General features: G+C 71.7%; 49 protein-coding genes and 2 pseudogenes (2 of these 51 running past the window's edge). 26 read left to right on the top strand and 25 right to left on the bottom strand.

The genetic code is table 11. The features are described from left to right. A protein-coding gene (locus EV371_RS22140; protein WP_349339052.1) for an NAD-dependent epimerase/dehydratase family protein crosses the window boundary here: on the bottom strand, positions 1 to 278 show its start. Its footprint begins 712 nt before the window's first position; the window shows 278 of its 990 coding nt (coding positions 1–278); it begins with the start codon at positions 276 to 278; its stop codon lies beyond the left edge, outside the window. A 269-nt stretch (positions 279 to 547) separates the two neighbouring features. Here EV371_RS22140 and EV371_RS22135 point away from each other — a divergent pair, with 269 nt between their 5' ends. From EV371_RS22135 to EV371_RS22115, 5 genes are all read left to right on the top strand, one after another. Next, complete coding sequence (locus tag EV371_RS22135) at positions 548 to 1588, top strand: polysaccharide biosynthesis protein (protein ID WP_349339051.1); 1041 nt, start codon at positions 548 to 550, stop codon at positions 1586 to 1588. Next, positions 1585 to 2715 carry a polysaccharide biosynthesis C-terminal domain-containing protein gene (locus EV371_RS22130; RefSeq protein WP_130463750.1) on the top strand — a complete coding sequence of 377 codons (1131 nt, stop codon included), beginning with the start codon at positions 1585 to 1587 and terminating at the stop codon, positions 2713 to 2715. Before EV371_RS22135 ends, EV371_RS22130 begins: the two co-directional genes overlap by 4 nt. After that, entirely contained in the window at positions 2712 to 3950 is a 1239-nt protein-coding gene (locus EV371_RS22125) for a glycosyltransferase family 4 protein (protein WP_130463749.1), read from the top strand. The genes EV371_RS22130 and EV371_RS22125 overlap by 4 nt, the downstream gene beginning before the upstream one ends. Next, entirely contained in the window at positions 3947 to 5071 is a 1125-nt protein-coding gene (gene wecB, locus EV371_RS22120; RefSeq protein ID WP_130463748.1) for a non-hydrolyzing UDP-N-acetylglucosamine 2-epimerase, read from the top strand. The genes EV371_RS22125 and wecB overlap by 4 nt, the downstream gene beginning before the upstream one ends. 106 nt (positions 5072 to 5177) lie before the next feature. Beyond that, positions 5178 to 5918, top strand: a complete 741-nt coding sequence (locus EV371_RS22115; protein ID WP_349339049.1) for a sugar transferase — start codon at positions 5178 to 5180, stop codon at positions 5916 to 5918. Between the two features lie 120 nt (positions 5919 to 6038). Here the strand turns inward: EV371_RS22115 and EV371_RS22110 are convergent, their stop codons facing one another. Next, positions 6039 to 8444 carry a Tex family protein gene (locus EV371_RS22110; protein WP_130463746.1) on the bottom strand — a complete coding sequence of 802 codons (2406 nt, stop codon included), beginning with the start codon at positions 8442 to 8444 and terminating at the stop codon, positions 6039 to 6041. 238 nt (positions 8445 to 8682) lie between these two features. Here EV371_RS22110 and EV371_RS22105 point away from each other — a divergent pair, with 238 nt between their 5' ends. Beyond that, positions 8683 to 10668, top strand: a complete 1986-nt coding sequence (locus EV371_RS22105; RefSeq protein WP_130463745.1) for a primary-amine oxidase — start codon at positions 8683 to 8685, stop codon at positions 10666 to 10668. 175 nt (positions 10669 to 10843) lie between these two features. Here the strand turns inward: EV371_RS22105 and EV371_RS22100 are convergent, their stop codons facing one another. Further along, positions 10844 to 11503, bottom strand: coding sequence for a GPP34 family phosphoprotein (locus tag EV371_RS22100; protein WP_165436807.1), 660 nt, complete (start codon positions 11501 to 11503; stop codon positions 10844 to 10846). 221 nt (positions 11504 to 11724) lie between these two features. On the opposite strand from EV371_RS22100, the gene EV371_RS22095 reads away from it, so the two are divergent. Continuing rightward, positions 11725 to 13209 (top strand): APC family permease, encoded by a 1485-nt coding sequence (locus EV371_RS22095; RefSeq protein ID WP_130463743.1) that lies wholly within the window; start codon positions 11725 to 11727, stop codon positions 13207 to 13209. A 52-nt stretch (positions 13210 to 13261) separates the two neighbouring features. Here EV371_RS22095 and EV371_RS22090 read toward each other — a convergent pair whose 3' ends face one another. The 5 genes from EV371_RS22090 to EV371_RS22070 form a co-directional block, all read right to left on the bottom strand. Then, entirely contained in the window at positions 13262 to 14410 is a 1149-nt protein-coding gene (locus EV371_RS22090; RefSeq protein ID WP_130463742.1) for an MBL fold metallo-hydrolase, read from the bottom strand. 128 nt (positions 14411 to 14538) lie between these two features. After that, positions 14539 to 15555 carry a serine hydrolase gene (locus EV371_RS22085; protein WP_349339045.1) on the bottom strand — a complete coding sequence of 339 codons (1017 nt, stop codon included), beginning with the start codon at positions 15553 to 15555 and terminating at the stop codon, positions 14539 to 14541. 329 nt (positions 15556 to 15884) lie between these two features. Continuing rightward, the gene (locus EV371_RS22080; protein WP_130463740.1) at positions 15885 to 16646 is read right to left on the bottom strand and encodes a succinate dehydrogenase/fumarate reductase iron-sulfur subunit; all 762 of its coding nucleotides are present in this window, start codon (positions 16644 to 16646) and stop codon (positions 15885 to 15887) included. Beyond that, the gene (locus EV371_RS22075; RefSeq protein WP_130466118.1) at positions 16643 to 18580 is read right to left on the bottom strand and encodes a fumarate reductase/succinate dehydrogenase flavoprotein subunit; all 1938 of its coding nucleotides are present in this window, start codon (positions 18578 to 18580) and stop codon (positions 16643 to 16645) included. The genes EV371_RS22080 and EV371_RS22075 overlap by 4 nt, the downstream gene beginning before the upstream one ends. Before the next feature lie 41 nt (positions 18581 to 18621). Next, entirely contained in the window at positions 18622 to 19353 is a 732-nt protein-coding gene (locus EV371_RS22070) for a succinate dehydrogenase cytochrome b subunit (protein ID WP_130463739.1), read from the bottom strand. A 29-nt stretch (positions 19354 to 19382) separates the two neighbouring features. Between EV371_RS22070 and EV371_RS22065 the strand changes: the two genes are divergently transcribed. Then, positions 19383 to 20318, top strand: a complete 936-nt coding sequence (locus EV371_RS22065) for a LysR substrate-binding domain-containing protein (RefSeq protein WP_130463738.1) — start codon at positions 19383 to 19385, stop codon at positions 20316 to 20318. Between the two features lie 31 nt (positions 20319 to 20349). Here EV371_RS22065 and EV371_RS33525 read toward each other — a convergent pair whose 3' ends face one another. The 4 genes from EV371_RS33525 to EV371_RS22050 form a co-directional block, all read right to left on the bottom strand. Beyond that, positions 20350 to 20523 carry a hypothetical protein gene (locus EV371_RS33525; protein WP_165436806.1) on the bottom strand — a complete coding sequence of 58 codons (174 nt, stop codon included), beginning with the start codon at positions 20521 to 20523 and terminating at the stop codon, positions 20350 to 20352. 109 nt (positions 20524 to 20632) lie between these two features. After that, positions 20633 to 21184 (bottom strand): DUF1707 domain-containing protein, encoded by a 552-nt coding sequence (locus tag EV371_RS22060; RefSeq protein ID WP_130463737.1) that lies wholly within the window; start codon positions 21182 to 21184, stop codon positions 20633 to 20635. A 145-nt stretch (positions 21185 to 21329) separates the two neighbouring features. Beyond that, positions 21330 to 24302 (bottom strand): discoidin domain-containing protein, encoded by a 2973-nt coding sequence (locus EV371_RS22055; protein WP_130463736.1) that lies wholly within the window; start codon positions 24300 to 24302, stop codon positions 21330 to 21332. A 36-nt stretch (positions 24303 to 24338) separates the two neighbouring features. Next, positions 24339 to 25085, bottom strand: coding sequence for an FCD domain-containing protein (locus EV371_RS22050; protein ID WP_130463735.1), 747 nt, complete (start codon positions 25083 to 25085; stop codon positions 24339 to 24341). 232 nt (positions 25086 to 25317) lie between these two features. On the opposite strand from EV371_RS22050, the gene EV371_RS22045 reads away from it, so the two are divergent. From EV371_RS22045 to EV371_RS22000, 10 genes are all read left to right on the top strand, one after another. Beyond that, positions 25318 to 26655, top strand: a complete 1338-nt coding sequence (locus tag EV371_RS22045; protein WP_130463734.1) for an extracellular solute-binding protein — start codon at positions 25318 to 25320, stop codon at positions 26653 to 26655. Between the two features lie 86 nt (positions 26656 to 26741). Further along, entirely contained in the window at positions 26742 to 27638 is an 897-nt protein-coding gene (locus EV371_RS22040) for an ABC transporter permease subunit (protein ID WP_130463733.1), read from the top strand. Continuing rightward, positions 27635 to 28555 carry an ABC transporter permease subunit gene (locus EV371_RS22035; protein WP_130463732.1) on the top strand — a complete coding sequence of 307 codons (921 nt, stop codon included), beginning with the start codon at positions 27635 to 27637 and terminating at the stop codon, positions 28553 to 28555. The genes EV371_RS22040 and EV371_RS22035 overlap by 4 nt, the downstream gene beginning before the upstream one ends. Further along, a complete protein-coding gene (locus EV371_RS22030) occupies positions 28552 to 30624 on the top strand; it encodes a glycoside hydrolase family 2 TIM barrel-domain containing protein (protein ID WP_207230573.1) in 2073 nt (690 codons plus the stop codon). The genes EV371_RS22035 and EV371_RS22030 overlap by 4 nt, the downstream gene beginning before the upstream one ends. Positions 30625 to 30678: 54 nt before the next feature. After that, positions 30679 to 32055: a cellulase-like family protein gene (locus EV371_RS22025; protein ID WP_349339039.1), complete on the top strand. Its 1377-nt coding sequence runs from the start codon at positions 30679 to 30681 to the stop codon at positions 32053 to 32055. Between the two features lie 106 nt (positions 32056 to 32161). Continuing rightward, positions 32162 to 33442: an SGNH/GDSL hydrolase family protein gene (locus tag EV371_RS22020; protein ID WP_486484745.1), complete on the top strand. Its 1281-nt coding sequence runs from the start codon at positions 32162 to 32164 to the stop codon at positions 33440 to 33442. A gap of 495 nt (positions 33443 to 33937) precedes the next feature. Next, on the top strand, positions 33938 to 34249 hold the full coding sequence (locus tag EV371_RS22015; protein WP_130463730.1) for a hypothetical protein: 312 nt from the start codon (positions 33938 to 33940) through the stop codon (positions 34247 to 34249). 100 nt (positions 34250 to 34349) lie between these two features. Then, entirely contained in the window at positions 34350 to 34580 is a 231-nt protein-coding gene (locus EV371_RS22010) for a hypothetical protein (protein ID WP_130463729.1), read from the top strand. 24 nt (positions 34581 to 34604) lie between these two features. Then, complete coding sequence (locus EV371_RS22005; RefSeq protein WP_130463728.1) at positions 34605 to 35417, top strand: hypothetical protein; 813 nt, start codon at positions 34605 to 34607, stop codon at positions 35415 to 35417. Then, positions 35414 to 36184 (top strand): hypothetical protein, encoded by a 771-nt coding sequence (locus EV371_RS22000; RefSeq protein WP_130463727.1) that lies wholly within the window; start codon positions 35414 to 35416, stop codon positions 36182 to 36184. The genes EV371_RS22005 and EV371_RS22000 overlap by 4 nt, the downstream gene beginning before the upstream one ends. 526 nt (positions 36185 to 36710) lie before the next feature. Here the strand turns inward: EV371_RS22000 and EV371_RS21995 are convergent. Continuing rightward, positions 36711 to 39536, bottom strand: a complete 2826-nt coding sequence (locus tag EV371_RS21995; RefSeq protein ID WP_130463726.1) for a BTAD domain-containing putative transcriptional regulator — start codon at positions 39534 to 39536, stop codon at positions 36711 to 36713. Positions 39537 to 39679: 143 nt separating this feature from the next. On the opposite strand from EV371_RS21995, the gene EV371_RS21990 reads away from it, so the two are divergent. The 8 genes and pseudogenes from EV371_RS21990 (at position 39680) to EV371_RS21960 (ending at position 46137) form a co-directional block, all read left to right on the top strand. Beyond that, a complete protein-coding gene (locus EV371_RS21990; RefSeq protein ID WP_130463725.1) occupies positions 39680 to 39871 on the top strand; it encodes a hypothetical protein in 192 nt (63 codons plus the stop codon). A 4-nt stretch (positions 39872 to 39875) separates the two neighbouring features. Then, positions 39876 to 40586, top strand: a complete 711-nt coding sequence (locus EV371_RS21985; RefSeq protein ID WP_130463724.1) for a MauE/DoxX family redox-associated membrane protein — start codon at positions 39876 to 39878, stop codon at positions 40584 to 40586. Further along, the gene (locus tag EV371_RS21980) at positions 40549 to 41028 is read left to right on the top strand and encodes a hypothetical protein (RefSeq protein WP_165436804.1); all 480 of its coding nucleotides are present in this window, start codon (positions 40549 to 40551) and stop codon (positions 41026 to 41028) included. The genes EV371_RS21985 and EV371_RS21980 overlap by 38 nt, the downstream gene beginning before the upstream one ends. A gap of 43 nt (positions 41029 to 41071) precedes the next feature. Beyond that, positions 41072 to 41283, top strand: a pseudogene (locus EV371_RS34560) (transposase); the annotation flags it as partial. Between the two features lie 97 nt (positions 41284 to 41380). After that, positions 41381 to 41536, top strand: a pseudogene (locus EV371_RS21975) (transposase); the annotation flags it as partial. Beyond that, positions 41505 to 41843: a transposase gene (locus EV371_RS34555; RefSeq protein WP_130463721.1), complete on the top strand. Its 339-nt coding sequence runs from the start codon at positions 41505 to 41507 to the stop codon at positions 41841 to 41843. The pseudogene EV371_RS21975 and the gene EV371_RS34555, both read left to right, overlap by 32 nt. Before the next feature lie 265 nt (positions 41844 to 42108). After that, on the top strand, positions 42109 to 44985 hold the full coding sequence (locus EV371_RS21965; RefSeq protein WP_130463720.1) for an AAA family ATPase: 2877 nt from the start codon (positions 42109 to 42111) through the stop codon (positions 44983 to 44985). 333 nt (positions 44986 to 45318) lie between these two features. Then, on the top strand, positions 45319 to 46137 hold the full coding sequence (locus tag EV371_RS21960) for a BTAD domain-containing putative transcriptional regulator (protein ID WP_130463719.1): 819 nt from the start codon (positions 45319 to 45321) through the stop codon (positions 46135 to 46137). A gap of 16 nt (positions 46138 to 46153) precedes the next feature. Here EV371_RS21960 and EV371_RS21955 read toward each other — a convergent pair whose 3' ends face one another. The 12 genes from EV371_RS21955 to EV371_RS21905 form a co-directional block, all read right to left on the bottom strand. Beyond that, on the bottom strand, positions 46154 to 46936 hold the full coding sequence (locus EV371_RS21955; RefSeq protein WP_130463718.1) for an NADase-type glycan-binding domain-containing protein: 783 nt from the start codon (positions 46934 to 46936) through the stop codon (positions 46154 to 46156). Between the two features lie 394 nt (positions 46937 to 47330). Beyond that, on the bottom strand, positions 47331 to 47909 hold the full coding sequence (locus EV371_RS21950; protein WP_130463717.1) for a phage tail protein: 579 nt from the start codon (positions 47907 to 47909) through the stop codon (positions 47331 to 47333). 53 nt (positions 47910 to 47962) lie between these two features. Further along, a complete protein-coding gene (locus EV371_RS21945; RefSeq protein ID WP_130463716.1) occupies positions 47963 to 49912 on the bottom strand; it encodes a putative baseplate assembly protein in 1950 nt (649 codons plus the stop codon). Then, positions 49912 to 50334, bottom strand: a complete 423-nt coding sequence (locus EV371_RS21940; protein WP_130463715.1) for a GPW/gp25 family protein — start codon at positions 50332 to 50334, stop codon at positions 49912 to 49914. Before EV371_RS21940 ends, EV371_RS21945 begins: the two co-directional genes overlap by 1 nt. A 5-nt stretch (positions 50335 to 50339) precedes the next feature. Next, complete coding sequence (locus EV371_RS21935; protein WP_130463714.1) at positions 50340 to 50684, bottom strand: PAAR domain-containing protein; 345 nt, start codon at positions 50682 to 50684, stop codon at positions 50340 to 50342. 82 nt (positions 50685 to 50766) lie between these two features. Beyond that, entirely contained in the window at positions 50767 to 52584 is a 1818-nt protein-coding gene (locus EV371_RS21930; protein ID WP_165436803.1) for a VgrG-related protein, read from the bottom strand. A gap of 5 nt (positions 52585 to 52589) precedes the next feature. Further along, positions 52590 to 53357, bottom strand: coding sequence for a CIS tube protein (locus tag EV371_RS21925; protein ID WP_165436802.1), 768 nt, complete (start codon positions 53355 to 53357; stop codon positions 52590 to 52592). A gap of 41 nt (positions 53358 to 53398) precedes the next feature. Continuing rightward, positions 53399 to 53827, bottom strand: coding sequence for a phage tail protein (locus tag EV371_RS21920; RefSeq protein ID WP_130463712.1), 429 nt, complete (start codon positions 53825 to 53827; stop codon positions 53399 to 53401). After that, a complete protein-coding gene (locus EV371_RS21915; RefSeq protein WP_130463711.1) occupies positions 53824 to 54897 on the bottom strand; it encodes a hypothetical protein in 1074 nt (357 codons plus the stop codon). Before EV371_RS21915 ends, EV371_RS21920 begins: the two co-directional genes overlap by 4 nt. A gap of 1731 nt (positions 54898 to 56628) precedes the next feature. Further along, the gene (locus EV371_RS33520; protein ID WP_165436801.1) at positions 56629 to 56787 is read right to left on the bottom strand and encodes a DUF6760 family protein; all 159 of its coding nucleotides are present in this window, start codon (positions 56785 to 56787) and stop codon (positions 56629 to 56631) included. Then, positions 56784 to 57254: a zinc-ribbon domain-containing protein gene (locus EV371_RS21910; protein ID WP_130463710.1), complete on the bottom strand. Its 471-nt coding sequence runs from the start codon at positions 57252 to 57254 to the stop codon at positions 56784 to 56786. Before EV371_RS21910 ends, EV371_RS33520 begins: the two co-directional genes overlap by 4 nt. A 109-nt stretch (positions 57255 to 57363) precedes the next feature. Then, positions 57364 to 57671, bottom strand: partial view of a phage tail protein gene (locus tag EV371_RS21905; RefSeq protein ID WP_130463709.1) — the 3' portion only. 136 nt of this gene lie beyond the right edge of the window; the window shows 308 of its 444 coding nt (coding positions 137–444); its start codon lies off the right edge, out of view — the gene reads right to left on this strand; its stop codon occupies positions 57364 to 57366.

Here is a 57671-nt window from a genome sequence, read left to right as displayed (position 1 = left end):
ACCCCGGCGTTCGCGGCGACCATCTCGTGGCCGGCGCCGGAGACCCGGCCGGCGCAGTTGACCACCGCGCGTGGCCGGGTTCTCCGCAGCACCGCCGTCAGCGCCGGGACGTCGACGTCGACCAGATCGCACTCGGCTCGACTCGGGCAGACCAGTTCGGCGTCCGCCGCGAGCAGCGCGGCAACGTGCCGGCCGATGAAGCCGGACGCGCCGAAGAGCAGGACCCGGCTCACCGTCCGGTCCTCGCGGCGCTCGTCGTCCGGTCCTGGCGAGGACACCAGCGCCGGCGCCATCCGGTGCGACGGCGGCCGCCGCACCTGGCGGGCGGGCAGGCGGTGGCCAGCATGTGCGGCTCCTGAACGGATGCGGGGGTCGACAGCGGAGATACCGTACCCACATCTATCCGATCGGACCCCGTTATGTCCGGCGTTTAAAATTTTTCCATGATTTACCGCCTATGCGTGACTCGACGTAGCTCGGCTCGTTGACCGGGATGTCCTTCCGTCGTCCGAGCCGTCCGGGCGAGTAACGAGCAACAGGAGAACCAGTGACTGCACCCATGTCCGGACGCCGGATACTGATCACCGGCGGCACCGGCTCCTTCGGTCAGGCAATGGTCCGCCGGTTGCTCGAGGGCGATGTGAGCGAGGTCCGGGTACTCAGCCGCGACGAGGCCAAACAGGACGCCATGCGGCGGCTCCTCTGCGACGGTCGGGTCCGTTACCACGTCGGTGACGTGCGCGACCTGGACACCCTGGCCCGGGCCACCCGGGACGTGGACCACGTCTTCCACGCGGCTGCGCTCAAGCAGGTCCCGTCCTGCGAGTTCTTCCCACTGGAGGCGGTCCGTACCAACGTGCTCGGCAGCGCCAACGTGATCGAGGCCGCCGAGCGCAACGGGGTGGGCTCGGTCGTCATGCTCGGCACGGACAAGGCCGTCTACCCGGTCAACGCGATGGGCATGACCAAGGCCCTGATGGAGAAGGTCGCCCAGGCACACGCCCGGAGCAGCCCGCGCAGCCGCACCACCGTCTCCAGCGTCCGGTACGGCAACGTGATGTTCTCCCGGGGCTCGGTCATCCCGCTCTTCATCGAACAGATCCGGGCCGGCCGGGCGCCCACGGTCACCAACCCGCTGATGACCCGGTTCCTGATGTCGCTGCCGGAGTCGGTGGAGCTGGTCGAGCACGCCTTCCTGCATGCCCGGCCGGGCGACGTGTTCATCCGCAAGGCCGCCGCCTGCACCGTCGGGGACCTCGCCATCGCGCTCTGCCAGCTCTTCGACGTCCCGGCCAAGCTCGACCTGATCGGGGTACGGCACGGCGAGAAGCTGGACGAGACGCTGGCCAGCCGCGAAGAGCTGAGCCGTGCCGAGGACTTCGGGGACTTTCTCCGGGTTCCGGTCGACGACCGTGACCTCAACTATGCGCGCTACGTCTCCGAGGGAGACCCGACCGCGCCCAGCGGCGTCGACTTCAACTCCGCCAACGCGACGCAGCTTTCCGTACCGCAGATCATGGAGCTGCTGCGCACCCTGCCGGAGGTGCGTGCGGAGCTCGCCGCGTGCGATCCCGCCCTCGCGTCATGAGGCTGGGCCTGACCGGGGCCGGCGGCTTCCTCGGCTGGCACGTGCGGGTGCTGGCCCAAGCCCTGGGCTGGCCGGACCCGGTGACGCTGAGCCGTGCCGATCTGGCCGACCCCGCGCTGGTCGCCGAGCGGCTCGCCGACGTCGACCGGGTACTGCACCTGGCCGGGGTGAACCGGGGCGACCCGGCGGACGTGGCCGCCGGCAACGTGGAGTTGGCCGCCGCGCTCCTGCGCGGCCTGCGGCGCTGTCCGTCGCCGCCGAAGACGGTGGTCTTCGCCAACTCGGTGCAGGCCGGTAACGGCACACCGTACGGCGACTCCAAGGCGGCGGCCGCGGCCACGCTGACCGGCGTGGCCGAGGCGGGCACCGCCCTGGTGGACGTACGGCTGCCGAACCTCTACGGCGAGCACGGTCGCCCGTTCTACAACTCGGTGCTGGCCACCTTCTGCCGGCTGCTCGCCGACGGCGGGGCGCCGGAGGTCCGCCAGGATCGCGACCTCGACCTGGTGCATGTGACGGATGCCGCCGCCCGGTTGGTCGACGCGCCGCCCGGCGGTTCCTGGGACGCCGCCATGCCGGCGCTGCGGATCGGGGTCCGGGAACTGGCCGACCTGCTCGCCGGCTACGCCGCCGGTTACCGGACCGGTGACATCCCGCCGCTACGCGACCGTCATGAGGTGCGGCTCTTCAACACCTACCGGTCACACTGCTTCCCGGCGCACTGTCCGATACCGCTGACCCGGCACGCCGACGCGCGCGGTGAGCTGGTCGAGGTGGTCCGGGCGTACGGCGGGGCGGGTCAGACGTTCTGCTCGACGAGCCGGCCGGGGGTGACCCGGGGCGAGCATTTCCACCTCGCCAAGGTGGAGCGCTTCGCGGTGCTGCGCGGCACGGCCGAGATCAACCTGCGGCGGGTGGGCCACGACGAGGTGCTCCGCTTTCCGGTCCGCGGCGACACCCCGGTCGTCGTCGACATGCCGACGATGTGGGTGCACAACATCGTCAACACCGGGTCCGACGAGCTGCTGACGCTCTTCTGGACCAACGAACCCTTCGACCCGTCCCGGCCGGACACCTATCCGGAACCCGTGGCGGCGCCGCGCGCACCGGCGGTGGTGGGTCGATGAGGATCGGGATCGTCTCGCAGTGGTACTCGCCAGAGCCGATCTTCATCGCCGACAACCTCGCCGCGGAACTGGTCGCGCGTGGCCACACCGTACGGGTGCTGACGGCCTTTCCCAACTATCCGCAGGGCCGGATCTATCCCGGTTTCCGGCAGCGCTGGGGGTACCGGAGCACGACCGGAGGGCTGACCCTGCACCGGGTGCCGATCTATCCGAGCCATGACAGCTCGGCGGCGCGTCGGGCGATGAACCTGCTCTCCTTCGCGGCGACGAGTTCGATCGCCGCGCTGCGCCACCTCGCCGACGTCGACGCGATCTACGCCTACAGCCCGCCGCCGACGACGTTCGCCGGGCCGGCGCTGCTGGGCAGGATCCGGCGGATTCCGACCGTCCTGCATGTCCAGGACATGTGGCCGGAGTCGGTGACCGCCTCGGCGCTGGCCCCCGGTGGCCGGGTCGGCCGCGCGATCGACAGTGGCCTCGCGGCGACGATGCGGCGCATCTACCGCGCCTCGGCCGGCATCGCCGTCATCGCGCCGTCCATGGCGGAGCTGGTGGTGGAGCGGGGCGCCGACCCGGGCCGGGTGCGGGTGGTTCTCAACTGGACCGACGAGCGGCTCTTCCGGCCGGAGACGCCGACGGACGCCGCCCGGGAGGCGCTCGGGCACCGCGGGCGGCGCACGATCATGTACGCCGGCAACCTGGGCCCGTTCCAGCGGGTCGGCACGGCGATCCGGGCCGCCGCGGCCGTCGCCGACCGGGTCGACCTGGTCTTCGTCGGCTCCGGCACCGAGGAGCCGCAGGCCCGCCGGCTCGCCGACGAGCTGGGTGCCGGAAACGTGCGTTTTCTCGGCCGGCAGCCACCGGATCGGATGGCCGAGCTGTACGCCGCGGCCGACTATCAGCTCATCACCCTGCGGGACCTGCCGGGGCTGCGTGGAACGGTCCCGTCGAAGTTGCAGGCCGCACTCGCCTGCGGGGTGCCGGTGATCGTCTCGGCCAACGGCGACGCCGCGCGGCTGGTCACCGCCGCCGGGGTGGGGCTGGCCTGCCCCGCCGAGGACTGGGCGGCGCTGGCCGACCGGTTCGCGATGGCGGCCGCCACCGGAGACGACGAGGTGGCGGCGATCGGGCGGCGGGCTCGCCAGGTCTACCTGGAGCGGATGTCGTTGCGGGTCGGGGTCGACCAGATCGAGGACATGTTGCTGAAGGCTGCCGCGACGGGAGGCCGTGGATGACCCGGGTGATGACGGTGGTCGGCACGCGTCCGGAGATCATCCGGCTGTCCCGGGTGATCGACCGGTTGGACCGGACCCTCGACCACGTGCTGGTGCACACCGGACAGAACTGGGATCCCGCGCTCTCCGAGGTCTTCTTCCGGGAGCTGCGGCTGCGTGAGCCGGATCGGTTCCTGCGGGTGGAAACGTCATCCCTGGGCCGGGTCCTCGGTGGGGTGCTGGTCGGTGTGGAGGCGGCGATCGCGCGGTCGCGGCCGGACGCACTGCTGGTGCTGGGCGACACGAACAGTTGCATCGCCGCCCTGATGGCGCGGCGGATGCGGGTGCCCGTCTACCACATGGAGGCCGGCAACCGGTGTTTCGACCTCAACGTGCCGGAGGAGACGAACCGCCGGCTGGTCGACCACGTCGCCGACTTCAACCTGGTCTACACCGAGCACGCCCGGCGCAACCTGCTCGCCGAAGGGCTGCATCCGCGCCGGATCCTGCACACCGGTTCACCGATGGGCGAGGTGCTGGAGCACTACCGACCGGATATCGAGCGCTCGACGATCCTGCACCAGCTGGAACTCGAGCCCGGCAACTACTTCGTGGTCAGCGCGCACCGGGAGGAGAACGTCGACGATCCGGACCGGCTCCGGCGGGTGCTGGACTGTCTCCGTGCGGTCCGGGACGCCTGGCGGCTGCCGGTGCTGGTCTCCACCCATCCGCGTACCCGTAAGCGGCTCGAGGCACTGGCGGAGGACGGCACCACGCTGGACGGGATCGCGTTCCACGAGCCTTTCGGGCTCTTCGACTACGTGCGGTTGCAGACCCGGGCCCGATGCACGCTCTCGGACAGCGGCACCGTCAGCGAGGAGGCGGCGATCCTCGGCTTCCCGGCGGTCACCCTGCGGGAGTCCATCGAGCGTCCTGAGGCGCTGGACTCCGGCGGGATCATCATGACCGGCCTCGACCCGGCGGGGGTCGTCGAGGCGGTCGCCGTCGCGGTCGACCAGGTCGCGGCCTCCGGTACCCCCTGCCCGGCCGACTACCAGGTCCGCGACACATCCCGCCGGGTTGTCGACTTCATCCTCTCCACCGTCCGGCGCCATCACGCCTGGGCCGGCATCCGGAACTGACGCGGCCCGGAGTGGCAGACCAATTCCTGTTCGTGGAGGAGGGTGCCCCTTTGACTGATAACGTCTTTTCCATCACCTAATACCCGATATGAGGTGGAGCTTTCCCGTGGTACGTTTTCGCGCCATCCCCCGAGCGACGACGACGTCCGGCAGGTCCGCGGACGCCCATGCCGGCTACGACCGGTTCAAGCGGGCCTTCGACCTGGTCGGTGCCGTCCTGGCGTTGATACTTGCGCTGCCGATCATGGCGGCGGTGGCCCTGGTCATCCTGCTGACCCTCGGCCGGCCGGTGCTGTTCCGGCATACCCGGCCGGGGCGCGACGGCGAGCTGTTCGACCTGATCAAGTTCCGGACCATGCACCATGTCGACCCGGCCCGGGGCCTGATCAGCGACGCCGACCGGCTCACCCGGGTCGGCCGCTGGCTGCGGGCCAGCAGCCTGGACGAGCTTCCGGGCTTCTGGAACGTCCTGCGCGGCGACCTGAGCCTGGTCGGGCCGCGCCCGCACCTCGTGCAGTACCTGGAGCGGTACACCCCGGAGCAGGCGCGACGACACGAGGTGCGCCCCGGGATCACCGGCCTGGCCCAGGTACGCGGGCGCAACCTGCTGAGCTGGGAGGAGAAGTTCCACTACGACGTCTGGTACGTCGATCACCGCTCCCTCGCGCTGGACCTGCGGATCCTCGCCGAAACGGTACGGGTGGTCCTGCGCCGGGAGGGCATCGCCGCCCCCGGCAGTGTCACCTGGCACGAGTTCCTCGGCACCACCACGGCGGTGCCGGTCAACGCCGGTGGGGCGCCGGCCGGCCCGGCTGCTGACCCGATCAGGTCGGGCCGAGGCTGCTGACCCGATCAGGTCGGGCCGAGGCTGCGGACCGGTCTGGTCGGGCCGAGGCTGCGGACCGGTCTGGTCGGGCCGAGGCTGCGGACCGGTCTGGTCGGGGCGGCGGAGGCGTGACGCCGCAGGTCACCGACCTGGAGTACCGAGTCCCTTGTCCAGCCCGGCCCGGCGCAGCGCGTCGGCCAGCGCACCACCGCCGAACCCGCCGCCCGGCCCGCCGCCGGACCGGTTCCCGCCGCCGGACCGGCCACCACCGCCACCCGAACCACCGGGCCCCTGGCGCTGCTGGCCGGCGCGGTCGCCACCCCGATCCCGGCCCGGGCGGGGCTCCGCCTCGTCCTCCAGCCGCAGGGTGAGCGAGATCCGCTTTCGGGGTACGTCCACGTCCAGCACCTTCACCCGGACCACGTCGCCGGACTTGACCACGTCGCGCGGGTCCTTGACGAAGGTCCGGGACATCGCCGAGACGTGCACCAGCCCGTCCTGGTGCACCCCGACGTCCACGAACGCGCCGAACGCGGCGACGTTGGTGACGACACCCTCCAGCAGCATGCCGGGCTTCAGGTCGCTGATCTTCTCCACCCCGTCGGCAAAGGTCGCGGTCCGGAACGCCGGCCGTGGGTCCCGGCCCGGCTTCTCCAGCTCCTTCAGGATGTCGGTCACGGTCGGCAGCCCGAAGGTGTCGTCGACGTACTCGTTCGGCCGGAGCTTGCGCAGCACGGCGGTCCTGCCGATCAGCGCGGAGAGGTCCCCGCCGGTGCTGGCCAGGATCCGCCGGACCACCGGGTACGCCTCCGGGTGCACGCTGGAGGCGTCCAGCGGGTCGTCGCCGCCGGGGATGCGCAGGAAGCCGGCGCACTGCTCGAACGCCTTCGGGCCGAGCCGGGGCACCTTCCTGAGCGCCTGCCGGGTCCGGAACGGGCCGTTCGCGTCGCGGTGCAGCACGATGTTCTCGGCCAGCCCGGCGCCGATCCCGGAGACCCGGGTCAACAGCGGCGCGGAGGCGGTGTTGACGTCCACTCCGACGCCGTTCACACAGTCCTCCACCACCGCGTCCAGCGAGCGGGAGAGCTTCACCTCGGAGAGGTCGTGCTGGTACTGCCCGACGCCGATCGACCGTGGGTCGATCTTGACCAGTTCGGCCAGCGGGTCCTGGAGCCGGCGGGCGATCGAGACCGCGCCGCGCAGCGAGACGTCGAGGCCGGGCAACTCCTGGGCGGCGTACTCCGAAGCGGAGTAGACCGAGGCGCCGGCCTCGGAGACCACGACCTTGGTGAGGTTCAGGTCGGCGTACCGCTTGATCAGGTCGGCGGCCAGCCTGTCGGTCTCCCGGGAGGCGGTGCCGTTGCCGATCGCCACCAGCTCCACCCGGTGCGCCCGGGCCAGTCGGGCCAGCGTCTCGATCGAGGCGTCCCACTGCCGGCGCGGCTCGTGCGGATAGATCGTGTCGGTCGCCACCACCTTGCCGGTCGCGTCGACCACCGCCACCTTCACCCCGGTACGCAGCCCCGGGTCCAGCCCCATCGTTGGGCGGGTACCGGCCGGCGCGGCGAGCAGCAGGTCGCGCAGGTTGGTGGCGAAGACCCGGACCGCCTCGTCCTCGGCCGCCTGCCAGAGCCGCATCCGCAGGTCGGCGCCGAGGTGGATCAGGATCCGGGTACGCCACGCCCAGCGCACCGTGTCGGCGAGCCAGCGGTCCGCCGGCCGCCCCCGGTCGACGACGCCGAACCGGGCGGCGATCTCCTGCTCGTAGCGGCTCGGCCCGACCGGGGCGTCGTCCGGCGCGGGCGCATCCTCCGGGTCCATGGTCAGGTCGAGCACGCCCTCCTTCTCGCCCCGGAACATCGCCAGGATCCGGTGCGAGGGCAGCCTGGTGTACGGCTCGGCGAAGTCGAAGTAGTCGGCGAACTTGGCACCGGCCTCCTGCTGGCCGTCGCGTACCCGGGAGACCAGCCGACCCCGCGACCACATCTTCTCCCGCAGCGAGCCGATCAGGTCGGCGTCCTCGGCGAACCGCTCCACCAGGATGGCTCGGGCACCGTCCAGCGCCCCGGTCGGGTCGGCCACCCCGGCGTCCGGGTTGACGAAACCGGTTGCCACCGTCCGCGGGTCCTGGCTCGGATCGGCCAGCAGCGTGTCGGCCAGCGGCTCCAGCCCGGCCTCCCGGGCAATCTGTGCCTTGGTCCGCCGCTTCGGCTTGTACGGCAGGTAGATGTCCTCCAGCCGGGCCTTCGAGTCGGCCGCCATGATCTGCGCTTCCAGCGCCTCGTCCAGCTTGCCCTGACCGCGGATCGACTCCAGCACCGCCGACCGGCGCTCCTCCAGCTCCCGCAGGTAGCGCAGCCGCTCCTCCAGGGTGCGCAGCTGGGTGTCGTCGAGCGACTCGGTGGCCTCCTTGCGGTAACGCGCGATGAACGGCACGGTCGACCCGCCGTCGAGCAGGTCCACCGCGGCCCGTACCTGCCGCTCGTGTACGCCGAGTTCCTCGGCGATCCGCTGGTGCACGGAGCGCGGCTGCGCAGAGGTTGTCACGTCCTGTTCCGCCTTCTCACTCGGTTCCGCCCGTACCCGGCACCGACAGCGGCGCAGGGTTCTGGGTGCCGGAAAGCATTGTGCCGCACCCGGCGGCGGTCGCCGTCGCAGGCGGCGGCGATGCGCGGGCCGCGGCGGTGTACGGGCGGCACAACTTTACGCGCCGTCGGCTATGGACAACTGAGAGTGATTCGGGTTAGGTCGGCTCGGAACGGTTCGCGAATCTACGAGGGACGATATGACTCTTCTCGCCGACGACCAGTCCGCCGGCTCCGGGATGGGCGTCACCGACGGGCATCCGCTGGCCCGGCTCACCGCCGAGGAGATCCGGGCCGCCCGGGCCCTGCTGGACCGGGCCGGACTGCTCGGCCCGACCACCCGGTTCGCCCTGCTGGCCCTGGAGGAGCCGGCCAAGGACGTGGTGCTGGCGTACCGGCCGGGCGACCCGGTGGACCGCCGGGTCCGGGCGGTACTGCTCGACGTCGCCACCGGCGCCGCCCGGACCGTGCTGGCATCGGTCACCACCGGCGTCGTCGACTCGGTACGCGAGCACGACGCGGCCCGGGACGGCCAACCGCCGATCATGTTGGAGGAGTTCGTCGCGGTCGACGAGATCGTCAAGGCCGACCCCGGCTGGCGGGCGGCGATGGAGCGTCGGGGCATCACCGAGCTGGACCTGGTCCGGCCCTGCCCGCTCTCGGCCGGCGACTTCGACCTGCCGGGGGAGCGGGGCCGGCGGCTGCTGCGGGTGCTCTCCTTCCTGGCCAACCGGCCGGAGGACCACTGCTGGGCGCACCCGATCGACGGGGTGGTGGCGTACGTCGACCTGATCGAGCGCCGGGTGGTCGAGCTGATCGACCACGAGCTGCTGCCGGTACCGGCCGAGGAGGGCAACTTCGACGACCCGGCGTACGTCGGGCCGGCCCGGACCAGCCTGAAGCCGATCGAGATCACCCAGCCGGAGGGGCCGAGCTTCTCGGTCGACGGTGACGTGGTGCGCTGGGAGAACTGGAGTTTCCGGGTCGGCTTCGACCCTCGGGAGGGGCTGGTGCTGCACCAGCTCGGCTTCACCGACGGTGGCCGGGAGCGTCCGGTGCTCTACCGGGCCTCGATCGCCGAGATGGTGGTCCCGTACGCCGACCCAGGCCCGGTACGGTTCTGGCAGAACTACTTCGACGCCGGGGAGTACCTGCTCGGCACGCAGGTGAACTCGCTCGTGCTGGGCTGCGACTGTCTCGGCGAGATCTACTACTTCGACGCCGTACTCGCCGACGGGGCCGGCGAGCCGCGCGAGGTGCGCAACGCGATCTGCCTGCACGAGGAGGACCACGGGGTGCTGTGGAAGCACTCCGACCTGTTCACCGAGTCCGCCGAGACGCGCCGGCAGCGCCGCCTGGTCATCTCCTCCTTCGTCACCGTCGGCAACTACGATTACGGCTTCTACTGGTACCTCTATCTCGACGGCACGATCGGGCTGGAGGTGAAGGCGACCGGTGTGCTCTTCACCTCCGCCTACCGGCAGGGCAGCCGGTACGCGACCGAGGTGGCGCCGGGGCTCGGTGCGCCGTACCACCAGCACCTGTTCAGCGCCCGGCTCGACGTGACGGTCGACGGGACCCGCAACGCAGTCGACGAACTCGACGTACGGGCGCTGCCGGTCGGCCCGGAGAACCCGTACGGCAACGCCTTCACCCGGGTGGCGACCCGGCTGTCGACGGAGTCCGCCGGCGTCCGGGACGCCGACGCCTCGGTCGGCCGGACCTGGCGGATCTCCAACCCGGAACGGCTGGGTCGGCTCGGCCGGCCGGTCGGCTACCAGCTCCGTCCCGAGGGCCAGTCGGTGCTGTTGGCCGCCCCCGAGTCCTCGGTGGCCCGTCGGGCCACCTTCGCCACCCGCTCGCTCTGGATCACCCGGTACGACCCGGCGCAGCGTTACCCGGCCGGTGATCTGGTCAACCAGCATCCGGGTCGGGCCGGGCTGCCGGAGTACGTCGCGGCCGACCGGCCGATCGACGGCGAGGACATCGTGTTGTGGCACACCTTCGGCACCACCCACTTTCCCCGCCCGGAGGAGTGGCCGGTGATGCCGGTGGACCGGTGCGGCTTCACGCTGCGGCCGGACGGCTTCTTCGACCGCAACCCCACCCTCGACGTGCCGGCGAGCACGGCGGCACACTGTGCCGCGCCGGGCGACGGGGCAGCCGCCACCTGCCACGACGGCTGAGCGCCGGGCGGGTCCGACGCCGCCACGCCGAGCGTCGCTGCGCGGCGGACGTCAACGCTGCGCGGCGGGCGTCGGCGGTGCTCGGCGACTGCGGCGGACGTCAACGCTGCGGCGGCGGCGTCGCGGTGCTCGGCGAGGCGGCGGGCGTCGCGGTGCTCGGTGACGCGGCGGGGCGTCAGCGGCGCACGGCGAGCGCGGTGGCGGCGACGGCCGCGTCGACCGCGTTGAGCAGGTCGCCGAGTTCCGCCGGGAGCAGCCGTCGGCCGGCGGCGATCCGGTCGGCCAGCACCGACCGGTTGGTCGGGATCAGCGCCCGGAGCAGCCCGCCGGCCCGGACCAGTCCGGCCAGCGTCGCGGTGCGGGCGTCCAGTGGCTGGTCGGAGCGCTCCAGGATGGCGTTGAGCCGGACCCGGGGCCGGGCGACCCGGTTCGGGTCCAGCCCGGGAAACCGGACCGCCGTGCGAAGGTTCAACCCCCGGGCGGTGATCCGGCGGACCGCGCCCGCGCTGACCAGCCGGTCACCGACGTGGTCCCGGACCCGGGGGGAGAGGAACTCCAGCCAGGAGCGTGCCTGGTGGCCGTCACCCCGACGTACCATCTCGGCCAGCACCCGATCGGTCACCGGCTCCCGCCAGGCCCGGTCGTCGGCGACGTAGACGGCGGACCGGATCAGGGTGATCCGCCCGTCGAAGAGCAGTTCGGCGAGGAGCGCGCCGGAGAGGGCGGCGTCCACCAGGACCGCCGCGGCGAGGGGCTTGCCGCTGTAGTCATCGTGTGCGATGAGGAACAACTCGTCGGCCAGCCGCTCGCTGGGTGGGTCCGGGTAATTGGTCATCGGTCTTCCTCGGCCGGCCGGCTGCCGTGCCGGGTCGGTCACTGCGCAGTGTCGATGCTGGACGGTACGGCATGCGCACTGTCCGTTCAACCCACCCTGGCCCTGCGTGTCTGGATACTGTGGTCCTTCGATCCCTTGTCGCGGGGCGTGATCGCCCATACCCTCTCCGGTGTCGTTCGAGAGCCCCTCTTCTCGCCACCCCACACCAGAGAGACCGACACATGTCATCGAGTTCTCCCCTGGAGACCGGCCTGCGCCGGGGACGCCTGGGCACCGTGCATCTCGTCTTCTTCACCGTCGCGGCATCGGCCCCACTGACCGTGCTCGGCGGTGGCATCACGACGATGTACGCCGTCAGCGGCAACGTCGGCGCCGCGCTGTCCTATCTGCTGCTCGCCGCCATCCTGGGCGTGTTCGCGGTCGGATACGCCGCGATGAGCCGATTCGTCAGCAACGCCGGCGCGTTCTACTCGTACATCGCGAACGGGCTGGGGCGGGCGGGCGGCGTTTCCGGCTCGTTCATCGCACTCGCCTCCTACAACGCCATCCAGATCGGACTGTACGGGCTCTTCGGCGCCATCCTCGACGACTTCATGACGACCAAGTTCGGCATCGAGCAGCAGTGGTGGGTCTGGGCACTGGTCGGGCTGGCCGTGGTCGGAGTGCTCGGGGTACTCCAGGTCGACCTCAACGCGACCGTGCTGGCGGTGCTGCTCCTGCTGGAATGCCTCGCGGTTGTCATCTTCGACGCCGTCTCGCTCGGCAACCCGGCCGGCGGCAGCGTCAGCCTGGCCGGGCTCGACCCCGGCAACCTCTTCGCGGCGGGGCTCGGCGCGGTGTTCGCGTTGGGGATCGCGAGCTTCACCGGCTTCGAGTCCGGGGCGATCTACAGCGAGGAGGTCCGGGACCCGCGCCGCACCGTGGCCCGGGCCACCTACGTCGCGGTGGCCTTCACCGGCGCCTTCTACGCGCTCTCCGCCTGGGCGCTGACCGTGGTCACCGGTCCGGAGAACGCGCAGGCAGCCTCGGTCGAAGCCGGCCCGGGGGTGGTCTTCGGCACCCTGGCCGAGCACGCCGGCAGCACGGTGGCGGACGTGGCCAACCTGCTCTTCATCACGTCGGTGCTGGCCGCGCTCCTCTCGTTCCACAACGGGGTCGCCCGCTATCTCTTCGCGCTGGGCCGGGAGCGGGTCCTGCCGTCCTTCCTCAGCCAGACCGGGATCCGCACCGGGGCGCCGGTGGCCGGCTCGCTGACCCAGACCGTGCTCGCCCTCGGCGTGGTGCTGGTCTTCGTGCTCGCCGACCGGGATCCGGTGGTCGATCTCTTCACCTGGCTCAGCGGTGTCTCGGCGGTCGGGGTGGTGCTGCTGATGACCCTCACCTCCGCCTCGGTGGTGGGCTTCTTCCGGCGCCGTCCGGAGGCGGAGGTGGGCGTCTGGCAGCGGCTGGTGGCCCCGGCCTCGGCGACCGTGCTGCTCCTCGCCGTCCTGCTGGTGCTGCTGGTGAACTTCGACGCGCTGCTCGCGCCGGGCAACCCGGATTACCTGGCCTGGCTGCTGCCCGGGGTCACCCTGGTCGCCGCGCTGGTCGGGCTCGGCTGGGGGTTGCTGCTCCGGCGCAACCGGCCGGCCGTGTACGAGGCCGTCGGCCGGGGCGTGGTCGATCCGCCGCCCGTCGAGGATCCGGAACTCACCCTGACCCGCTGACCGGCGCCCCTGCGCGAAGCCGTCGACGGACCGGCCGAGGTCCGTGGACGGGTCAGCCGAGCGGCCGCCACCAGCCGTCCACCGGGGGCGGGTGGTCCACCACCACCCGCTCACCGGGGCGTGGCACCGCCAGGCGTACGCCTCGGGCCTCGGCCTCGCGCCACAGCCGGTCGACCGGTTCGGACCAGGCGTGCGGGGCGAGGTTGAAGGTGCCCCAGTGCAGCGGGACGAAGAGCCCGCCGCGCAGGTCCAGGTGCGCGGCGACCGCCTCCTCCGGAAACATGTGGATGTTCGGCCAGGCGGTGGCATAGGCGCCGATCTGGATGAGGGCGAGGTCGAACGGACCATGTTCGACGCCGATCTCGGCGTAGCCGTCGAAATAGCCGGAGTCGCCGGAGCAGAAGACCCGCCGGCGCGGGCCGGCGACCACCCACGAACCCCAGAGGGTACGGTTCCGGCTGAGCCCGCGTCCGGAGAAGTGCCGGGCCGGGGTGGCGATCACGTCCAGCCCGGCGACCGAGGTCCGCTCGCCCCAGTCCAGCTCCACGATCCGTTCCTCCGGCACACCCCAGCGCTCCAGGTGGGCGCCGACGCCGAGCGGCACCAGGAACGGCGCGGACTGGGCGTCCCGCAGGGCGCGTACGGTGGGCATGTCCAGGTGGTCGTAGTGGTCGTGCGAGACGAGTACGGCGTCCAGCCGGGGAAGCCGGTCCAGCGGCACCGGCACCGGGTGCAGCCGGCGCGGGCCGATCCGGGCCGACGGCGAACATCGGTCGCTCCAGACCGGGTCGAGCAGCACCCGCCGTCCCTCGATCTCGATCAGCGCCGAGGCGTGGCCGTACCAGAGCACGCTGAGTTCGCCCGGCGGGGCCGAGTCCGGCTCGACGGTCTCCGGCACCAGCACCGGTACCCGGCCGGTCGGGCGCCGGGGCTGGTTGCCGAGGAGCAGTTCCCGCAGGACCGCGGCTCCGGTGCCGGGCAGCGCGACCCGAGTGCTGACCGGGTTGCGGAACGCGCCGGCCCGGAAGTGCGGGGAGCGGCGTACCCGCTCCTCCCGGGCGCCGCACGGGGCCCGGCCGAGCGCGGCGGGCACGTCGCGGACCGCCCAGGCGGCCACGCCGAGCGCGGCCACCGCGAGCGACCACCGGAGGAGCCGGCGACGGCGGTCCGCGACGTCGCTGCGTCCTGCCGGTCCCCGCATCTGCCGCCGCCCCTTCGTCTCCACGAGCGAGGGTACGCCGGCCGGCACCTGCTCCGGACGGAGTCCGGCGGCGCCGGTCGGCGGTTACCCCTCTCCCGCCGGGCCGGACCCCGGCGGGCGCGCGGGCGTCAGCCGCCGTTGGTCGGTCGGTACGTCCTGGGCCGGCGGGCCGGCACGGAGAGGTTGTTCAGCCCGTCGACCGCGGTGACGAAGGCCGGGCCCATCGCCGCCCGGGCCTGCACCGCCGGGTGCGTCGAGCCGAAGTTGTCCGGGTCGGCCTGCCCGTCGGCGAAGAGCACGTAGGTCAGCACCGGCGCGCCGGCCGGGTCGAAGATCAGCCCTGCCTCGTGTCGGGCGTTGCCGAACCAGCCCGCCTTGGTGGCGATCCGGGCCCGGTCGGCCGAGGACATGTTCCGGCGGATGCCGTCGGTGAACGCGATCGGCGCGCGGAGCTGGTTGAGCAGGAAGCTGGTCGAGGTGGCGGAGAGCAGCGTGCCCCGGACCAGCGCCTGGAGCAGGTCGTGGGTCTCCCGGGCGGTGCTGGTGCCGAGGAAGAACCGGTTCGGGTTGGCGACCGGCTCCACCTGGGTCTTCGGGAAGCCCTTGGCGACCAGGATCTGGTTGAGCTCGGCGGCCGGGCAGACCAGGCCGCAGAGCCGGACGGCGGTGTCGTCGGAGACCGTCAGCAGTGCGGCGAGGACGTGTCCCAGGGTGACCGAGCTGGGGTAGGCGCCGTCCAGGCTGAAGATGCCGTCGCCACCGGCCACCACGATCGCCGAGGTGACCTCGACCCGCTGGTCCAGGGTGAGTAGTCCCCGGTCGACCTTGTCCAGCACCGCCGTGGCCACCGCGATCTTGTTGACGCTGTACGCCTCGACGACGGTGTCCGGGTTCTCCCGTACCGCCGGCAGCGGGGTCGGGCCGGTCCCGCTGGCCACGCTCAGGTACGCGTACCAGTTGCCGCCGGCCCGGGTCTTCTCCCGCCGGTAGATCGCGGCGACCTGATCGGCCCGGGCCCGGTCGGGGCTTTCGATTCCCCGGCCGCTGTTCGGGGCGGCCATAGCCGGAGTGGCCGTGCCGAGCACGACGCCGGCGGTGGCGGCGGTGCCGATGCCCAGTGCGGTCCTGCGATTTACCCTGCTCACTACGTGGTCTCCCATCGGAGGGCTGCTGTTGTCGCCGGCTGGCCGCCCGGCCAGATGCCCGAGCGAGGGCGGTTGCCGGATTTGCGGTCTGCCGCCCGGTAACAATAGGCGAATCCGGCCCGGCCCGCGGTGCCCGTCGAGCCGGGCGTGGAAGGGGGGTGCCGTCCGTGCGCAGCCGGGCGTGGAAGGGGGGTGCCGTCCGTGCGCAGCCGGGCGTGGAAGGGGGTGCCGTCCGTGCGCAGCCGGGCGTGGAAGGGGGTGCCGTCCGTGCCCAGCCGGGCCTGGAAGGGTGCCGTCCGCGCCGGGGTGCCAGGGTGCCGTCCGGCGGGTCAGGTACCGGGTGCGCCGTCCCGTTCCCGGGTGGCCTTCAGGTAGTCGCGGTTGAGCCGGCCGATGCTGGTCAGCGGAATCCCCTTCGGACAGACGGCCGTGCACTCCCCGATGTTGGTGCAGCCGCCGAAGCCGGCCTCGTCGTGTGCGTCGACCATGCCGACGACCCGGGTGGCGCGTTCCGGCTGGCCCTGCGGCAGCAGGCTCAGATGGCTCACCTTGGCGGCGGTGAAGAGCATCGCCGAGCCGTTCGGGCAGGCCGCGACGCAGGCGCCGCAGCCGATGCAGGCGGCCGACTCGAAGGCGGCGTCCGCGTCGGACTTGCGGACCAGCTGGGCGTGTGCCTCCGGGGCGGCACCGGTCGGCGCGGTGATGTATCCGCCGGACGCGATGATCCGGTCGAACGCGCTCCGGTCCACCATGAGGTCCTTGAGTACCGGGAATGCCCTGGCCCGCCATGGCTCGATGTCGATGGTCTGGCCGTCGGAGAAGTGTCGCATGTGGAGCTGGCAGGCGGTGGTCGCCCGCTCCGGTCCGTGTGCCACCCCGTTGATCACCATGCCGCAGGCGCCGCAGATGCCCTCCCGGCAGTCGTGGTCGAAGGCGACCGGGTCCTCGCCGTCGAGGGTCAGCCGCTCGTTGAGTACGTCAAGCATCTCCAGGAACGACATGTCGGGGGAGACGTCCGGAACCTGGTAGCTGACCATCCGACCCTTGTCGTCCGGTCCCTTCTGCCGCCAGATCCGCAGGGTCAGGTTCACTTGTAACTCCGTTGGGTGGGATGGACGTACTCGAAACGCAGGTCTTCCCTGTGCAGCACCGGCGGGCGGTCGCCACCGGTGAACTCCCAGGCGGCCACGTAGGCGAAGTTGTCGTCGTCGCGTTGCGCCTCGCCCTCCGGGGTCTGGCTCTCGGCTCGGAAGTGCCCGCCCGCCGACTCGGTACGGTGCAGCGCGTCGATGCACATCAGCTCGGCCAGCTCGAAGAAGTCGGCGACCCGGCCGGCCCTCTCCAGCGCCTGGTTGAGCCCTTCGCCGTCGCCGGGCACCCGCACCCGCTGCCAGAACTGCTCGCGCAGGCTCCGGATCTCGGCGAGCGCCTTGCGCAGCCCGGCGTCGCTGCGCTCCATCCCGCAGTGGTCCCACATGATCTGGCCCAGCTCCCGGTGGAACGAGTCGACGGTCCGGTCGCCCCGGCAGGCGAGCAGCCGGCCCAGCCGGTCGGTGACGTCGTCCCGGGCCGCCACCACCTCGGGGTGGTCGTCGGTCAGCGGCGCGAACGGCCCGGCCGCGAGGTAGTCGGCGATGGTGCTGGGCAGCACGAAGTAGCCATCGGCCAGGCCCTGCATCAGCGCGGAGGCGCCGAGCCGGTTGGCGCCGTGGTCGGAGAAGTTCGCCTCGCCGATCACGAAGAGGCCCGGAATGGTCGACTGGAGGTCGTAGTCGACCCAGAGCCCGCCCATCGTGTAGTGCACGGCCGGATAGATCCGCATCGGCACCTCGTACGGGTCCTCGCCGGTGATCCGCTGGTACATCTCGAAGAGGTTGCCGTACCGGTCGGCGATGGCGGACCGGCCGAGCCGGTCGATCGCGTCGGCGAAGTCGAGATAGACGCCGAGTCCGGTCTGCCCGACGCCCCGACCGGAGTCGCAGACGTTCTTGGCCGCCCGGGAGGCGATGTCCCGGGGGACGAGGTTGCCGAAGGACGGGTACATCCGCTCCAGGAAGTAGTCCCGCTCGTCCTCCGGGATCTGCCGGGGCGGCCGGTCGTCGCCGGCCGCCTTCGGCACCCAGACCCGTCCGTCGTTGCGCAGCGACTCGCTCATCAGGGTCAGCTTCGACTGGTGGTCGCCGGAGACCGGGATACAGGTGGGGTGGATCTGCGTGTAGCAGGGGTTGGCGAAGAGCGCGCCCTTGCGGTGCGCCCGCCAGGTGGCGGTGACGTTGCAGCCCTTGGCGTTGGTGGAGAGGTAGAAGACGTTGCCGTAGCCGCCGGAGGCGAGTACCACGGCGTCGGCGAAGTCGCAGGTGATCTCGCCGGTGACCAGGTCTCGAACCACGATGCCCCGGGCCCGGCCGTCGACCACGATCAGTTCCAGCATCTCGTGCCGGCTGTGCATCTCGACCCGACCGAGCCCGATCTGCCGCTCCAGCGCCTGGTACGCCCCGAGCAGCAGTTGCTGGCCCGTCTGGCCCCGGGCATAGAAGGTGCGCTGCACCTGGGCGCCGCCGAACGAGCGGGTGTCGAGCAGGCCGCCGTACTCCCGGGCGAACGGTACGCCCTGGGCCACCGCCTGGTCGATGATCTCCACCGAGACCTCGGCGAGCCGGCGTACGTTCGACTCGCGGGAGCGGAAGTCGCCGCCCTTGACGGTGTCGTAGAAGAGCCGCTGGATCGAGTCGCCGTCGTTGCGGTAGTTCTTGGCGGCGTTGATCCCGCCCTGGGCGGCGATCGAGTGCGCCCGGCGCGGGCTGTCCTGGTAACAGTAGGACCTCACCTGGTAGCCCTGCTCGCCCAGCGTCGCGGCGGCCGAGCCGCCGGCCAGCCCGGTGCCGACGACGATCACGGTGAGCTTGCGCCGGTTGGCCGGGTTGACCAGCTTGGCGGCGAACCGGCGGCGCTGCCAGCGGGTCTCGATCGGCCCGTCCGGAGCCTTGGTGTCGGCGATCGGCTCGCCGATGGTGAACAGGTCCAGCCCGTTGGTGGAGTCCATAGTCAACTTGGCGGAGTCCATCGTCAACGCACCAATCCCGCGATCACCGCGAAGGGGACGACCAGGTAACCGGCGCAGAGCGCGACGGCGAAACCGAGCGAGATCGCCCGGGCCCGGGCCTCGCCCCGGGGGGTCTGCTGACCGAGGCTCCGGAACGCGCTGAACATCCCGTGCCGCAGGTGGAAGCCGAGGGTGACGATCGCGACGGTGTAGAGGAGGGTGACGTACCAGCGTTCCGGCGCGAAGTCGGCGGCCACGTTCGCGTACGGCCGGCGCGGGTCGCCGACCGGGTTCAGGTCACCGGTGGTCAGGTCCAGCAGGTGGTAGACGACGAAGAGCGCGATGATCACTCCGCCCCAGCGCATCGTCCGGGCCGCGTAGCTGCCCTGCACCCTGGGGCGGTGCGCGTACCGGACGGGTCGGGCCGCCCGGGCCCGCCGGGCCAGCACGGTGGCCGACCAGATGTGCGCGACCAGGGCGAGGCCGAGCACGGCGCGTTGGATCCACAGGTACCAGGTGTCCGGCAGCACGGGGGCGCCGATGGTACGCAGCCAGTGCGCGTAGTGGTCGAACGACTCCGCACCAACGAAGATCTTGAGGTTGCCGAGCATGTGCGCGATGAGGAAGAGCACCAGCAGGATGCCCGTCACCGCCATCACGGCCTTGAGGCCGATGCTGGACCGGATCGGCGAACGGGTCGATACAGCTGTCACCACAGAAACGCTAGGAGACCTCTGACTAGTCGTCCAATGCATCAAAGCCGCAGTGTCGATAGCTGTAGGCTATCGGCGTGCAGCTCCACCAGTTGAGGTACTTCGTGGCGGTGGCGGAAACCCGGCATTTCACTCATGCCGCCGATAACGTCGGTATCACCCAGCCGTCCTTGAGTAAGCAGATTCACGCCCTGGAGTCGGATCTCGGCGCACCCCTCTTCGAACGGCTACCCGGCAACGTCGCCCTGACCGCCGCCGGAGAGGTGCTGCTGCCGCTCGCCAAGCGAATCCTGGCCGACGTCGACACCGCCCGCCGCGAGGTCCAGGAACTCGTCGGGGTCCGCCGTGGCCGGGTACGCCTCGGCGCCACCCCCAGCCTGGCCACCTCGCTCGCCCCGGCGGTGCTGCGCCGGTTCCGGGACGCCCATCCCGGCGTCGACCTGCGGGTGGAGGAGAGCGGGTCGCAGGATCTCGTCCGCGACCTGCTCCGGGGCGAGTTGGACCTGGCGCTGATCATCCTGCCGGCGACCGGTGCCGACCCGGCGCTGATCGCCGAGCCGATCCTCCGGGACAACCTGGTGGTCGCCTCGCTCAATCCGCTGCCGATGATCGACTCGGCCGGCACCATGCACCTCACCGACCTGCGCCACCAGCCACTGGTGATGTTCCGGCAGGGCTACGACCTACGGGACGCCACCCTTCGGGCCTGCCGGGAGGCGGGTTTCGAGCCGAGACTCGCGGTCGACGGCGGCGAGATGGACGCGGTGCTCAGCTTCGTGGAGGCCGGACTCGGCGTGGCCCTGGTCCCGGGCATCGTGGTCGCCCGCCGGCCGAGGCTGTGGGTCACCCCGCTGGCCCCACCCGGAATGCACCGGACGATCGCGTTGGCCCGGCGCCGGGAGCCGGAACCCACGCACGCGGCGCGGGCCTTCCGGCGGATCCTCCTGCAACACATCGGTACGGCAGCCGAGAACTCGACGCTGCCGGCGGGGGTCACGCCGTACTGAGCGACGACGGGCTCCGAACCCGGCGGTCCGGTCAGCTGACGCCGATGCGGCCCAGCACCTCGCGGAACATCGGCAACGACACGCTCTCACCCTCCGCCGGTACGACCGTCAACACGTAGTTGACGCCGGCGGCCGCCCAGTGCAGATCCTCGGCGCGGTGCCAGTCACCGTCAGCAACCACGCCGAGCGCAGCAGCCGGGGCCACGCCACCGCCACGTACGCCTCGAAGTCGGAAACCGTCTCTGTCTCGCCTCGGCGATCCGCCGCTCCCGGTCCCGCATCCGTGCAGCGTCACAGAGCCGCCGTAGGCCGCGCTACCAGCTCCAGCGCCAGAAGCGGCGCTCGTAGCGCACGACCAGACTACCGGCGGCGGTGCTGCCGGTGACGACGATGTGCGGGGCGGTCGAACCGGGTTCGGGCGTGGACGGCACCTTGGTCGTCGCCGTGCCGGCGCTCGTGTTGACCCCGTCGATGTTGGCGGTCGCGCCCGGGGGCAGCACGATGCTCGTCGAGCCGGCCTGGGTGGCGAGCTTGATCTCGACCACCCGGTGGCTGATCACGGCGTGCCGCAGGTCGAGCTTGACCGTGCCGGCCATGCTGCGCACCACCAGCCGGCGGGGTACGGCCCACCGGCCGGAACGTTTGATCTCCCCGGCGTGGCTGCTCAGCTCGACGACCTCGTCGGGGGCGACGGCCGGGGCCGCGGCCGGCAGGTCGGCGACGAAGGGCTGCACCTCGCCGTCGGTACGGGCGCGCAGCACGCCGTCGACGCGCTCCTCGAACTCGGGCAGGGTCAGCCGGCCCTCCGCGACAGCGGCGCTCAACCGGGCGACGACGGCCTCACGCTCGGCGTCTGATATCCGCACCTCCCGCCTCGACGGGACCACGTCACCATTCACCCCACCAACACTACGGCCTGGGGCACAGAAGCCCGGCCGTGGGATATCCGGGGCAGCCTGCTCCGGATGTCTGATCGGCCCCCGTGACCCGGGTCGCCCGGGATGGGAGGTGTCAACCGGTGTGCGCGATGTTGATCTCTGCGGCCGACACGTGGCCGCTGACGCCGGCCTGCGCGGTCAACCTGACGTACCGCGTCCGGGTCGCTTCCCACCCGGCGACCTTCGTGGTGTCGTCACCCGCCCAGGTGCCCTCGGCGACGGTGGTGAAGGCGGAGCCGTCGGTGCTCAGCGCGATCTCGTACTCGGTGACGATGCCGTTGGCGTTGCCGTCCTGCCGCGGCTGGTACACCAGGGCGAGGGTGTCGTAGTCCGCGCCGAGGTCGAGCGTGACCGACTGCGGCGGCGGGGTGTAGGGGCTCCACGACTCGTGCCACATCGTCCCGCAGTTTCCGTCGATCGCCCTCCCCGCCTCGTATCCCGGTTGTTGGCTGGTCGCCGTCGCGGTCATCGCTGACTGCGGTACGAGGTGCGGGAAGCTCGGCCCAGGATCGGTCGGCGGCTCTCCCGCGCCCAGCCGCGGCAACCGCGTCCTCGACACGTTGACCTCAGCTGCCATCGCCGCCGCCGGGCAGCCGTTCACATCGACCGCCGCCAGTCGTACGTACCTGGCGCGAACCGGGGTCGGCAGCGGTGCCGTCTTCGTGGCCAGGGTGTCCGCCCAGTACCCGTGCACCGCATCGGTGAACTTCCGCCCGTCCTTGCTGGTCGAGACGGTGTAGTGGGTGATCCCGCCGGCCGTCGCGGTGACCGCCGGGGTGTACGCGAGGCCGGCGACGGTGGTGACCCGCCCGAGATCGAGCGTGAGCGCCTGCGGCAGCGGCTCGATCGGCGCGAAGCTCGACCGCCAGGTCGACCACAGGTGGTCGTCGATCGCGTGCCGGGCGGGGTAGTGGTGTCCGAAGTCGTTCGCCGTGTGTTCGCTGGTCGCCGTCGCGGTCATCGCCGAGTGCGGGTAGAACGCCGGTCGTGGTCCGGTCGGCACCACCCGCAGGTTGTCGAACTGCGCGCGCTGCCAGCCGCCCACCCGCAGTCCCACCTGTCCGGTGGTGTGGTCGGCGTCCTGGACCGTGGCCAGGACGCGTCCGTCGAGGAGCGCGGTGACACGCTCGCCCTTGAACCGCAGGCCGAGCCGGTGCCACCGGCCGGTCCCGAGCGCGGGTACCTGACCGGTCGCCAGCGTCCGGTCCCGGCTCCGCACGTCCTGGGTGAACAGCGACCAGTCGCCGCTGTCGGCGACCCGGAGGTGGTAGCCGGCGGCATTGTGCTGCTGGCTGTCGACCCGGCCGAGCAGCTCGACGTGCCCGGCCTGGTCGAGCAGGGCGTCGACGCTGACCTCGTAGTCGCCCCACCAGCGTGGGTCACCGACCATGGTCGTCGGTGGCATGTTCGTGTTGTGCCAGCTGAGTGGTGGGTGGGTGACCTGCTGTTCGTAGCAGGTGCCGTCCCGGCCACCGACACACGGAACGGCTTCGAAGGCGCCGTGGACGTCGGCGAAGTACCGCGCGAGGCCGAGCCCGCGCCGCGCCACGTCGGCGTCGCCCGCGCCACCCCGCCGGACACCTTCGAAGTCTTCGGCGTACGGCACGGCGAGCTGGCTTCCCGGGTCCGCATCCGCCGCGGCCGACCCCTTGGCCTGACCGGTGGTCGTCGAGACCGTGTAGAGACGGCCCGGCTCGACGACGAGGTCGTACGACCCGTCGACCGGTTCGACGCTGCCCTGCCGGATGAAGTCGTCGGCGGTGGACGCGGTGGTCAGGTCGGTGACCCAGACGGACACCGCCGTGCTGGCCAGCCCGCCCGACACCTCGAACCGCAGCCTCTCCGGGCCGGAGGAGTCGAGCGTCTCGATCACCGCGGTGTAGTCGTCGCCGCCCGACGCCCGCAGGGCCACGTGGCTCGCGCCCGCGCCGCTGTAGCCGGCGGCGTCGTCGAGGTACCGCCAGCCCGGTTCGGTGAACTGCGCGGTGTGCGCGTCGACCCAGATGCTCGGCCCGACCTCGTAGGACCCCGACCACGGCCGCTCCGCCAGCATCAGGCCGGTACCGCCGATCGGGAAGTTGTCGTACCAGGCCGAGACCAGTGCCCAGTTGAGGTTTCCGGTGATCCGCGCGTCGATGTAGTGCCGGTTCATGGCCCGGGCCAGTGGCTGCGCACCCACGTCGTAGTCCTGGGTGCTGTTCTCGCTGTCCCACAGGGGCTTTCCCGCGGCCAGCGCGGACTCGCTCGCGTAGCACCTCTGCTGCTGGGTCCGCCACACGCACACGTCATGCTCACCGAGGATGTCGATCGCCTCGTCGAGTTCGGCGTCGGCGGCGATCTGCGGTGCCGCGAACCAGTAGTCGGGCGGGCTGTGGTTGTCCGTCGCGACGATCTGTACGTCGCCGAAGCCGGCGGCGTCGAGTGCCCTTCCGAGCTCGACGTACACGTCGCGGTTGAAGCCGCTCTCGTTGGCCGCGCCGAGGTAGTCGATGTGGAAGCCGTTCTGCCGGGCGCACTGGAGCCATGTCACGAGGTACTCCACCCGGTCCCCGGACCAGTAGCCGCCGTCGAACCAGCCCGGTGCTCCCCACGGCAGGCCGTAGAACCTGATGTCGGCGTTGCGTTCGCGCGCCTCGGACATCAGCCACCACTCGTAGCCGCGGGCACAGTCGACCTGGTCGGGGGTCCGCATGTGGCTGGGTTCCGCGCCCACCGTGGCGTCGACGTCGCCGCCGATTTCGACCTTGAGGATGTCGAGGGCGGCACCGTAGTTCGGCCGGAAGAGATAGTCGAGGATCTCGTCCCGCTCCCGCACGGGGTAGTCGAGCAGCAGCCGGGACGACCCGCCGGCACTGACCCCGCCGACACCGTCGAACGTCCGGCCGGTGTCCGCGCCGTCGATCCTGATGGTGTGCGTGGCAATGTCGGCCGCCGCTTCGGCCGGCGCCGGCGCTACCGCCGGAAGCACCCCCAGAGTGAGCGAGAGCGCGCCGGCCAGCAGCCGGTATCCGTCGTTGTTTCCTGACCTGGACCGAATCAGGTTCACCAGTGTCTCCCTATCGGATCGGTTCCGTTCGGCGGCTCACTGTGGCTCTCGGGATGGTGCAACGGGGCCGGCGGCCCGGGCCCGCTCGATGTCGAGCAGGCTCTTGGCGAGCAGCGCGGTGGCGGCGCTGCCCGCACCCTCGGCGTCGCGGGCGCGGATCGCCGCCAGCACCGCGGCGTGGGCGGGGGTGGGGTCGTCGTCCTGTACGGCGCCGTGCACCATCCGGTCCCGGGCGGCCAGCCCGGTCTCCAGCACCACCTCCATGCTGACCAGCAACTCGTTGTGGGTGGCGGCGAGCAGGGCGCGGTGGAACGCGAGATCGGCCTCGACCGCGTCGCCGTCGCCGCGCGCCGCCGCCGCCATCAGCTCCAGTGCCCGCTCCATCGCGGCGATGTCGGCGTCGGTACGGCGCAACGCGGCCAGCCGGGCACTGGCCGGTTCGAGGATGCCGCGCACCTCCGCGAGGTCGTCGAGGAACTGGCTGTCCGGCAGGCCCTCGAACCGCCAGCGCACCACGTCCGGGTCGAGCAGCCGCCACTGGCTGCGAGGCTGTATGAACGTGCCGCGTTTGGGGCGGGCGTCGACGAGCCCCTTGGCCTTGAGCACGCGGAGCGCCTCGCGCAGCACCGTACGGCTCACGTCCAGCTCGACTTCGATGCCCGGCACGTCCAGTGTCTCGCCTTCGGCCAGATCTCCGGTGAGGATGCGCCGGCCGAGTCGCTCCACCACCTCGCCGTGCAGGCCGCGGCCCTGGTACGCGCCGGTGGTCCTTCTTCCGATCATTCCCGCCCCGTTCCTACCCGGACCTGCGACCTCGGCCCGGCAGTCGGCCCGGCCGCGTCCACGATAGATGAAAGCATTTTTTATGACTAGATCTTGACATGAGTATGTCGATACATGAGGCTCGTGCCAAGCAGTCCAGGGCGTCCGGCAGCACCGAGCCGTCCGGCTCAGCGGCGTGCCGAGCCCGCAACGTCCACCGCCACCGGTGGTGGACCGCGAGTGAGGAGACAGGATGAGGCGAACCCGCGCTCTCTGCCGGGGCCGGATCGCGCTGCTGTTCGGGCTGGTGCTCGCCATGGTCGTCGCCGGCTGCGGGTCGGACTCGGCGGACACCGCCGGTGAGGGAGCCCGCAAGCCGGGCGAGAAGATCACCATGACCTTCTGGTCCTGGGTGCCCGGGGTGGACAAGGCCGTCGACCTGTGGAACTCCAAGAACCCCGAGGTCCAGGTCAAGCTGGAGAAGATCCCGGCGGGCAGCTCGGGCGGCTACGCGAAGATGTACTCCGCGCTGGAGGCCGGCACCGGTGCGCCGGACCTGGCCCAGGTGGAGTACCAGGAGATCCCCGGCTTCCTCCTGGAGGATGGCCTGGTTGACCTGACGAAGTACGGCGCCAAGGACGATGCCGGCAAGTTCGTCGAATGGCAGTGGCAGCAGACCGTCTTCAACGGCGGTGTCTACGCCATCCCGCAGGCCTCCGGCCCGATGGGGTTCTTCTACCGGCAGGACCTGTTCAGCCGGTGGGGAATCCAGCCGCCGAAGACCTGGAACGAGTTCCGGCAGGCGGCCCAGACCATCCGCGCGAAGGACCCCAAGGCGTACATCTCGACGTTCCCGCCGGGCAACTCCGCCTGGTTCACCTCGCTGGCCTGGCAGGCCGGCGCCAAGTGGTTCGGCGTCGAGGGCGACACCTGGATCGTCAACATCAACAGTCCGGAGACCCGCAAGGTCGCCGAGTACTGGGACGCCATGGTCCGGGACAAGCTGGTCAAGACCGATCCCGACTTCCAGAACGGCTGGTACAAGGACCTACAGGAGGGCGCCATCGTCGGCTGGGTGAGTGCCCAGTGGGGTGACGCCATCCTCGCCGGCAACGCGCCGCAGACCGCCGGGAAGTGGCGGGTCGCGCCGATGCCGCAGTGGGACGGCGCGGAGTTCGCCTCCGCCAACTGGGGCGGCTCGTCGACCGCGGTTCTCAAGGGAGCGAAGTACCCCAAGGAGGCGAAGGACTTCGCCGTCTGGTTGAACACCGACCCGGCAAGCATCGACCTGCTCATCCAGGGCGGCTACGGCTGGCCGGCGGCGAAGGACGCGCTGTCCGGCTCGGCGCTGGACAAGCCGTACGACTTCTTCGGCGGGCAGAAGATCAACGACGTCTTCGCCGAGGCGGACAAGGCCATCGACCAGGACTGGTCCTGGACCCCCACCACCGCGGCGACCTACGAGCACCTCAACGACGGCTTCCAGAAGGCGATCGCCGGCCAGGGCACCTTCGTCGACGCCGTCGAGGCGGCGCAGGCCAAGACCGTGGCCGACCTGAAGGCGAAGGGCCTCAAGGTCAAGGCCGGCTGACCGGAGGGCCGGCGCCCGTCCCACTCCGGGCGGGCGCCGGCACCGGCCGCACCCGACGTGTCCAATCACCACCCGGGGGAAACCGCATGCGCACACGCCGATCAGACCGGACCGCCGCGGCCGGGTTCCTGGCCCCCTTCGTCCTGCTGTTCGCCGCCTTCTTCGTCCTGCCGATCGGCTACGCGATCTACCAGAGCCTGCTGAGGGTGGAACGGAGCGGGCCGCTCGGGCTCGGCGGATCCCACACGGTCTTCGCCGGCCTCTCGAACTACCGTGCCGCGCTCACCGACAGCACGTTCCTGGACAGCATCGCCCGGGTGCTGCTGTTCGCCGCGGTACAGGTGCCGGTGATGATCGCCCTGGCCACCGCGTTGGCGCTGCTGCTCGACGCGGCCGCCGCCCGCGGCGTGCGCTTCTTCCGCACGGCCTACTTCCTGCCGTACGGGGTGCCGGGCGTCATCGCCTCGATCCTCTGGGGATTTCTCTACGTCCCCGGCGTCAGCCCGATCGTCGACCTGCTCGACTCCGCCGGCCTGACCGTGAACCTGCTCGACTCCGGCAGCGTGCTCTGGGCCATCGCCAACATCGTGACCTGGGAGTTCGCTGGCTACAACATGCTGGTCATCGTCGCACAGCTCAAGGCGATCAACAGCGAGCTGTACGAGGCGGCCCAGATCGACGGCGCCAACGCCTGGCAGGTGATCCGCTACGTGAAGCTGCCCCTCGTCCGGCCGGCGATCGTGCTCACCACCGTCTTCACCATCATCGGCACCCTCCAGCTGTTCGCCGAGCCGCTGGTGCTGCGCCCGGTCTCCACCGCGATCAACACGTCCTACACGCCGAACCTGGCCGCGTACACCCAGGCGTTCGCCAACAACAACTACAGCCTCGCCTCGGCGCAGGCGGTCATCCTGGCGGTGGCCGCGTGCGTGCTGTCGTTCGGCTTCCTCCGCCTTGTCGGACGCAAGGGGGACGACCGGTGACCACCCTTGTCGAACCGCACGTGCAGCGACCCGCCGGCTCGCCGGACCCGGCCGGTGCGGCGCGCCGGCACCGTCGCGGGCCGGCGCTGCGCTGGCGGATCGTCGTCGTCGGCCTGCTCACGGTCTTCGCGACGTACTTCCTGCTGCCGGTCTACTGGCTCGTCGTCGCCTCGACGAAGTCCACGGATCAGCTCTTCGGCTCCTTCGGACTGTGGTTCTCCGAGCCGCGGCTGCTCGACAACCTCCGCAACGTGCTGACCTATGACGACGGGATCTACCTGCGTTGGGTCGTCAACAGCGTCCTCTACGCCGGGGTGGGCAGCGTGGTCGCGACCCTCATCGCCGCCATGGCGGGCTACGCACTGGCGAAGTACCGCTTCCGGGGCCGGGAGGCGCTGTTCAACGTCATCCTCGCCGGTGTGCTGATCCCGGGTACCGCGCTCGCCCTCCCGCTCTACCTGATGGTCAGCAAGGTCGGTCTCGCGAACACCTACTGGGCCGTGCTCCTGCCGTCGGTGGTCAGCCCGTTCGGCGTCTACCTCTGCCGGATCTACGCCGCGACCGCCGTCCCCGACTCCCTGCTGGAGTCGGCGCGCATCGACGGGGCCAGCGAGCGACGCATCTTCGCGACCCTCGCGCTGCGCCTCATGACCCCGGCGCTGGTGACGGTCTTCCTGTTCCAGTTCGTCGGCATCTGGAACAACTACTTCCTACCGCTGGTGATGCTCTCCGACCCGAGCCTGTATCCCATCACCCTCGGCCTCACCTCCTGGCAGTCCTTCGCCGGACGGCAGCCCGACCTGCACCAACTGACCGTCGGGGGTGCACTCCTGTCGGTGCTGCCGCTGATGGTCGCCATCGTCGTGCTCCAGCGGTTCTGGCGGGGCGGGCTGACCGAGGGAAGCGTCAAGGCATGACCGTTCGAAACCACCTGGAGAACCTGATGAACCCACCGTTGCGGGCCAGCCGCCGTACCGTGTTGACGGCCGCCTCGCTCACCGCCGTGACCGCCGGGTTGCCCGGCACCGCCGCCGCTGCCGCCGCCGTCAGCAGTGCCGCGCCCACCCCCTCGCTGCCGCCGCACGGTGACCGGGAACCCGCCGGCACCCGGATCGAGCGGATCGACGGGACCGGCGTGGTGTTCCAGTACGGCCATGTCGTTCCGGCCTTCGACGGCTGGGACCGGCGCGAGCCGACCCGGGGCTACCGTGTCCTGGACGGACGGTGGCGCTTCCGGTTCGACCCCGAGGACGAGGGACTCCGGGCCGGCTGGGAGCGGCCCGACGTCGACCCCGCGGGTTGGGACGCGATCGGGGTCCCCTCGTCGTGGGACCTGCACGACACCCCGGACTTCGGCGGCTACGACGGCACACACTTCGGCGAGGGAACCGCGTTCCAGGACGGCTACGCCTGGTACCGCAGCACGGTGACGATCCCGGGCAGCTGGCGGGGGCAGCGGGTGCGGCTCAACTTCCTGGCGGTGAACTACCGGGCCGACGTCTGGGTGAACGGTAGGTTCGTCGGCGCGCACGAGGGCGGCCACACACCGTTCGCCCTGCCGGTCGGCGAGGTGGTCAAGCCCGGGCAGCGGGCGGTCATCGTGGTACGGGTGCACCGCCGTGCCTCGTACACCGACTACCGGGCCGGGACCGGCCCGGTCACCGACCCGCTCGCGGTGCCGTGGAAGCCGGTCGACTACTGGCCGTACGCCGGCATCACCCGCTCGGTGTGGCTGGAGGCCGTGCCCGAGGTGAGCATCCCGAAGGTGCTCGTGTCGGCCCGGGACGGCCGGTTCGAGGCCCGGGTCGTGGTGGAGAACCGCAGCGGTCGAGCGTTCACCGGCCACGTCGTCGTGTCGCCCGGCCGGGGCCTGCGGGCCGGCGAGTCAGCGGTGCCGGTGACGGTCCCCGCCGGCCGCGTCGCGGTGGCCCGGGTCCAGATCGCGGTGCCGGACGCGCCGGCCTGGAGCCCGGCCGATCCGAACCTGTTGACCGCGACGGCCCAACTGCGGGCGACCGGGCCGCGGGGTGGCGACGGCCGGCGGCTCGACCAGCTGCGGACGGAGTACGGTCTGCGCTCGGTGGACACCACGGGGTCGACGCTGCGGGTCAACGGTGCGCCGGTGTTCCTCAAGGCGATGAACTGGCACGAGGAGACGGCCGCGAGTGGTCGGTCGATGACCCGCAGGGAGTACGACCACGAGCTCGGCCTCGCCCGCGACGCCGGCGCGAACATGCTCCGCAACACGGTCTACAACCGGCACCCGTACGTCTACCGGTGGGCCGACCGGCACGGCGTCTTCGTGATGGACGACATCGACAACATGTGGATCAACACCGACCAGGAGCGGGTGCAGACCACCAGCTACGGGCTGTCCCGGGCGCTCGCGACGGTGATGGCCTGGAACCAGCACAACAGCCCCTCGGTGATCCTCTGGTGCCTGCAGAACGAGTCGGAGATCGACGCAGACGGCGGCGCCGTCTACCGGGCCTGGCTCCAGGACATGAAGGACGCCGTCAAGGCGGTGGACCTGCAGGACCGTCCGGTCACCTGGGCGTCGAGCACGACATTCGATCCGGCGTTCGACATCGCGGACGTCATCGGCTTCAACGAGTACTTCGGCTACTTCTACGGCCAGGACTCCGATCTCGGCCCGGCCATCGACGACGTGCACACCCGGCACCCGGACAAGCCGATCCTGATCACCGAGAACGGCACCTGGTCGTTCCTCGGCCACCACGGCCCCGTCGACGAGCAGGGCACCGAGGAGTGGCAGGAGGCCAGCTTCCGCGCGCACTGGGCACAGGTGTCGGCCCGCGCCGACTACGTCGCCGGGTACACGTACTGGGTGCTCAAGGACTACAAGCAACGGTGCGGCTACAACCAGGAGTACAACGGCATCTCCGTGATGGGAATGGTCGGCTTCGACTCCCGCACGCGCCGGCTGGTGTACGACGCGTTCAAGGACGCACGTTCACCGCGCTGAGCCCCGTTCACCGCGCTGAGCCCCCGACTCCCGTTTTCGAAAGGCTCCTGATCCGTGACGATCGTCCATCCCACCGGAGTTCCGGCGCACCTGCCGCCGCGGCTCACCATCACGCTCTGGGACTTCAGCTGGTACACCCAGGCCACCGCCGGGGAACCGTTCCACCACCTCGACGCGGCGTTCACCGAGGCCGTCGAGCGCGGCTACAACACGGTACGGATCTGCGCCATGCCGTACCTGCTCTTCGGAGACCACGACCTCGACACCTCGGCGCTGCGGTTCACGTCCATGGGAGGCGAGGTCGGCCGCCGCACCCGCTGGTACGACGTGGCCGGTGGGGCCGTGCTGGACGGGCGGCGACGCCTGCTCGACCTCTTCGAGGCCGCCCGGCGGCACGACTGCTACGTGATCCTCTCCTCCTGGGAGTACCAGCAGAGTCCGGCCTTCCTGACGGGGCGGGAGTGGTACGACACGCTCATCTCGATTCCGCCGTCGGAGCGGCACGTCACCATCGCCCGGGCGATGGCCGACCTCGTGGGGTTCGTCAAGGACGCCGGTCTGGCCGACCGGATCGCCTACGCCGAGCTGCACAACGAGGTCGACCTGAGCCGGCTGACCCAGATCGGCGGCGGCGATGCGGATCCCTACTGGCCGCAGCGACAGGCCGTCGCCGACGGCGTCGCGGTCATGCGGGAACGGCACCCGGACGTGCTCGCGACAACCTGCTACGGGATCACGCCATACCTGGACATGGCGGCGGTGCCCGACAACGGGCAGGTCGCGCACTTCCACGTCTACGTCTACGGGGTCCTCGCCGCGCTGGAGAAGTGGGCGGGGGTCCGGGTCCTGCCGCCGGAGTTCCCCAGCCCGCGGCTACGGGCGCTGCTCCGCGAGGACGCGCCGCCCTTCGAGGACTACGCCACGCAGGTCGAGTCGTGGCGGCTGGCGGCCACCGGCGTCTCGGCGAGCATGTTCTACAGCTACGACTGGGTCGACACCGCGAAGTGGGACCGCTGGTTGTACGAGAACTACGGTGACCACCGGGTCGCGATGACGCAGGCGCTCGACGACCGACTCTCGGTCATCGCGCGATGGGCCGACCGGCACCGGGTACCGGCCGTCATCGGCGAGGGATGGGTCGGCTACACGCCGCTGCTCGCGGAGTTCGAGGACGGGCCGGTCGGCCAGGGCCTGGCCGAGCACGCGCTGCGGCGCTGCCAGGAGTACGGCTTCTGGGGGGTCGTGCTGGGGTCCAACTCGGCACCGCACCACCCCGGCTGGCGCAACGTGGAGTGGCAGCGGCGGTGGACCGGCCGGTTCCGGGCCGATCGGGGAACGGACCGGCCCGCCCGCCCCGGCGCGGGGCAAGTGGCGGCGTCACCGGTCGGCACGCCTGCGAACGTATCGGGCACGACGAATGGAGAGGTCTGAGATGAGCCATCGCACCCGTCCTTGGCCAGCCGACGAACACCCCGACCGCACGGGACGCGGCCCGGTCGTGCGGCGGCTGATCGGCCGGAGACCGGGCGCCCGGCGCGTGGCCGTCGCGGTAGCGGCAGCGGTGGTGGCGTCGCTGCTGCCGGTCAACGCACCGGCGGCCGGGGCGACCACCCCGGCGGCCGGGGCGACCACCCCGGTCGCCGCGACCCACGGGCGGTCCTGGGTCGGTACCTGGGAGACCACCGCACAGGCGCCGATGGGACCGACCTGGCAGGGGCCGAACTGGTCACAGGAGGGATTCGACGACCACTCGCTGCGCCAGGTCGTCCGGATCAGCGTCGGTGGGCCCGCGGTGCGGATCAGGATCTCCAACGTGTACGGCCAGGTGCCGCTCCGGCTGACCGGCGCGACGGTCGGCAGGGCCGCCGAGGGCGCGGCCGTGCAGCCCGGGACCCTGCGCCGGGTACGGTTCGACCACGCGTGGTCCACGGTCGTTCCGGTGGGGCGGGAGAGGTTCAGCGACGCGGTGCCGCTGCGGGTGGCACCGCTGGACAGGCTGGCGGTGACCCTGTACTTCGCCGAACCCACCGGACCGGCGACGTTCCACGAGTTCACCGCGGCGACGATGTACCGGGCCACCGGTGACCACCTCTTCGACGGGACCGCCGACGCCTACGCCCAGACGGGCCTGTCCTGGTACTACCTGTCCGGCATCGACGTGCCCCGGCGGAAGCGCCACGCCGAGCACGCCGTCGTCATCGCCGGTGACTCGATCACCGACGGGGTGGGTGCGAGTCGCGACACCGACAACCGGTGGCCGGACGAGCTGGCCGAACGCCTCGTCGCCGCCAACCGGCCGGTCGGTGTGCTCAACGCGGGCCTGTCCGGCAACCGGCTGCTGACCGACGCCGTCTGCTACGGCGAACGGCTGACGGCCCGCTTCGACCGGGATGTGCTCGACCAGTCCGGAGCGAGAACCGTCGTCGTGCTCATCGGCATCAACGACATCGGTGCCCCGCTCTGGGTCGACCCGTGCCTCGGATCCCGTCCGGTCGTCACCGCCGACCAGATGATCGAGGGGTACCGGACCCTGATCCGTGCCGCCCACGCCCGGAATATCAAGATCATCGGAGCGACCATTCTTCCGTTCAAGGGCGGCGGCTACTACAGCGACCAGGGAGAACAGACCCGGGTAGCGGTCAACCGGTGGATGCGGTCCAGTGGCGAGTTCGACGCGGTCGTCGATCTCGCCCAGGCGGTCGCCGACCCGGACGACCCGGCTCGGATGCGTACGGAGTACAACGGGGGCGACGGCATCCACCCGAACGACGCCGGCTTCCACGCGATGGCCGCGGCCTTCGACCTCGACACCCTGTAGCGGGCATCGCGGGTGGACCCGCCGATGGTCTGCTGGGTCAAGGAGTCGTCGGTTCGAATCCGGCCGTCCCGACAGGCAGAAAGCCCTGACCAGCAGAAACGCTGGTCAGGGCTTTTAATCTTTGTCCATGGAGTTTTGAACCTCCCCCTAGCCGAGAACCCGCTCCAACCGGTCACAAACCGCCAGACCTCGATGGTTGACACGGCCCCGCTCCTTCAGGGATGACACTCCCATCCCTTGGATGTGCTGGACAATGTCGCTGGGCCCGGTCTACGCCGGGCCTAGCAGTGGCGTTTCCCGCCGCCACGTGTACCGCGCGCATCCGCCGATGCGCAATCGAGCAATGTTCGATAACGGGAAGATCACGGCCCGGCTCCTGAGGTGTGCCGTCGCTTGAATGGACCCGACTCGTCGACTGGGGAGTCGAAGGAGGTCCGGTACACATGAGACGGAAGTTGCTGTGTGCGGTGGCGGCGAGCTTGGCCCGGACGGTCGGTGTCGTCGCACCGGCCAAGCCGGCGGCTCGAAGCCGCCAAGCGGGAGATCATCAACGCGGGCGAAAACTCCAAGCAGGAGATCCTCAACCACATCGCCGCCGTCGCCGCCGCCGATGTCGAAGCATGCACACATTCGGCGGTCACCAAGTTCGCCCAGATCGACAGCATGCCGGGCAGCCTGCTCGGCCCGTTCATCAACGGGCCGTCGACTGCGTACACCTCTCCAGCCCCTACTTCAACACCGTGCAAGGCCTCCCGGCGGCTGACAACATCGGCAAGCTCATGGGAGTTATCTACGCGATCGCGATGACCGGCTTCGCCAAGTACGGCCTTTCCACCAAGGACTGCTCGACAACCTCATTACCGGGTACGACGCGGTCGCCGTGAAGACAAAACCGACGCATGGCGGCATGCAGGATGCGCTGCAGGACGACGAGGTGCGCCCGCGACCCGGCGATCCCATGTACTGGATCGTCTGGTGCGACGCGTACAACGGCGCCTTCGGCAACATCGTCTACAACACGATCTTCCCCGTCGACCCCAGCGAGGCCGACTTCGACGCGGTACGGCTGCAAGCCGGCCGGAACACCTGCTACGCCACGACCGTCCGCGCCCTCCCGACGCTCCGCGCGGTGCGGTAGTCCACGAGATCCGAGGAGACGACAATGCGAAAAGCGGGACCACTGCGGCGCGGTATCACCGCCGCCCTGGTCGGCCTGGCCCTGACCGGGTCAGCCGTGGCCGTCAGACCGGCACCGGCACTGGCCGACGCCAACTACGAGGTGTTCGTCCAGTTCTTCATCAGCGCGTACGACAAGGGCCGCGACGGCAACTACTCGGTGGCCGAGGTCAACGAGTTGGTCCAGCAGGCGATCAGCGCCGTCAACGGGGCCAAGAGCGACGTGCTCATCCGTCTCGACCGGCAGCTCACCAGCGAACTGCGTGGCAAGGCCGAAGCCGCCGTCACGAAGGTCGAGCTGTTGAAGGTGCCGTGGCTCGCCGGCCCCGCGATCAACAGCACGCACGACGCGGCGTACTCGGCCAAGGCTCACATCGCCACGGTCGCCGGCCAAGACGCTGAACTGGACGCCGTGGGCCGGGCGATGATCGTGCTCTTCGCCGAGCTCAACGCCGCGTACATCATGGTGGACGCCGAGGAGGGCACCAACGCCGCGGCCGTCCAGCGTCCCTACCTTCGCCAGGGCCTCGAGCACCTCATCCGCGAGATGGAGCCCGAATGCGGCCGCAACACCCTCCCCAGCGCCGGCTACGTCTCGTACGTGTGCACCTTCAACGGGCGGACCGTACGGGCGGAGTACTGGTCGGGCAGCAACTCGTACCGCATCGACGGCGGCGACGAGATCCCCGGGCAGATCAACCAGGACCTGGTCCAGGACTATCTCATGGCCAACACCGTCCTGCCGAACGCGGAGCGACTGCTCGCCGAGCTGATCCGTCAAGGGGTGCGGCTCCCGTGAAACGCAGACTAACCACAAGCATCGTGTCGGCAGTCGCCGCGATCGTCATCACCGTCGGCGGCACCGCACGACCCGTCCAGGCGGCTGTCCCGGCGTGGGTGCCGGTGGCCGTAAACGTGGTGCAGGCGCTTTACGGCGGCGGCGGTGGCGGTGGTGGGCTCGACCAGGCGAAGCGGGAGATCATCGCCGCGGTCGAAAACTCCAAGCAGGAGATCCTCAACCACATCGACGCCATCGCCGCCGCCGATGTGGAAGCCTGCACCCAGGCCGCCGTCACGAAGATCGCACAGATCGACAGCATGCCGGGCAGCCTGCTGGGGCCGTTCGTCAACGGGGCGGTCGACTGCGCATACCTGTCTACGTCCTACTTCAACGCCGTGCAGGGCCTTCCGGCGGCCGACAACATCGGCAAGCTGATGGGGGTCATCTACTCCATCGCGATGGTGGGTTTCGCCAAGTATGGCCTCTCCACCACCGCACTGCTCGATAGCCTGATCGGCGGCTACAACGCGGTCGTGGCACGGCTGGTGCCGAGTTGCTCGCATGACTGGATGTTCGACGACAATCCGCGGCACATCTACGAAGTCACCGTCACCTGCCAGCTCTACCCGGGCGTCATCGGCACCGACACTATGCTCAAGGGTTGGCTGCCGGGGCGGCCCGAGCCTGCGATCCCGTACACCCGAGCGATTGCCAATGTGGACGCTCAGACCAGTCGCGGTGTGGCGATCGTCGCGCTGCCACAGCTCCGGGCGGCTCGCGGCTGACCTCAACCCAACCATAAAAGGCACGGCCCGCCGCACGCCTCCGGTGCGGCGGGCCGTGTCGTGCAGTCAAGTTCAGTGCTCGCACAGCCGGGATCAACGGCTTCGCCTCGGCCTCAAACACCTGCTCACCCACCCCGACGCCGGCGGACTGACCTTGCCGCTGCTCTACGGCGGCGTCGCCCTTTACCTGGCCGCGCTCGTGGCCATCGAAGCCCGCGCCCTGCACCACCTCAACTGGGCTTGGGCGGGGCGGGAACGGGGGCACGACGTAGCCACGCGCCGGCAGCCCGGCCCAGCCGAGCACCAGCGCGGCGTCGACGGCCGCGACCGCCGCCCACACCTGCGCGCAGACACTCGCCGCCGAGACGCTGCTCCTCGCCGGCCTTGAGCCCCAAACCACCCGGCAACGCCGCCCCGCCACGTCAACCCCTTGGCGTTGTTGTCGAGCTGGAAGCTATGGCCGGGCTGCCAAGCCACAGCCACGCACCGACCGCCCCGACTAGGTGCGGTGTCGGGCCGCACCTGGTCAGGAGGTGAGACGAGGGCGTAGTGTCTCGGCGTCCGGGTGGTCGAGCTCGTCGAGGATCGCCACCGCCTGGGACCAGGCGTCCCGCGCGTCGCGGGCCGCGCCGTGGGCGTGTTGGGTGTCGCCGAGCTTGGTCAGGACCCCCGCCTCGTTGTAGCGGTCGCCGAGCTCGCGGCACAGGACGAGCGCCCGCCGATAGCACGCGACCGCCTGGTCGTACTGGCCAAGGTGTTGGTGGGCGTGGCCGAGGCTGTCCCAGCCCGCCGCCTCGCCATGCCGGTCGCCGATCTCCTGGTGCAGCGCGAGCGCCAGTTCGCAGTACGTCACCGCCTCGCCGTGCCGGCCCAGCAGTGAGTGGTACCAGCCGATCGTGGCCAGCGTGTTGGCCTGGCCGAGGCGGTGGCCGCTGGCCCGGCACAGCTCCAGTGACGCCTGCGCATGCCGGAGCGCCTCTTCGTATCGGCCGCGGCGTTCGGACACCTGGGCGCGGTTGTAGTGCACGCGCGCACGACCAGCGTCCTCACCGAGCTCACCGAAGATGTCGAGGGCCCGGCGCAGGTGCGCGTCGGCGTCGTCGTAACGGGCGAGCTTCTGGTAGACCCGGCCGAGGCTGGTGTGTGCGTGGGCCTGGCCGGGCAGATTGGCGAGCGACCGCGCGGCGGCGAGGGCCGTCTCCTGGCTGCTGGCCTGATCGGCCCAGTGGCCCCGGCGGTCCAGGAAGTCGTCGAGGGTCCAGGCGAGTTGCCAGGCGTGGGTGTCGAACCCGGCCCGCGCGGCGAATCGGATCATCGCCAGCAGCGCCGGTCGTTCGGCCGTGAGCCAACCGAGCGCCGCATCGTGGTCGGCCGGGGCGTCGAGGCTCGTACCGGACGCGGGCGGGCCGACGGCGATCGGGTCGCGTGGTGGGTTCAGGCACAGCGCGGCGGCACGCGACGTGTGCAGGTAGTGGTCGAGCAGCCGCCGCAGCGCCGCCCGCCGTTCGTCGTCGGTGTCCTCCTTGTGTGTCAGTTCGATGGCATACACGTGCAGTAGGTCGTGTGTCGTGTACCGCCCGTGGTTCTGCACGGTGGCGAGGTTGGCCGTGGTCAACTCGGCCAGCAGCGGCCGGACCTGGTTGGCAGGCAGCCCGGCGAGGCTGGCGGCGGCCTGCGGGCCGACATGCGGGCCGGGATGCAGGCCCAGCAGTCGGAACAGTCGCGCCGCCTCGGCTCCGAGGAGGTGGTACGACCAGGAGAAGACCTCGCGGGCGTCGACCGCGCGGTCGTCGCCGGCCAGGGCGTCGAGCCGGTCGCGGGCGTCGCTGGTGTGCAGGTCGGCGGCGAGGCTGTCCAGCGACAGATGGGTACTCGTCGCCGCGCGTGCCGCCACGACCGAGAGCGCCAGCGGCAGGTGGGCGCAGCCGGCGATGATCATGTCGAGTGGCTGGCGGTCGGCGATCCGTTGCTCGCCGAGGCGCCCGGCGAGCAGCTCGCGGGCCTCCGAGTCGCTCATTACGTCCAGGACCAGCGCGTGCGCGCCCTCGGCGGCGACCAGGCTCGGCAGTTGGTTGCGACTGGTCACGACGACGACGCAGCCCGGCGCCCCGGGCAGCAGCGGGCGGACCTGCTCGGCGTCGCGGGCGTTGTCGAGCAGCACGAGCATCCGGCGGCCGGCCAGCAGGCTGCGGAACAACCCGGTACGGGCATCGAGGCGGGCCGGGACGCGGCGCGGCGCCACCCCCAGCGCATCGAGGAACCCGTGCAGGGCGTCCTCCGGCGAGACCGCGGCGCCACCCGGGTCGTAACCGCGCAGGTTCACGTAGAGCTGGCCGTCCGGGAAGGCACCGGCCATCCGGTGGGCCCAGTGCACGGCGAGGGCGGTCTTGCCGATGCCCGCGATGCCCGAGACGGCGGCGATCATCACCGCTGTGGGGTGACTGGTCGCGCCCGTCAGGAGCGCGTCGAGGCGGGCGATCTCGGTGGCGCGACCGCTGAACCCGTACACGTCCGGCGGTAGTTGGGCCGGAACCTCGATCGGTGGCGGTTGGGCCGGAACCTCGACCTCCGCTGCCGCCGCAGCAGCCGGCGCCGCGCGCGCCGCCGGCTGCGCCAGCTCGCCGCGGAGGATGGCGCCCTCCAGCTCGGTCAGCGCCGGCCCAGGATCCAGGCCATGCTGCTCAGCCAGGGCTGCGCGCAGGCGCCGGAACCGGTCCAGCGCCTCGGCGGTACGCCCCGCGCGGTGCAGCGCCCGCATGAGCAGGCCGCAGAACGCCTCGTGTAGCGGGTACTCGTCCATCGGCGGTGCGAGTTCGCTGAGGACCTCGATGTCGTTGCCGAGCGCCAACTCCGCCTCGGCCAAGGTCTCCAGGATGGCTCGGCGGCGCTCGTGCAGGTGTTCGCGGGCGGCCGGGACGAAGGCGCCCCGGGCGTCGCCGAGCGGCTCGCCCCGCCACAGTCGCAGGCCGGCTCGTGCGGTGCTGGCAGCGTCGGCGAATCGCCGCCCCGCCAGGTGTCCCTTCGCCTGCGCCAGGTGGCTGGCGAGGAGGGTGGCGTCGAGCTGACCCGGTTCGATGCGGACGGTATAGCCGCCGGCGGACCAGGGGATCGTTTCCTCGCAGCCGGCGTCGAGCAGCTGCGCGCGTAGCGCGTAGACGGCGGAGTGGATCTGCGCTCGCGCCGTCTTCGGCGCGGCTGGCCCCCACAGCGCCTCGGCGGCCGCGTCGGGGCTCACCGTGCGGTTGGCGTTGAGCAGCAACAGGGCGAGTAGCGCCCGCCGCTGCGGGCGGGCGATGACCACTGGCCGCCCGTGCGTTGACACCTCTACCGTGCCCAGGATCGTGTACCGCATGGTCCCGCCCTCGTGGATCTTGCGATCACCCGCCCCAACGCGTGTAGCAAATGTATCGCCGACGTGTAGCCGGTGTAACTGCCACCCCAGAAAAGATCGTTAACGGCCGGGACGCCCGTCCCGGTCGAGGAAGGGAGTTGCGCATGGCTCGATCATTGCGGGCGTTCGGCGACCGGATGCTCCAGGCGATGCTGCCCCGAGCCGAGGCCAGGGCGGCCGAGAGGTGCCGCATGGTCGGCGCGCAGTGCTGGGTGAACTGTCGGACCGGCTGCCAGGGCTGCGACTACAGCGGTGGCCCGTACTGCGGCTGCACCACCTGGGTCAGCAGATGCTGATCGCATGCTCCGGCGGCGGCCGCCCCCCAATGGCCGTCGCCGGTTCACCTGCCGTCGAAGGTCACCTTTGTTGCCGTATCTGGTACTCGCCTGCCGGATCATGGTGGGCGGGGTGCTGCTCTACGCCGCCGCCGGCAAGGTGCGGCACCGGACCGCCTTCGCGGCGTTCACGGTCTCGGTGCGGCGCCTCAGCGGCGTACCGGCGCGGCTGGCCGGTCCGGTCGCGGCCGGTGTCGTGGCGACGGAGCTGGCCCTCGGCGGCGCGCTGCTGGTGGGAGTGAGACCGGTGGTGACGTTCTCGGCGGCGGCCGCGCTGCTGCTCGCGTTCACCGCTGTGCTCGTGCGCGCCATGCGGCGGCCGGCAGCTGCCTCGTGTGGCTGCCTGGGCGCGGGCACCGAGCCGGTGTCATGGCGGCATGTCGTCCGCAACGTCGCGCTTCTCGCCGTCACGGCGGTGGGCACGGCGGGCACGGCGACGGGGGATGCCGCCCCGATCAATCCGGCCGGTGCCGCGTTCAGCGTCGCGGGCGCGCTCTTCGCCGTACTGATGATCGTCATGCTCGACGACCTGGCGGCGGTGTTCCGCATGAGCGGGCGATGTGGAGGAAGTACACGTCATGAACGAGCCGCGGGAAGGACTGGCTGGCATGACCGCGGAGGAGGCCGCCGCGTACGCGATGGACCACGACCTCGGACCCATGTTCGATCAGGCTGAGGTGGTGCGGGAGCGCCGGCCGGCGAAGATGGTGACCGCGCTGCGCATCGACCTGGACATCCAGGCGGAGATCGAGGCAGCCGCGGCGGCTCGGGGTATCGGCGCTTCGACGCTGATGCGGCAGATCATCGAGGAGTGGGTGGCGGCGCATCGGGGTTCCGTCGCGCCCGATCAGCTCGGCGGTTGGTGCGGCATCTGGACGCTGCCCGACGTGCCGCTGCGTCGCTGGCGCGGCCGGCCGCATGAGCCCGGACGGGCCGCCTGGAGCCGTCGGCGTATGACTCCTTTACTCGGCCGGTCTATGCTCTGGGCGACCTGGACAAACGTGCGTAAGCATGCCGCTGGGCCACCGGACTACTGGGGGTCAAGGGGTCGTCGGTTCGAATCCGGCCGTCCCGACGGACAAAGCCCTGACCAGCAGAAACGGCTGGTCGGGCTTTAATCTTTGTCTATGGAGTTCTGAACCTCCCCCCGACAACCCCCCCATTTATCCCCGCAAGGGCGAGGTCCCCATCGCGCAGATCGCGAAGGACTTCGGATCTCCGAGGCGTGTCTGCGCCGCTGGCTCAAGCTCGTCGACGTTGAGGACGGCGTCCGACCGGGCGGTGCCGGCAGTAGCGAGTCGGCCGAACTGCGGGAGCTGCGCAGGCGCAACAAGGTCTTGGAGCAGGAGAACGAGATCCCGCGCCGGGCCGCGCGTACTACTTCGCTAAGTGAGCGTTTCAGATGTGTGTTGGTCGGGCGTGTCGCACAGTGGGTCCGATCGTTGAGGCCGGATGGCTCGGTAGTCGGGTATGGAGCGTGTGCGGCGGTACCCGTCCGACCTGACTGATGCCCAGTGGGAGATCGTGGAGGTGATGCTGCCTGGCCAGAAGTGGATGGGCAGGCCGGAGAAGCATCCTCGCAGGGCGATCGTTGATGCGATCTTGTACGTGGTGCGGACCGGTTGTCTTCGCCGACCAGGGGTTCGCCGGCCGGTTCGTTGACTGGGCCAGGAACGTCTTGAACACCACGATTGAGATCGTGTGTAAGCCGGCTGACCAGCGGGGATTCGTCGTGCATCCGCGCAGGTGGGTGGTGGAGAGGACCCTGGGCTGGTTGATGCTGCACCGCCGCCTGGTCCGCGACTACGAAACCGACCCTGTCACCGCTGAACACATGATCCGCTGGGCCGCGATCACCGGCATGCTGAACCGCCTCACCCGCGGCGGACCCGCCACCCGCCAACCCCGCCGTACCTTCAACACACCCGAGTAACCCACATCTGAAACGCTCACTAAGGAGATCTCCCCACAATGACGTACCCGCTGGTCGGCGACCTGGCCGCGGACGGGGACACCGCCGCTACCCGCGAATCATCGAGGTTGATGCGGAACGACTCCGAATAGTCGCGTACTACATCTCGGAACATCCATAGCTGTTGATGGATGTGTTCGGGGTCGTCGGCTAACATGTGCTCGTGACTGTCGCTCCTATTTCCATTTTGGACGTGCGTCGTCGTCATGTTCCCAGTTGAGTCGTCATGTTCCCAGTTGAGCTGCCGACCGTCTGGGTCGGCCGGGAGAAGGAACTGGCGGCACTCCACACGGCCGTCGAGGCCACCCGTCAGGGGCGGGGATCGGTGCTCTGGGTGGAGGGCGAGGCCGGCATCGGCAAGTCCTCCCTGGTGGCCGCCGGGCTCACCAGCGCCGGGTTTCGGCCCCGCGAGCTGCTCTGGGGCACTGCGGACCAGTTGTCCTACCGTTTTCCGCTGCGGGTGATGCTGGACTGCCTCCAGGTGCGGCCGCGCTCACCAGATCCCCGCCGGGCGCGGATCGCCGATTTCCTGCAGGACCGCCGACCGGGGCTGTTCGCCGCGGACGACGTCGCCTACGCTGCCACCGAGATGCTCGTGTCGCTGGTCGACGAGCTCTCCACCGACACGCCCACCGTGCTGGTTCTCGACGATCTGCAATGGGCCGACGAAGCGTCGTTGATGTTGTGGCACCGGCTCGCCCTCGCCGCCGAGGAACTCCCGCTTCTGCTGGTCAGCGCTACCCGTCCGGTACCGGCACGTCAGGACGTGCAGACGCTGCGGGCGGCGACGCTGCGCCGTGGCGGCGCCCTGCTTCCGCTCGCCGCGCTTGACGCGGACGACGTCCGTACCCTGGTCACCGGAATGCTCGGGGTGCCGCCGGGACCCGCACTCAACCGCCTGCTCGGGCGGGCCATGGGCAACCCGCTGTACCTGCGTGAGCTGCTCGACGCTCTGACCCGGGAGCAGACGGCCGGCCCCGCGCTGGCCGAGGGTGAACTCTCCGACGACGCGTTCGAGCGGGTCCCGGCCTCCTTCACGGCCGCGCTGAGCGACCGGCTCAGTGCGGTCTCGGTGGCGACCGCCCAGATGCTGCGCACCGCATCACTGCTCGGCGGCGAGTTCGCGGTCACCGACCTCGCTGCGCTGCTGCGTCGCACGGCCTCTGACCTGGCAGAGGGCTTGCAGGACGCGGTCGCGGCCGGCATCGTCGTGGGCGTCGGCGATCAGCTCGCCTTCCGGCACCCGTTGATCCGGCAGGCCCTCTACGACAGCGTGCCGGCCGCGCTGCGGGCGGCGCTGCACTGCGAGGCGGCGAAGGCACTGGTGTCCGCCGGTGCCGAACCGCTGCGGGTGGCCCAGCAACTGCTGGCGGCCGGCCGCCCGGGTGACGAGTGGACACGTACCTGGGTTATCGAGGCGGCACCGGTACTGGCCGCCCGGGCCCCGGACATCGTGATGGAACTCCTGCACCGGGAACTGGAGGCGAGCCAACTCGACCGGACCGACCGGGCCGACCTGACTGTCGAACTCGCTCGGGTACTGCTCGGCGCCGGGCGCCATCCGGAGGCCGCCGAACGGGCCCGGCAGGCGCTCGCCGTGGCGACCCGGCCCGAGCACCGGGTCGAGATGTCCTCGATACTGGCCCGCACACTGTTCCACCAGGGCCGCAACGAGGAGGCCGTGGCCGTCGTCCGGGGTGCGCTCGGCCGCCCGGACGTACCGGCGGTGTGGCGAGCCCGCCTGCTGGCCTCGCTATCGATGTTCGAGCGGGCCAGCACCGGCGATCTTGACACCGCCGACGGCACCGCGCGTGAGGCGCTGCGGGTGGGGGAGGACGCCGGGGACGCGTTCGCCACCGCCTACGCGTTGACCGACCTGTGGCTGACGCACTCGATCCGGCGCGACCACGACGCCGCTCTCGGTTACGTCGACCGGGCGCTGATGGTGCTGGGCGACGCACCGGAGCACACCGACCTGCGAACCTTCGCCTTGGACGGCCGGATCTTCAGCCTGCAGAATCTCGATCGGTGGCCGGATGCGGAGGCGACCCTACGCCGGGCCCGCGACCTGGGTCAGCAGGCCGCCGGATCCGGCCCGGGCGTCTCGGCGCTCACCGCGGCCGTGTTGCTGTACTGGCTCGGTCGGTGGGACGACGCCTTGGCCGAACTCGACGCCGTCGACCGCGACACCACCGATATCACGTACTCCGGGCTCCGTGAACGGGGACCGGCGTTGCTCTGGCACGGTGTCGCCTCGTTCATCGCCGGACACCGGGGTAAGAACGGCACCGCGGCCGAGCACCTCCGGGCGGGTCTCGCGCTTCCCGTCCGGACCGTCGCCGACCGGGAGAACCGTGACTTCCTGCTCGCCGCCCACGCGCTCGTGGCCGAGCAGGAGGGGGAGCCGGCACGGGCGCTGTCGTTGCTGGCGGCGCTCCTGGACCGCGCACCCGGCGAAATGACCCTGCTCCACCAGTGGATGCCCGAGCTGGTGCGACTCGCGGTGGCGGTGGACGACCGGCCGGCGGCGCGGGCGGCGTTGCAGGCCTGCCAGGCGGAGGCTGCGGCGGAGTCCCGGCCGGGTCGGGCCGCCGCGGCGGCACGCCGGTGTCAGGGCCTGCTCGACGAGGATCCGGCGCCGCTGCACGAGGCTATCGCGTACTACCGGTCGGTCGGTTCACCAGTGGAGTTGACCGAGACACTGGAGGATCTGGCCACAGTGCTCGCCGTAGGCGGGCAGCAGGCCGAGGCGAGGACGCTGCTGAACGAGGCGGTCGACCGGTACGACGCCCTCGGGGCGCTCTGGGACATCCGTCGGGCCGAGGGACGGCTCCGGCGCGCCGGCGTCCGCCGGGGTGTCCGTGGCCCCCGGCCGGCCCGTGCCCAGACCGGCTGGGAGGCGCTCACCCCGACCGAGACCCGGGTGGCTGTGCTGGTCGCCGAAGGACGGTCCACACCCGACATCGCCCGGGAGCTGTATCTTTCCCGGCGTACCGTACAGACCCATATCTCGCACGTCCTGGGCAAGCTTGGCGTACGGAGCCGGGTGGAGATCGCCCGTGAGGCGTTGCGCCGGGAGGCCGCCTCCGACGGTGGAGCCTGACGCCCGGACACGATCGGCCGGTCGGGGCGACGCCGCATGGCTCCGGCGGGAACATCCGTCATCTGACGTGGGGTCGATGACGCCGGACGGGCGGTCCGGCCGGTGTCGTGGGGCTCGGGCACGCTGCCCGGCACGTCCGTCGGTCAGGTCGCCGACGCAGGGCTGCGACTGGCCCGAGGTGACGGCTGGACGTGATCGGGCCGCGGTCGAGTCGGGGATCCGGCTACCGCCGGAGCCGGATCGGTTCACGTCAACTAACCGATGTCCGCAGCGGCCCGCTGATCCAGGCTGGACTACGCGAGGCGGCCGACGGAGCACGGAGGAGTTCCGAGGATGGGACATTCGACTCACCAGACGATCCGGAGTCGGGCGACCGAGCAGCCGGAGCCGGAGGTTGGACCACCGTCGGCGTACGCCGGTCCGCCGCTCGTGGTGCGCTGTCTGGGCGGGTTCGAGCTGAAGATCCCGGGGCGGCAGTTGGACTGGACGACGATACGGCCGAGGGTCCGGACGCTGCTGCGCTTCCTGGCCGCCCACGGGGGGCGGCCGGTGCACCGCGAGATCATCCTGGCGGCGCTCTGGCCGGAACTACCGGTCCGGTCCGGCATTCGTAATCTGCACGTCGGCGTCTCCACGCTTCGGGCGTTCCTCGAACCCGGCGTGCGGCGCGGTGAATCGACGTTCGTACGGCGTGACGGCGAGTCCTACCGGCTGGCGCTGCCGCGCGCCACGCTCTGCGACGTGCGTTCGTTCGACGAGGCGGTCGCGACCTGGCGCCGGACCGTCGGTACGGGACAGCGGTGCGTCGAGGCGGCTGCCCTGCGGGAGGCCATCGCCCAGTACGCGGGCGACCTGCTGCCGGAGGATGGGCCGGCCGAGTGGGTGGTAGCCGAACGGGACCGCTACCGCACGTTGGCGGCGGAGTCGGCGGCGACGCTCGCCGCGCTCGAACTGGAGGCGGGGCGACTCGCCGCGGCGGTCGCGGCGGCACGGCGCGGACTGGAGATCGACGGATTCCGTGACGACGCCTGGCGGGTACTGGCCGAGGCGCATCAGCGCTCCGGCGATGCGGCGGCGGCCGCGCGGACCCGCAGCGCGTACGGCCGGGTGTTGCGGGCACTCGGGGTGTCCGGACCGGCCTGGGCCGCGTGAGAGCGGCCCTGCGTCGTCAGGCGGAACGGCGGAAGATCTCCACCTCGGCGATCGCGGTGCGGCGGTCGGCCGCGCTGCCGTAGCTCTGGCGGACGGTCAACCGGATCCGCACCACGTCGGGGAAGACCCGGCGGAAGGTCTGCGGACCAGCCTGGTCGGCAAGCCGCAACATGCTGGTCGCCGGCCCGTTCTGACTGGTCCAGACGGTCAGTTCCAGTTGCGCCGGTCGGGCCTGCCGCAGGAACACGTCGCGCTGGGCCGACACACCGGGATGGACGATCAGGTCGAGCAGCCGGAACGGCGTGCCGAAGGTCAGTTCCACGTACTCGCCGCGCCCCGGGCCGTTCCCCGCCGGTGCCCAGTAACTGTTGCTGAGTCCGTCCACGACCAACTCCGCGGAGTGGCTCCGCGCCTGGCTCGACGCGCCCACCGACACCGGACTCACCGGCTCCGGATCGGCGAGCCGGTCACGTACGGCGTCGCTGGCGCTGGCGCCGAGCCGGACCACGCCGTAGCCGAGGCCGGCGAGCAGGGCGACGGCGAGCAGCAGGGTGCCGATCCGGTGGACCAGACCCCATCCGCCCGAGCGGGGCCGGACCAACCATCGCGCCGCACGGAACAGGGCCCGGCAGAGCCGACGCCACCACGAGACCGGGACCGCCGGTCCGGGGCGGGCGGCGTCGAGGGCCGTGCCGCACCGCCGGCAGAACCTCCGGTCCCGTGGGTTGCCGGTCGCACAGGCTGGGCAGACGACGTCGCCGGAACCCTCGTCCGGCTCGGGCGGACGCTGTCGTACCACGGGTCGGCGGACCTGCGGCCGAGCGGGCTGGACAGCCTGCACGGCCGAGCCCGCCGGTTGGTCCGCCGCAGGCCCGACCCTCGCCGCGGTTCCCGTTCCCGGCGGCCGGGCCGTCGCCGCGTCGGTGGCGCGGTCGGCGACGCTTGCCACCTCCTGCGAGCCGCGGGCCGCGGCGTCCGGCCGGTCGCCGTCTCCGTCCGCCGCCGGTGGTGCCGGTCGGGTCGCCCCGGTCAGCCGCACGTCCGCCGGAGGGACCGCCGTGGCCGAGGGCCGGACGGCAGAGGTCGGCGTCGACGGCCGGCCCGGAGGCAGAGCGTCCCCGGCCTGTTCCCACTCCAGGAAGGATCCGCAGACCGCGCAGAAGGCACCGCCGGATTCGGCCGGCGCGCACCGGTCACAACGTTCCATCGTCGTCGCCTCCGCGCACCCCGTCATTCTCGATGACCACCCGGACCGTGCACGGCACGTGCGCAGGTCGGTTGGCCTCCACCAGAGCCCGCAGCCGGGCCAGCGGGACCAGGTCGGGTTCGGGCACCCGCACCGTCACCGTCAGGGCGGGCGCCGCCGTGCCCGGAAGCGGCCCGCCCGGCGTCGACGACCAGACCGTACCGCCGTTCTCGGTCACCTCCGGCAGTACCCCGAAGACCGTCCGTACCTGCTCGGCCAGGCCCCGCGCCGTACCGCGTACCCGGTGTAGGGCCACCGCACCGGCGACCGCCTCGCGACGCTGCCGCAGCGTCCACCCAGGCGCCGTCTCGGCCGCCACCCAGCCGGCAAGCCAGTCGACGAAGTCGGCCGGGGCCAGCCGGGGGTCCAGATAGGCGGCGAAATTGTCCAGCGTCGTGTGCACCGGGGCCAGCACCTCGTCGAAGGCGGCGAGCAGCCGTCCGGCCAGCTCGTCGGCACCGTAGATCGTCGGCAGCCGGCTGCCGAACGGATGTGGTGTGCCGAGGCCTGGCACTGCGCCACGCATGGGACGCTCCTCTCTCCGGCCGAGCCGGTCTCAGCGTTCCTCCACTCGGACTATCAGCGTTCCTCCACCCGGACCTGGTGCTCGTAGGAGAAGACCAACGCGTGCGGGTCGAGTGCGATCCGGGTCGTCGCCGCACCACGCCGTCCGGAGACCGGGTCGGCGGTGAAGAGCAGCACCTCCTCCACCAACGCGACGCCGGGCAGCTGCTGGAGCACTCCGAAGATCTCGCCGGACTGCACCGGCCGGCCGAACGGCCAGCCCGAGCCGTCCGGGCCGCCGCGTAGCGGGTTGAGATAACCGTAGAGCGCGTCGACAGCGGCGGTCCGGAGCCGCTCGACGGCCGTCCCGGGCCGGGCGGTCAGCCGGGCCGCCACGGTGACGCCCTGGTAGAAGGGGGGCTCCACGGCCAGGCGTACTCCGATGGGCCGGCGCGCGTCCAGGTGCTCGGCGACGGCCGCGAGCATGTCGTCGGGCGGGATCAGCTGCTCGAAGCGCAGTCGGTCACCCAGGTCCGGGACCGCCTCGGGCACGACGAGGACACGTACCCCGCCGGCGTCGGCGCCGCCCCCGGCGGGCAGGCAGCGGATCCGGGCCGCGGCCGGCACCGCCTCTCCGGCGATCAGCTCGTAGTCGCGCGCGGTGACCGCCCGGTCCTGGGCCCGTAGCTGCACCGGACCCCGCTGGCGTGCGCTCTGTACCGACTCGCCGTCCACCCCGCCGGCGGCGGCCTCCCGGTTCTCCACCCGGCTCACGTACGGTACCGAGCTGCGCAGCATCGAAATCGTGCCCCGGGCCACGTTTCCGCGTCGCCCGCCGCCGGTGCGGTACCGGCGGACCCGCAACCGGGCGCCGGTGCGCGGCACCGCGCCGTACCGGCGTAGCGTCCCGTCGGGTTCGCGGACGGCCGGGCCGAATGCCACCTCGCCGACGGTCCGGTCCACCGTCACGCACCGCTCGTCCGGACCCGTGCCGCCGAACGCGTCCACCTCGGTCCACTCCTGCCAGCCGGTGCCGTCGGAGACCTCGACCACGAACGGCTCGTCGTCCGGGATCACCGGCGGACGGAGCACCCGGAATCGTTGCCCCGGCACCCCCGCGGATTCGCCGAGGAGCTCGCCGACCACCGTCTCGGCGTGCACCGCCGAGACCGTACCGCCGATGGTGAAGGCCGACGCGGCCCGGATCGTCGGCGATGCCGAGTAGAACGGCTGTCCGGGCTCGGCGGCCACCAGCCGGCACCGCAGCCAGCCGGCGCGCTGGCCGCCGACGGTGGAGGCGGTGTGTCCGGCCGGGACGTGCAGCACCACGTCGCCGGGCCGGTTGAGTCCACCGGTGGAGTCGCGGTCGACGTCGCACTCCACCCAGCCGGCGCCGTTCCACGCCTCCCAGCGCAGCGGCGGCTGCCGGGGGTCGACCCCGATGCCCTGGACCCGGCTCTCCAGGCGCAGCACCACCGCGCAGGACGGGACCGCCGAGTCCAGGCCGAGCAGCAGGGCGTCGCCGACCGCGGGCGGGTCGGCGAAACAGGGTACGTCCCGGCCGTCCCACACCTGGTCGGTACGGTCCACCGCCGGCCCGTCGGCGGGGTGGACGCGCAGTCCGACCAGCTCGCACGGCACGATCGCCAGGTCGGAGGCGGTGGCGAAGACGATGGCCTCCTCCGTCTCGGTACGGACCGTGCCGGCCTCGGTGCCGGCCCGCAGCAGCACCGTCTCGGCCTGCGGGGCGGCGAGCCAGAACGTGAGGTCAGCCCGGGCGGCGGTCGGCGGGAAGAGTCGGACGCCGATCAGGTCGAGGAAGGCGAGGTAGTTCTTCTCCGGCACCCGGTTCAACCGGTACAGCAGCTCGTCCGTCATCTGAGCGAACGCCTCGATCAGGGTGACTCCCGGGTCGGACACGTTGTGGTCCGTCCACTCCGGACAACGTTGCTGGATGAAGCGCTTGGCGTCGTCGACGAGGTGCTGGAAGCGGCGGTCGTCGAGGTTGGGCGCGGGCAGGGCCATCAGTTCGCCGCCTCCGCCTCGGGCCCGTCGTGTGACGGGATCACGTAGAACGGGAAGACCAGGTTGCGCGGATCGTTGGTGCCCCGGACCAGATAACGGATGTCGATGTAAAGGGTGCCGACGTGCACCTCGTCGAAGCCCACCAGCACGTCCGTGACCTCGATCCGCGGCTCCCAGCGGTCCAGCGCGGCCCGCACCTCGAAGGCGATCTGCCCGGCGGTGTTCTCGTCCGCGGGTGCGAAGACGTAGTCATGCACCCCGCAGCCGAACTCGGGACGCATCGGCCGCTCGCCGGGGGCGGTACCGAGGATCAGCCGGATCGCCTCCACGATCTCCCGTTCCCGGTTGACCAGGGCGATGCCGCCACCGGCGTCCAGCCGCAGTGGGAACGCCCAACCGGCGCCGATGAACTGCTCCGCCACCGCGCTCAGCCCCCGATGATGACGTTGACGGCCCCGGTCAGGATCGTCGCCGAGCAGCTGGTCCGGTCGCCCATCCGGGCGGCGGGAAAGCCGCCGATCAACACCTGCCCCCGCATCGACGGCGGGCCGGGCAGCACGACGTTGCCCGGTCCGAGCGCCAGATGCGGCGGCGGAACCGGACAGGTGCAGAGCGTGCCGACCACCGCGGCCGGCATGCCGCCGATCAGCACGCTGGAGACGCCGAGCGTGGGTCCGCCGGTCGGCACCGGTGCGCCGGCGCCGGGCGGTCCGACCGTACCGGTGGGTGCGCCGTGGCCCACCCTGTCCCCGATCCGGGCTGCTGGTGGCATCGCGTCTCTCCTCCCTCCTGGCCGGGCGGCGGCATCCACCCGGCGTGCGGTGCCGCCCGGTCACCTCCGGCGGCCCTCGTGCTCAGTTGATCCGGACGACCCGGCCGGAGACGGAGACGCTGGCCCCGGTGAGCTTCAGCTCGCCGGCGCCGGCGTCCACCGACACGCCCCGGCCCTGGACCGAGACCGGTCCACCCGACTCGACCCGCACCCCCTGACTCCCCTCGACGGTGACCTCGGTCTTGGCCTCGATCACCACGCTGCCGTCGCTGCGGACCACCACCGAGGTGCCGGCCCGGTCCAGGTGCAGCAGTAGGTTGTCGGTGCCGCTGCGGGTGCGTAACCGCACTCCCTGCGGGGCGGTGGCGGTGGGCCCGTCGAGCAACTCCATCCAGTTGCCGGTGCTTCGGCGGCCGGCTGCCCGGCCCTGCCGGGAGGCGAACGAGAGCCGGTTCACCGTCCCGCTCGTCGGGTCGACCAGCGGTACGTCGTGTGGCGACGGCTGGTCGAGGCCGTTGTACAACCCGCCGACCACGTACGGCCGGTCGAGCATGCCCTGCTCGAACCCGACCAGCACCTCGTCGCCGACCTCGGGGCAGCAGACCCCGCCGCCGCCGAACCCGCCCAGTTGCACCGTCCGGACCCAATCGGTCTCGTACTTGTCGTCCAGCCACGGGAACCGGAGCTTGACCCAACCCCGGTCCCGGCGTTCCGGGTGGTTGCGGTCCAGCGCGGCGTTGACGTCGGTGACCACGCCGATGGCCAGCCCTGGCATCCGGGCCGACCGGGCCGGGGCCAGATCGTTCGCGGCCAGCCCGGCCAGCGACCGGTCCCGGCCACCGCTGACCGTCAGCCAGGTCTGGTAGAACCGCGCCGGGCCGAAGACGTGCCGGCTGGCGGTCACGGTGTACTTGCCGGCGAACGGCCGACCCACCCCGGTCAGCGCGAACGGCACGCCGGCGCGGAGTCGGGGGTTGCCGCGGACGGCTACCTCGAGTTCGGCGAGACCGGCCGCCACCTGGGCAGCCAGGGCGCGGGACACCGTACCGACCTCGGCCAGGGTTTCGTACGGCACGTCGGCGACCAGCATCTCGGCGGTGCCGAACGGGGCCGCCACCTGCCCGGCGGTCACCGGGATGCCGACCTCGTCGCTGTCGCGCACCGGGGTGCGCCCGATCACCGGCTCGCGGGTACGGCGATCCCAGCCCCGCACCTCCACGTCGGTGAACTGGCCGACCGAGGTGACGGTGGCGCGCATGGTGAGCACGTTCCCGTCCACCTCCGCCACGAAGTCGCTGCGCTCGGCGGTCGTCTGGGGGCCCGGGGCGGAGGCGGCGCGGACGGGTCGACGGAACTCGAACCGGCCGTCGACCACTGCCACCTCGGCGCCGTTGTCGGCCGCCAGCATGGTGAGGAACTCCCAGTCGCTGACGTTCGGTTGCGACACCACCTCGTAGACGACGGTCGTGGGATCTATCCGGCCGATCGGCAGGCCGGCGGAGCGGGCGAGTTGTCTGGCGAGGTCGGAAGCCTTCTGGTTGCGGTAGCTGGCGACCCGTCGGCCGCGCATGAGCCGGTGCGACAGGTCCATGGCTCGGATGGTGGTGTAGGTGCCGGTGCCGTCGAACTCTGTCTCGACGGTGACCACCTCCCCGGTGAACAGCGCCGTCTCGCCGTGCCGGTCCCCGGCGCGCACCGCCACGGTCAGCTTGCGGCCGATCGCGACCCCGGTCTGTTGCAGCAGCAGTGAGCCGGGGTCGCGGTAGCGCAGGGTCGCCACCGCCGGCACGCCTGCTCCGTCGTCGACGGAGCCGTACACCAACTCGTCCGGCCACGGATCGGGGAGCCCGTCCACCGGCAGGCCGACCTTGAGCAGATTGGTGAGGTTTCCCTCGGACACGCGATCTACCTGCCTTCGCCAGCGGAGGCGGCCGTTCCGGCCGGCAGGCCGGGGTCGCGGGACGGCACGGGCGGGAACTCGTCGGCGGCGGGCAGCAGCAGTTCGGAGCCGGGGCGCAGCCGGGTCGGGTCGTCGAGATCGTTCGCCTCGGCGATCACCCGCCACACCGTCGGATCGCCGTACTCCCGATGGGCCAGCAGCGGCAGCGAGTCGCCGTCCACCACCCGGTGCACCCGTCGGGCAGAGCGACTGCCGGAGGTGGGGTTCTGGCCGGGCTTGCTGCCGCTGATCTCGGTCAGGTTGAGGTCGCAGGTCGCCCGCAGCGGGGTACCGGAGCTGTTGAACAGGGTGTACGTCGCGGTGACCTGGCTGACGTACGAGTAGAACGAGACGGTCTGGAACTGGCCCCAGGTGAACTTCACCCACGGTGGCGACGGTGCCTTGGCCGCGATGCTGGCCGTGGTCGGCGTGCAGCAGGCCAACAGGCTCTCGACCCGTTGCTGCACCGTGCGGCTGTGCGTGTCGGTCACGTCGAGGAACACGGTCAGGGCGAGGGCGCGCGGTTCCGAACCGCTGAACTCCGGGATCCCGACCTGCTCCGCGCCGCGGACCACGTGCGGAATCCAGGCCGCCGACTTGGTCAGGGTCAACTGGTTCGGGTTGAACATGAAGGCGATCGGGCCGCCGAGCGGACCGCCGGGACGGTTGCCGCCGCCCGGTGGTGGCTGATAGCGCTGGAGGAACGCGGAGACCTTGCCGGTCGGTCTCGTCATGGCGCCACCGCCCCGCCGGTCCGGCACCGTGGTCGTGGCATCTAGCCCACCTCCAGGAAACCGTTGTACGCGAGTTCGATACTCTCCGTCGCCGCCTCGGAGCGGCTGGGCCCGAAGGAAGGACCGGTCCAGCGGACGAGTACGACGTCGGCCAAGCCCCACTGCACCAGCAGCGCCCGGTCGGGCCGCAGCGCCGCGATCTGGGCGGTGCCCCGGGTGATCCCCTGCGGGAGGGCGGAGAGCAGTCGGGCCACCTTGGCCGTGTCCGGAATCAGCGGGCGGGTGAGGGTGACGTTGGTGTAGCGCACCCGGGACGGCAGTTGCCAGACGAAGCCGTTGTTGCCGCCCTCCTGGTGCTGCTCCACCTCGACCTCGCAGCCGAGCCCGTCGCACGAGCTCCAGTCGCCGAGGTCGATCCCGTCGATGCGGAGCCGGAAGTGGATGCTGGTGCCCGGATCGGTACCGGTCATCGTGCACCGTCCAGCCATCGACCGTTACGCTCACGGCCCAGCCGGAGTTCGGCCCGCAACAGCCGGGAGATCGGCTCGACGAGGCGGTGTGCGAGTTCGTCCAGGGCCCGGCGGTCGAGATGGTGGAACCGTTCGGCGCTGTCCCGCTCGTCGCGTGCCGGGCCCGAGGAGCCGCGCGGGCGACCACCCGTCGAGTCGGAACCTGCCGTCCAACCGGCGCCCCCGGCGGTTCCCGTACGGCTGGCGGTCGGTGGGTTGGCCGCCGCCGATCGCTTCTGGACGATCGGTCCGGACCGGGTCGGCGCCGTCGTCGCGGTACTGACGGTGGTGGCAGCGCGCGAGGTCCGCTGCACCGGCAGCGCGGCTCCGGCCGCTCGGGGCGGAGTGGCACCGCGCGGACTCGTCACCACCCTGGACCCGGCGGCGCCGGCCAGCGCCGGCCGCGCCCGGGCCCTGGCACCCGGATCCGGGCCGGGCGGCGGGGGGACCGACACGGCGACGGCGGACGCCGGCCGCGCCGGGCCGGCGACCCGCCGGGGGAGTGGTCGCGCGTGCGCCCGGCGAGGGTCCGGGGCCGGTGCGGTCCGGCTTCCGGAATCGGAGGAAACTGCTTCGGATCCCATCATGGTGGGCGCCTCCTCGCTGGTCGCCGGAGTTCGGCCGGTCGTCGCGGCGGTGTTGGCCGACGGGTCCGACCCGCTGCCGGCGGGTGGGGTCCAGCGGATCGGCACCGCCGGTCCGGTCGGGCCGCGGGTGCCGGCGGGCATCCTCGTTCGGGAGTCCGCGCGGAGTGCCGCCGGGGTCGCGGCGGTCCGTTGCAGGATCGGCAGCCCGGGCCGTTGACCGAGCAGCGGCAGCAGGTTCGGCCGTCCGCCGGCCGGTTCGGTCCCGGCGGCGTGCCGGTGCGGAGCCGCTTCGCCCGACCGCGTCGCGGCCGGCCCGGCCCCTCGCCGCCAGTCCGCCGGGATGGCCGACCCGACCGTGGCCAGCGCCGCCCCGCCCGGTGGCCTGGCGGTCGGCGGTGGCGTGGCGGTGTTCGGCGGCGGGGACTGCGGTCGGGGGGCCGGCACCCGGCTGCGGGGTTGCCCGGCGGGCACCTCGGGGTGCGGCCGTCCGACCAGTGTCCGAGGCTGCGGTTCGACGGGATCTCGGCCCGGTCGGGCCGCGTGGCCCCGAGCCTTGGACCCCGCGGTGGCCGCGCCGTCCCCGGGGGTCGGACGCCTTCCCGGCAGCGGGCGCGGCGTAACCGGATCCGGCGGCTCGGGCGCGGTGGCGGGAGGGCTGGGCGGGTCGGCGGACGGCCGGGGCGGGTCGATCCGGGCGGGGCCGGGGGTGACCGGCGGTCGGGGCCGGATCACGAGCCGGGGCTGGACCTCCGGGCCGAGCGGGGCACCGAGGCCGACGCGCGGCCCGGACGGCGGGCCTGGCCGGTGAGCGGGCGGAGCGCCCGGGCCCGTCGGGACACCCGGGGACGGTTCGCCGCCAGGGCCGGCGGATCCCGCTCCGGCGGTCGGGCCGGGGGCGGTCGGGCCGGGGTGCGGCGTCGTACCGCCGGGGCCGGGTGTGCCGGGACGGACCAGCGGGACCGGGCCGTGGGCGGGGACGGTGGGACCACCCGGGTTTGCGGGGGCGCCGGGGTGGTTAACCGGTGCCGTCCCGCTCCCCTCCGACGTGCCGGCGGTCGACGGGCCGCGACCCCGCTCCACACTGGACCGTTGTAGTGGTGTCCCGGGGCTGCCGGACGTCTCGGCACCGGGTTCCGGACGCGTCGACCGGGGCATGGACCGGCTCGCGGCCGGCCGGAGCACCGTCGGCACCGTGGCCGGAGCGGACGGGTCGGGGGCCGGCAACACGATGGGTTCGCCGAGACCGAGCCGGGGCGCCGAGGCGCCGGTTCGGTGGGGCCGTGAGACCGGCGCGGGCGCGCCACCCGGTGCGTCGGGCACCTCGCCTCGCCCGGTCGGCCCGGCCGGAGCGGCGACGACCGGGGGCGGGGTGGCCGTGCCGGGCCCGGGCGAGGGCGGGGTGACGGGAGAAAACGGAGGCGGCGCGGGGGAGACCGGGGCGGCGGGCGACCTGCTGCTCTGGGACGTCGCTCGGGAGGGCGCCGACGAGGCGTTGCCGGAATTGCCGGTGTTCGCGGGGAAGCCAGTGCGGTCCGCACCGGGCCGGGCGGCGGAGGCCGGCGGCCGGAGGGGACGACCGGTGGCCTCGGGCAAGACAGCCGGAAGTCGCCGAGGCGCAGCGGCGACCCGGGCGACCGTCAGCGGCGTGCCGGTCCGACGAGCCGGAGAGGGGCGTACCGGCGTCGCCCCGGCGGTCGGCGTCGTGGCGGCACCGGTCAGGGGTGCACCTCCGACCTCGGCCGTCGGACCGGCGTCGGACTCGGGCGGTTCACCGGGAGCCGGGGACGGCGACCCCGGGTCGGGCCGGCGGCGCACCGGCGGGACCCGCCGGGCCCGCGCCGCCGGTGGCGGTGCCGCTGGTGCCGGTGGCAGCGGACGGAGCAGGTCGTACGCCAGCCCTCCGGGCGCGTCGGGGCTGACCAGGTGCGCCAGCGGACTCCGGAGGGCGGGGTTCTGCCAGGTGGCCAGCCGGCACCGGAACCCGACCGGGTCGCTGAGCGGCATCTCGGCACCGGTGAGCAGACCGGCCATCGACGGCACACCCCGCCAGCCTGGATCGGTGGGTCCTCGCCCCGGACCGGCGGCCGGTGCCGGTGTCGGTGTCGGTGTCTGGTCCACCCTGGACCCGGTCGGTCCGCGCCACCGCCGGAGCAGGTCGCGTACGCCCATTGCTGATCACCGGCCTTCGTTGACGCGGGTGTTGATGGCGGCGATCTCCGTGACGTAGCGCCGCCGTTCGTCGTGGCGCAGGTCGAGAATCTCGTCCCGGGACCAGTGGAAGTGGTAGGCGACGTACGCGACCTCCTCGTAGAGCCGGTCGGTCGCGTACGTCACGATTCCCCCGGGCGACCACCGGCGAGGTCCACCTCGAAGCCTGATGCGCAGTGCGGGCAGGTGACCGCCGCGCGACTGTGCCCCTCCGCGTTGATCCGCCGGTAGAAGTCCTGCAGGAAGGCCAGGTCCGAGGCGAACAACCGTTCCACCTGCTCGGCCCGTATCTCGGTGACCGTGCCCAGCCGGGTGATGACCATGCTGAGCAGCACGACCGACAGGTACGCGGGATTGTCCTTGACTCTCAGGTCGACCAGCGGGGCGAGTTCGTCGCGGGCGGTGGCCAGCCGCATGGTGCCGTTGCGGTGCACGGTGCCCGTCTCGTCGACGTACCCCCGGGGAAGCTCGAAGTTGAACTCGGTCTGCAGCCTGGGCGGCCCGGACGGGGCGGTGGAGACGACCGCCGGGACGGCGTCCGCGCCGTCCGGCGGCTCGTCCAGGGCGGTGTGCGAAACGGTACGTCGCCTCATCGACCTCGCGGCGTGCGGACCCGGCCGCCGGGGCCGGGGAGGAACGCCGCTGCCTCCCTTCAGATAGTCGGTGCGGGTGCACCGGGGGACGTCACGGACCTCCGTCGCCTCAGGAGCTGGTGATGCCCTCGAAGACGATCGTGATCTTCTCGGTGGCCGGGGACGTGTCGCCGGCCCGCAGGCTGGGGCCCTCCCACCGGCTCACCCAGGCGTTGGTCAGGTCCCACCGGCGCTGCTCCGCGTTCTCGGCGTCCACGATGATCACGCTGATGTTCTGTCGGGCGGTGTTGATCGCGCCCTTCTCGTAGGTGTCCTTGATCCACTCGGTGAACGCGCTGCTCTTGTCCAGGCCGCGGGTGATGGTCACCTCGCCGCCCTTCCGCGCCCCGGGTATCTTGCGGAGGATGTACTCCCCGG

The sequence above is a fragment of the Plantactinospora sp. CNZ321 genome (assembly GCF_004217235.1).
The sequence above is the reverse complement of the archived record's forward strand: the minus strand, read 5'-3'. Positions and strand labels throughout refer to the sequence as shown.

Excerpts from the sequence above, each read along its gene's own strand:
- EV371_RS22005 (WP_130463728.1), top strand. The coding sequence starts at position 34,605 with ATGCGAAAAGCGGGACCACTGCGGCGCGGTATCACCGCCGCCCTGGTC.
- EV371_RS21980 (WP_165436804.1), top strand. The coding sequence starts at position 40,549 with ATGGACCACGACCTCGGACCCATGTTCGATCAGGCTGAGGTGGTGCGG.
- EV371_RS22125 (WP_130463749.1), top strand. The coding sequence starts at position 2,712 with ATGAGGATCGGGATCGTCTCGCAGTGGTACTCGCCAGAGCCGATCTTC.
- EV371_RS22050 (WP_130463735.1), bottom strand. The coding sequence starts at position 25,085 with ATGATCGGAAGAAGGACCACCGGCGCGTACCAGGGCCGCGGCCTGCAC.
- EV371_RS21950 (WP_130463717.1), bottom strand. The coding sequence starts at position 47,909 with ATGCGTGGCGCAGTGCCAGGCCTCGGCACACCACATCCGTTCGGCAGC.
- EV371_RS34555 (WP_130463721.1), top strand. The coding sequence starts at position 41,505 with ATGCGATCTTGTACGTGGTGCGGACCGGTTGTCTTCGCCGACCAGGGG.
- EV371_RS21945 (WP_130463716.1), bottom strand. The coding sequence starts at position 49,912 with ATGGCCCTGCCCGCGCCCAACCTCGACGACCGCCGCTTCCAGCACCTC.
- EV371_RS22030 (WP_207230573.1), top strand. The coding sequence starts at position 28,552 with ATGACCGTTCGAAACCACCTGGAGAACCTGATGAACCCACCGTTGCGG.
- EV371_RS21925 (WP_165436802.1), bottom strand. The coding sequence starts at position 53,357 with ATGACGAGACCGACCGGCAAGGTCTCCGCGTTCCTCCAGCGCTATCAG.
- EV371_RS21995 (WP_130463726.1), bottom strand. The coding sequence starts at position 39,536 with ATGCGGTACACGATCCTGGGCACGGTAGAGGTGTCAACGCACGGGCGG.
- EV371_RS22130 (WP_130463750.1), top strand. The coding sequence starts at position 1,585 with ATGAGGCTGGGCCTGACCGGGGCCGGCGGCTTCCTCGGCTGGCACGTG.
- EV371_RS21910 (WP_130463710.1), bottom strand. The coding sequence starts at position 57,254 with ATGAGGCGACGTACCGTTTCGCACACCGCCCTGGACGAGCCGCCGGAC.
- EV371_RS22010 (WP_130463729.1), top strand. The coding sequence starts at position 34,350 with ATGCAGGATGCGCTGCAGGACGACGAGGTGCGCCCGCGACCCGGCGAT.
- EV371_RS21960 (WP_130463719.1), top strand. The coding sequence starts at position 45,319 with ATGGGACATTCGACTCACCAGACGATCCGGAGTCGGGCGACCGAGCAG.
- EV371_RS22105 (WP_130463745.1), top strand. The coding sequence starts at position 8,683 with ATGACTCTTCTCGCCGACGACCAGTCCGCCGGCTCCGGGATGGGCGTC.
- wecB (WP_130463748.1), top strand. The coding sequence starts at position 3,947 with ATGACCCGGGTGATGACGGTGGTCGGCACGCGTCCGGAGATCATCCGG.
- EV371_RS21985 (WP_130463724.1), top strand. The coding sequence starts at position 39,876 with ATGCTCCGGCGGCGGCCGCCCCCCAATGGCCGTCGCCGGTTCACCTGC.
- EV371_RS21965 (WP_130463720.1), top strand. The coding sequence starts at position 42,109 with ATGTTCCCAGTTGAGCTGCCGACCGTCTGGGTCGGCCGGGAGAAGGAA.
- EV371_RS22045 (WP_130463734.1), top strand. The coding sequence starts at position 25,318 with ATGAGGCGAACCCGCGCTCTCTGCCGGGGCCGGATCGCGCTGCTGTTC.
- EV371_RS22095 (WP_130463743.1), top strand. The coding sequence starts at position 11,725 with ATGTCATCGAGTTCTCCCCTGGAGACCGGCCTGCGCCGGGGACGCCTG.
- EV371_RS22070 (WP_130463739.1), bottom strand. The coding sequence starts at position 19,353 with ATGCATTGGACGACTAGTCAGAGGTCTCCTAGCGTTTCTGTGGTGACA.
- EV371_RS22040 (WP_130463733.1), top strand. The coding sequence starts at position 26,742 with ATGCGCACACGCCGATCAGACCGGACCGCCGCGGCCGGGTTCCTGGCC.
- EV371_RS21935 (WP_130463714.1), bottom strand. The coding sequence starts at position 50,684 with ATGCCACCAGCAGCCCGGATCGGGGACAGGGTGGGCCACGGCGCACCC.
- EV371_RS22100 (WP_165436807.1), bottom strand. The coding sequence starts at position 11,503 with ATGACCAATTACCCGGACCCACCCAGCGAGCGGCTGGCCGACGAGTTG.
- EV371_RS21990 (WP_130463725.1), top strand. The coding sequence starts at position 39,680 with ATGGCTCGATCATTGCGGGCGTTCGGCGACCGGATGCTCCAGGCGATG.
- EV371_RS22090 (WP_130463742.1), bottom strand. The coding sequence starts at position 14,410 with ATGCGGGGACCGGCAGGACGCAGCGACGTCGCGGACCGCCGTCGCCGG.
- EV371_RS21920 (WP_130463712.1), bottom strand. The coding sequence starts at position 53,827 with ATGACCGGTACCGATCCGGGCACCAGCATCCACTTCCGGCTCCGCATC.